Raw genomic sequence first — 57,671 nt, 5'->3', positions numbered from 1 at the left:
ACCAAGAATTTCGATATTGTTGTATACCATCGTAATGGCTTCACGCAAATATTGGTAACCCTTGATATGAGCAGGGACACCAATCTCATGGATAATCGAAGTGATATTCGCGTCCAGATTTTTGCCTTTGCCCATGGGAACCACATTCGATTTCATACTTGTAAATGAAGCGCCTGACGAAATGCTGCTGGACGAGCCAACGAGTTGACGAATACGGCTGGCGAGCACCTCCATATCAAACGGCTTCAAAATATAATAGGAAGCCCCCAATTGTACGGCTCGCTGCGTAATATTTTCCTGACCAAATGCCGTAAGCATAATGACTTTCGGCTGCGGAGACAAATTCATATCGCGTAATCGCTCAAGTACGCCAAGGCCGTCCAAATGAGGCATAATAATGTCAAGGATCAGCACATCCGGTACTTTTCCCGATTCCTCAATCATGCTCAGTACTTCTTCGCCGTTATAAGCGATTCCGGAAACCACCATATCTTGTTGATCCGAAATGTATTCACCAAGCAGGTTTGTAAACTCACGGTTGTCGTCTGCCAATAATACCTCGATCTTTTGCAATTCGTGCTCCTCCTTTATCAGATCAGTTGTTATTTTAGAACATTTTCTTGTGTATAAAGTTTTCGACATGCTCATTTAAATTCCTTCTGTCGAAAATTATTTTTCTTTATTTTTTTTTGAAGTTGATTTATAATTAAATATTTTGTTTCAAATTAATCTCTAATTCGTTATTTTACGACAAAAAATCTCAAGGCATTAACCTGCCTTAAGATTTTGAGGAGTTGATTCTGTAGATTGTAGTACGCCGGAGTCCTGAAGCATCCATTCAATAAAGCATCCATACCCCGATTTAGGATCATTAACAAAAACGTGCGTTACCGCTCCAATCAGCTTGCCATCCTGAACGATCGGACTCCCGCTCATGCCTTGTACGATCCCGCCTGTCTTCTTGAGCAGTCTCGGATCGGTAATACGAAGCACAAGCCCTTTCGTTGCGGGAGCATCCTGCTTGGAAACATGAACGATCTCCACTGTAAAGCGTTCAACATCCTGCCCTTCAACGACAGTTAAAATCTCTGCCGGTCCTTCCTTGACCTCATGGGACAAGGCTACGGGAATGGGCTCCTGATACAGACCGTGTTCAGGAAGATTATTCATTTTACCGAAGATGCCAAAATGGGTATTGCGCTCGACATTGCCCAAAATCTTGCCGTCTTTTGTGAAGGTGGCCCGTTTTTCCCCCGGCTCGCCTTCTTCACTTCGACTAATGGATGTAACATTGGACTGAACAATCTGACCGCTTCCGACATCAATGGGTGTTTGAGTATTCATATCGGTGATAACATGGCCTAAAGCTCCGTAAACTTTCTGATGAGGCGCATAGAAAGTTAAGGTTCCAACACCTGCTGCAGAATCACGGATATACAGACCAAGGCGCCAGCTTTGATCTTCTTGATCATACGCCGGACTTAGTTTTGTTGTCATTACTCTGCCGCTCCGCTTAAAGGAGATATCCAATGGCTTATTAGCTTTACCAGCCTTCTCGACGATATCGGCAACCTTAGTCACATCATTAAGCGGCTTTCCATCCATCGTGGTCAGCAAATCCCCAACCTTCAAGCCAGCTGCTTCTCCAGGAGACACTTTAGCACCGTTTTGAACGCGTACCAGATGATGTCCAACGACCAGTATACCGGAGGATTTCACTTTGACACCGATGGTTTGGCCTCCAGGAATGACCTTGAGCTCCGGCATCACCTTCACATGAACTGTCTTCAGAGGAATTTTACCAAATAATTTCAGGGTTACTTCCGCATTTCCGCTTTGCTGGGGGTTCAGCTGCAGTGGATGCTTTAGCGATACTTGAAGTTTTGACTCGCGGGAGCCGTTGAGCTGCAGGACATCCGGGCGATCAACTGAAGCGAGGGCTTGAACAGGCATGGCAACATCAAGGCGGGACTGCTGACCGGAAATCAATCTCAGTTCATTAGGCAATGAAGCAAAAGACTGGACTGGATCAGCAGTTCCAAGGAAACAAAGAAGGAAAGCAAGAACGAAACCGAGCAGTTTTCTCCTGAGGTTGGGCTTCAATGGCTGTCACGCTCCCTTTTTCTTCTTTCGCTTGACGAAAAGGTGGTCGCCAATTGCGTACCTTTAAGTTACCCTGCCCTTAAGGATTTATAACTGTCAATCATTGACCCAGAGCCGTTCTGGAAGCCTTTTGCGCTGCCGCCAGATTGAGCATTTCTTGGGCATGATGAAGTGTCTTTTCAGTGATCTCGACTCCGCCAAGCATTCGTGCAAGCTCTTTTACACGCCCCTCTTCAGTCAGGTTTTCTACTTGCGTCATCGTTCTGGAGGCTTCCAGCTTCTTCTCGATTAAATACTGATGATCCGCCATGCAAGCGACCTGCGGCAAATGCGTTATGGAGAACACCTGACAGGTTTTAGCCAGCAAAAACAGCTTCTCCGCAATCGATTGGGCAGCCCTTCCACTGACTCCTGTGTCGACTTCATCAAAGATTAAGACCGGTATTTGATCATGACGGGCAAATATACTCTTCATCGCCAGCATAATTCTGGACATTTCTCCACCCGAAGCAATTTTGGCAAGCGGACGCAGAGGTTCACCCGGATTGGCGGATATGAGGAATTCGGCCGTATCCATACCTTGTCTGGTCAACCTTACTTTATGTCCTTCATATTCGTAACCGTTAGGATCCAGCTGCAGTTCCATGCGAACCTCAAGCGAGGTGCGTTCCATTTGAAGATCCTTTAGTTCTCCCTCCACTTGCCGTGCTAAATCTTGAGCACATTGCTTGCGGGCAATACTAAGCTCTTTCGCGCTAACCAGCAGCACGCTTAACAACTCGTCACGGCGCTGTTCCAATGCTTGTATAAACTCGTCCTTATTCTCCAGCATATCGGTTTCCTGCTGAATTCTCACGTAGTATTCCAGAATTTGCTCAACATTATCCCCATATTTTCGTCGCAATCCGGAGATCATATCTAAACGAAGTTCAATTTCATTCAGCCGTTCCGGATTGAATTCAATACTGTCGCGATAATCCCTCAGCTGGAAAACCGCATCCTCCAGCTGATAATAAGCGGATTGCAGCTGCTCAACAAGCGGCTTTAACCCCTTCTCATCGTAGCCGGACACATCCTCCAATCTGGATAGGGCACGGCTGACGGATTCCAGTCCCGAAGATCCGTACAATAGGTCGTATGCTCCGGCAACGGAATCCATCATCTTCTCGCTGTGGGACAGCTTGGTTCTTTCTTCGGACAATTCCTCATCCTCACCGGATTTTAGCTCCGCAGCCGCGATCTCCTCGAGCTGAAACCGATACATATCCAGCATTTGATACGCCTTCTGGCTGGTCTCCTGCAGGTCCCTGAGCTCCCGCTCCACTTTGCTGAATTCGCCGTACAATTCTTGATATTTTCGTTTGGCAGGCCCGATGACCTTATCTCCGTATGTGTCCAGAAGACTCATATGCTGCTCTGAACGCAGCAAGCTTTGATGCTCATGCTGGCCATGAATATTGATGAGCTTTTCTCCAACTTCACGCAGCATGCTTAAATTCAACAGCTGTCCGTTAATACGCGACGTGCTTTTCCCTTGAGATGTCAGTTCTCTCCGAATCAATAAATGCTCTTCCGGATCCGCTTCAACACCCAGCTTCTTCAGTGTTTCCCATACGGGATGCTGCGCAGGCAGCTCAAACAGAGCCTCAATCTCCGCTTTGTCGCAGCCATAACGAATCAGCTCAGCCGAGCCGCGGCCGCCGGCAATTAATCCCAGCGCATCGATAATGATGGACTTACCTGCTCCGGTCTCCCCCGTCAGTACGTGAAATCCCGGATAAAAATGCACATCCACGCTTTCTACAACCGCAAGATTCCGAATGGATAGCGTGTTTAACATGTTTCCACCTCCGCTACTGCTTAAAACTGCCAATGTTCACAAATATTTATTACGAAATGAAATTTTTGATTTGGGTAACCACATGTTCTCCGTCATCTTCCGTTCGGCAAATGAGCAATATCGTGTCATCGCCGCAAATGGTCCCCATGATCTGGTTCCACTCCATATTATCGAGCAGCACGGCAACGGAATTGGCTGTTCCAGGCAAGCATTTCATGACGACAAGATTACCGGTACGGTCAATGTAAACAAAATTATCGACAAGCGCTCTTTTGAGCTTCTGTACAGGGTTATAACGCTGATCTGTCGGCATGGAGTATTTATATCGCCCATCATCTGTAGGCACCTTTATGAGCAGCAGTTCTTTGATATCACGTGAAATCGTAGCTTGAGTGACCTGAAAACCTTCCGCACGCAATGCGTCCACAAGCTCATCCTGTGTCTCAATATCCTGGTGGGTAATAATATCCCTGATTTTAATATGGCGTTGTCCCTTCATAAAGAGCCTCCTGAGTATTAACTGTTGTAATCATCCTGACCAATCCATTCTTCGTCCGACCAATCCATGCTTAAACGGTGAATCGACTTCTCGTTCACATCAATGTAGAGCAGACCGGCACATTCGGGATACAGCAGCAAAAACGGCATCAACCGATCGCGAATGCCCGAGCCCGTCCAGTCGACCGGCATCCGTTCCCGTGCCAGCTTCACCATGTACAGCTCGCCACTGTCATCGGATGCAATGTAATCGATAAACAACCGACTCAAGATGGGTCTATGCCCCGTTTCAAATGACAAGTTTATTTTTACTTTACCCCCAACGACGTCGTATCCTTCTTGTTCGAGCATCCCAATCGCTGGGTGATCTGGAATGTGTTCATTTATCGGGATGCCCGGCAGTCGATCCGGTGATGGCGACATTAGCCAACGATTCAGCCTATAACCGATAAGCAAGGCTATGACGACACCAAGCAATATCATTAATAACCAATCATAACGCTCATTCATCCTCTCACCTCGAATTTTGTATTCGCGTATGAGAACATAAATTCCTCTTTTTCAGCAAAAGAAACCCATCATTTCGATGAGTTTCCTGTGAATGTATGAGCCGCTTGCGTTACGACGGTATCAATCCATTGACTCAAATGGACAGGTTCTTGTCCATCTGCCTGAGTCGGTTCTTCCGAGCTTTCAGAAACCTCCGGCTCTAATCGCCAGTGGGCCAGGAATTCTATATTGCCTTCTCCACCCGTAATCGGAGAGAATGTCAGGTTTTTTAATTTGAACCCAATTTCATCCGCAAAAGTCAGCACTTGCGTCAAGACTTCCCTGTGAACCTTCGGATCACGAACCACGCCGGACTTACCCACCTTCTCCCGCCCTGCCTCAAATTGAGGCTTGATCAGAGCAGCTACATCTCCCGGTTTACCCAGGAGCATCTTCAAAGGCGGTAAAATGATGCGAAGGGATATAAACGAAACGTCAATGCTGGCAAAATCAGGCTGAGGGCCATTCAGGTCGTCAGGCGTCATATAGCGGAAATTCGTTCGCTCCATGACACACACGCGTTCATCGTTACGGAGCGACCAATCCAACTGGTTATAACCGACGTCGATCGCATACACATAACTTGCCCCGTGCTGGAGTGCGCAATCCGTGAAGCCGCCAGTCGAAGAGCCGATATCCAGCATCGTGCGCCCCTTCATATCGATGTCGAATGAACGAATCGCTTTCTCAAGCTTTAATCCTCCACGGCTGACATAGGGATGAACCGAGCCTTTGACTTTCAGTTCGGACGTCCTCGGAATTTTCATGCCGGCTTTCTCGATCCGCTCGGTTCCGGCATAGACCAGACCCGCCATAATCGCGGCCTTGGCTTTTTCGCGACTCTCATAATATCCCTGCTCCACGAGCAGGACATCAATTCGTTCTTTCTGAGATGAATCCATATTATACTCCCGATGGTTACTAAGACATAAAACTTCTCTTGCCGAGCCCGGCTGTCCGGGCATTCTTCAAGCTCCGGATCTCCTGACAAACCGATTCCAATGTCAGCCCTACTTCTTCACGCTGCTGCGGTATGCTGCCATGCTCGATAAACCGGTCTTCGATCCCCATTAAAGATACGACCGCGTCATGGATTCCCTGCTCCGCAAAAAACTCCAGAACCGCGCTGCCCATACTTCCCGCTTGCGAAACTTCCTCCAGAACCAGCATGGATGTCCCCGTCTCTGCCAGATTCCGCAGCATGCCTCCATCAAGCGGTTTAAGGAAACGGGCATTTACGACTTCTACCGTAATGCCTTCCCGCTTGAGCTGCTCCGCAGCTTCCTCGGCCAACTGAACCATAGGACCGGATGCCAGAATCGCATATCCTTCGCCAGGACGAACGACTTCCCAAGTCCCGATAGGAATCGGTACCAGCTCGTTGTCCATTGGAACGCCGCGCACATTGTTCCGAGGGTATCGGTAAGCGATAGGTCCCTCATTATAATCGAGCGCTGTTTTCATCATATGACGAAGCTCGTTCTCGTCTTTTGGCATCATAATGACGATATTCGGGATATGACGCATGAAAGCTACATCGTATACCCCTTGATGGGTTTCGCCATCTGCACCAACAAAGCCGGCACGGTCAATCGCAAACATCACGTTGGCGTTATGGCGGCAAATATCATGCACGATTTGGTCGTACGCACGCTGCATAAACGTGGAATACACCGCAAATACAGGCTTCATGCCTTCCATTGCCAATGCTGCGCACAAGGTCGCGGCGTGCTGCTCGGCAATCCCCACATCGATCATACGATCAGGGAATTTCTTGCTGAACGGGATCAAGCCGGAGCCGCTCGGCATCGCCGGCGTAACGGCCACGATACGTTCGTCCTGTTCTCCCAGTTCAATCAGCGTCTGTCCGAATACTTCCGTGTACATCGGATTTCCTACCGCTTTAAGGACTTGGCCGGATTCAATCTTATATGGCGTAATCCCATGCCATTTATGAGAATCGGATTCAGCCGGGCGGTATCCCTTGCCTTTGGTTGTTACGGCATGAATCAGAACGGGTCCATCCACATTGTCGGCCTGCTTTAACGTATCAATCAGTTTGTTCAGATCATGTCCGTCTACTGGGCCCAGATAGGTAAATCCGAGTTCCTCGAATAAAACGCCGGGAACCATCATATATTTAAGGCTGTCCTTCATCTTCTCTGCCGTCTTGGCCAGTTTGCCGCCGATGGCAGGAATTTTCTTCAGGAGCATTTCCACTTCGTCCTTGGCACGAAGATAATAACGATCAGATCGGATCTTGCTTAAGTAGTTATGCATGGCACCCACATTCGGCGCAATCGACATTTCGTTGTCATTCAGGATGACCATCAGCTTTTTCTGCTCATGGCCAATATGATTGAGCGCTTCAAACGCCATACCGCCAGTAAGTGCGCCGTCACCAATCAAGGCGATCACCCGGTTGTTCTCACCTTTCAGATCACGCGCCATCGCCATACCCATTGCGGCAGACAGCGAGGTGCTGCTGTGCCCGGCTTCCCAGACATCATGCTCGCTTTCGGAACGCTTTACGAAGCCGCACAAGCCTTTGTATTTACGGAGGGTATCAAATTTATCCATTCGTCCGGTCAAGATCTTGTGTACATAGGCTTGATGGCCCACGTCAAATATCATCTTGTCACGAGGGCTGTCAAAGCAATAGTGCAAGGCCAGCGTGAGTTCAACCACTCCCAGATTCGGTGCAAGATGGCCACCGGTAACGGACAGCTTTTCGATTAGAAAATGACGGATTTGTCCTGCTAAATCCTCGAGTTCGTCCACCGATAGATGTTTAAGTTGTTCGGGATGTTTGATATTTGGAAGAAGCACGAAGAATCTCCCCGCTTTCCTTGTTTAAGTTTACGTTCTTCAGCTGTTATGAAATCAGCCATTAACAGACATTATATCACAAAAAAACCGTTTGCATGTAAAGCGTGCTTAGTGATCCCGAGCCATCAGGAAATCAGCGATCTCCAGCATTCTGGAGGGATCATTGAAATTCCCTTCGGAAATGACCCGCTTGGCTTCTGCTGTCAGGCGCTCGACTTCACGCCTCGATGCGTCCAAACCGATGAAGTACGGATACGTCACTTTTTCCTGTTTCACATCGCTTTGTACCGGCTTCCCAAGCTTGGACTCATCCCCGACCAGATCCAGGATATCATCTTGAATCTGAAATGCAAGGCCGATATGATGCCCGAAGGTTCGCAAGGATTCAATCTGGGATTCCGAGCACCCGGCAATATGCCCGCCGGCCATCAGCGAGAACATGATCAGATCACTCGTCTTGTGCAGGTGAATATACTCAAGCTGCTCTAACGTCGTTATCCCTTGTTCACCCTCCATATCGGCAACCTGTCCGCCTACCATCCCCCGCGGACCTGCATACTCCGCAAGATCCTCCACAATTGACAGCACGCGCTCAGCTGGAATACCATGCTTTCTGGCAGCCTGGATTACGCTGTAAAAAGCATGCGTCAGCAAGGCATCGCCGGCCAAAATAGCGCTCGCTTCGCCAAAAACCTTATGATTCGTTGGCTTGCCGCGGCGATAATCGTCATCGTCCATCGCTGGAAGATCGTCGTGGATAAGGGAATATGTATGGACCATCTCAACGGCGCAAGCGACTGGAAGCGCGGCATCACGGTTGCCGCCTCCGGCCTCGCATGCCGCAATGACAAGCAGCGGACGCATTCGCTTGCCGCCTGCCATTAAAGAATACGACATGGACTGGCGAAGGGTTTCAGGAACTTTCCAGCCTGGCGGAAAAAGATTTGTTAACTCGCTATCCAGTCTGTCCCAAATCTCATTCATATATTGATGAATCGGAAGTTTGTTATTCACCCAGTTCACCTGTCTCATCCAGCGTCCCGCCAAAAGGCTTACGCTTCAGTTCTCCGCCTTCTTCCACGATCATTTCGATTTTTTGCTCAACCTGCTCCAGCTTTTTGCTGCACATCTGCGACAACTTCATGCCCTGTTGAAATAAATCGATCGCTTTTTCCAGCGGCACATCTCCATCTTCCAACTGCTCTACAATCGTCTCGAGCTGCGCCATCGCTTCTTCAAAGCTGATCTCCAATGTTTCATTCGCCATTCTCTTCATCCTCCTTCATTCCCCACACTTGACACTGCAGCTGTCCGTCGCTGACCCTCACGTTAACCAAATCGCCTAACTGAACATCTTCGATGGATTTCACAAGCTTTTGTTCTGCCTCGTCATACACGAGGCTATATCCTCTGGACATAATTCTCAGCGGACTGAGCGCATCGAGATGCCTCATTTCGGTTTGCAGCTGCGATACCTTGGATTTCATGATCGACTGCATCGCATTCATTAACTGCCGGTTGGCCTGATCTTTTCTTCTCGCGGCAAACTCCGCTTGGGTTCGCGGATTATACCGGATTAGTCCCTGATGCAGTGATTTTTGTCGCTGACGGACCAGGGATAACCGGGATTTGAGGTTGCCCTGCAGCCGCTGGGACAGCATGTCCAACCGTTCGGCATGTTGAAGCATATACCGGCGGGGATGAACCAGAACCGGGGAACGCTGGAGCGAAAATAAACGTTCACGACTCCGCTTAAGACGCTGCTGAAGTCCCTGGTTCAGCTGGCGCTGTCTTTGAACAAGCTGCCCCCTAAGTTCCGCGCTGCTCGGTACCGCAAGTTCAGCGGCGGCCGTCGGCGTTGCGGCTCGTAAATCTGCAACAAAATCGGCGATCGTAAAATCCGTTTCGTGTCCAACGGCCGAAATGACGGGAATATCGGATTGATAAATAGCTCTTGCAACGATCTCCTCATTAAACGCCCACAGCTCTTCCAGTGATCCGCCGCCACGGCCAACGATGAGCACATCAGCCTCAGCCATGTCATTCATCGTCCGAATCGCCTTCACGATCGAAGGAGCAGCCCCTTTGCCTTGAACCAGCACCGGATAAAGAATGGCTCTTGCCTGCGGGTACCGTCTCCGGATCGTAATCATAATATCCCGAACCGCGGCGCCCGTCGGCGAGGTAATAACACCAATTGTCTTGGGATAACGCGGCAAAGGGCGCTTGCGCTCGGCTGCAAACAAGCCCTCTTCCTCCAGCTTCGACTTCAGCTGTTCATAAGCAAGATACAAACTGCCGATCCCGTCGGGCTGCATTTGAACCGCATAGAATTGATATTGACCATCTCGTTCATATACCGACACATTGCCCCGGGCAATGACGCGCGAGCCTTCCTTCGGTATAAAAGGGAGCCTCTGGTTATGAGTCGCAAACATGATCGCACGAATCCGGCTGCCTTCATCCTTTAAGGTAAAGTACATATGTCCGCTGGAGTGATGGGTGAAATTCGAAATTTCACCGCGGATCCATACGTCGGAGAGCCTGGAGTCACCTTCCATTTTCATGCGGATATAACGGTTTAAATCCTTAACGGATAATACTCGTCCTGGATCTGCCGATTTCATATCAGCTCAACCCATTCAGCCTTTTGGCGGCTATCAAGGTATTCTGCATGAGCATCGTGATGGTCATAGGGCCCACGCCTCCAGGAACCGGAGTAATCGGACCGGAAACTTCCTTCACGCTCTCAAAGTCCACGTCCCCGGCAAGCTTCCCGTTCTCCAAACGGTTCATGCCTACATCAATCACGACGGCGCCCGGCTTCACATAACTGGCATCAATCATATTCGCTCTGCCGATTGCAACGACCAGGATATCTGCTTGGCGAGCGATTTCAGCCATATTCCCCGTACGGGAGTGACACATCGTAACGGTGGCGTTCTCGCGCTGGAGGAGAAGTGATACCGGTTTGCCAACGATGTTGGATCTCCCGATTACAACCGCATGCTTGCCTGCAATCTCAATGCCTGTCCTCTTGATCATTTCAATCACGCCGGCAGGCGTGCACGGCAGCAGACTGTCATCGCCTATTACGAGGTTACCCACATTAACTGGATGGAAACCGTCCACGTCCTTTTCCACTGCGATCGCATCAATGACGGCCTTCTCATGGATGTGCTTGGGCAAAGGGAGCTGGACCAAAATTCCGTGAATGGATTCCTGTTCGTTAAGCTTGTCCACGAGCGCCAGCACTTCTTCCTGGCTGGATTCCGCGGAAAGACGGTGTACCTCGGAATAAAAGCCCAGATCCTGACATGCCTTTTCCTTGTTGCGAACGTAAACATGCGAAGCCGGATCATCACCTACAAGTACAACAGCCAAACCAGGACGTACATTCTGCTTGGACAATTGTTCTACTTCTAACGCAATCCCCTTGCGAATTTCTTCAGAAATCTGTTTTCCGCTAATTATCGTTGCTGCTGTCATCCTAATCTCTCCTCCATTATGATTGAATGATGCCGATTCAAGCTTAGCTTAAGCGTACAGATTAAGACTGACGCAGCTTCACCTTGACTTGATCCAGCTCCTGAATCATCCGGCCCAGTACACCGTTGACGAACTTCCCTGATTCCTCGGTTCCGAAATGCTTGGACAACTCAATCGCTTCATTCACAGCTACCTTGCCAGGCACATCTTCACGGGATGTCAGTTCATATACAGCCAGACGCAGGATTTGACGATCCACACGGGAAAGACGACTTACCTGCCAGCCTTTCAAATAATGAGCGAGCAGTTCATCAATCGAATCCTTGGATTCCCATGTTCCATTGACCAATTGCAGCACATACTCCTTCATTAGAACTTCGTCGCCGATGACCCGCTCGGTCTCATTTTCTTCGGCCGCTTCCGAGAGCAGCATCGACACGGCTTCCACACTGTCGACTTCGTTCATCTCCATCTGGTAAAGGCTTTGAACGACAATCTCTCTTGCTACACGTCTTTTCATTTTGTTCCTCCTGTGGACCCTGCTGAATCCATTTTTCTAATTAGTATGATCCATTTGCCGTCAAGACTTGACAACAATTAAAACGCCAAAAAAAAACCTGTGAATATCTCTCTCCGCAAAAAAGGCGCACGACACCTGTCCTCAGCATTTTTTCCGGAGAAAGCATATCACAGGGTTCATTTAAACGGCCGCCAGCGCTCGGAAAGCCATCGTCCCCATTCCTGAAAGTGGAACATGGAACCTTGCTTCAGATCCTTGCGCTTGCCAAATATATAGCCGATAAATACCACTAATGCAAAGAACAGCATATCCCAAAAACCGGATAATAAGTAAATCAGTCCGCACACAAGCCCGCCGGTCACCCCGGCAATTCTTCCTCTGTGACTCTCCCATATTTCTTTCCAAGGCATTGGGGAAGCTCACCTCTATTCCACGCGGCTCTTGAAGCTTGGTGCCTGAACCACGTTAGCAATATATACGGATACGGATGACACGGGTATTCCTGTTGTATCTTTAACAAAGTCGTGCACCTGCTTCTGCACTTCCGTTGTCAGTGTAGGAATGGATTCTTCACCATCAACCACGGCACGAATCGCAATATCAAGACCCGATTGAGATACCTTGATCCGGGATTTCAAATCCTTGACTCCCCGCACGCGCGAAGCCGCCTTCAGGCAGAGATTCTCGATCGTCTCCACAGAGATTTGGATGTCGCCAAATTCCGTGCGCTGATCGATGGAATTCAGGTTCGAGCGATCGCGCCTTACGGAGATGAAGAAGAAACGGATGCTCAGTAAAAACAAAACCGCAGCTACGATAATTCCAGCCCAGAAAAGGCGTTGTTCCTGAACACTCGTCAATTCATACGGAACAGCGCCACTCAACAGGAGGATGGCAACTACGGATATAACACCGATACTTAAGCTGTAGATAAACAGCAAAAGTCTGTCCATGATTTTGGCCACGATTCAGCACAGCCTCCTTAAAAATTAGATGAAACCCTCGACATTGCTGCCCAGGGCTAGCCTCACACTGTTCTATTTCACGCGTTGAGCCAGATCCAATTCTTCCGTCTTCTCCACGGATTTCATGAAGTGAACATCATGAATATGTACATTGACTTCAATTACCGTAAGCCCTGTCATATTCTCAATCGAACGTTTCACGTTGCGCTGGATTTCTCCGGCTACTTCAGGAAGACGATGGCCATACTCCACGATAACGGATACGTCAACAGCAGCTTCCCGTTGTCCAACTTCCACTTTGACACCCTTGGATAAATTCTTGCGTCCGAGCAGTTCGGCAATGCCGCCTGCAAAGCCTCCGCTCATCCCTGCAACCCCACGTACCTCTACCGTAGCAAGTCCAGCGATAACTTCAATAACTTCCGGTGCAATCTGAATCTCACCGATATCTGTACGTTCAAATTCTGTAGGCAATGTTTCCGCCATTGTCTCAACACACCTTTCGGAATAAGTTAGCGGATGCACCCGAACTGCATAAGGCATGCGCTCTTATTACTCATACTATACCATTTGGCCAAGTTTATGACAAACTTGGCCAAAGGTTTCAAATCTCATTTTCTTCCAAAAATTTAATGTCAAAGTCACCCTTCAAGAAGGTAGGATGGTTCATCAGTTTCTGATGGAACGGGATGGTTGAATAGATCCCTTCAATCTCGAATTCGGCCAAAGCGCGCTTCATCTTCGCGATCGCTTCATCGCGGGTCGGCGCCCATACAATCAGCTTGGCAATCATCGAATCATAATAAGGCGAAATGGTATAACCGGGATATGCCGCACTGTCTACCCGCACGCCAGGACCTCCCGGAGGCAAATAGAACTGAATGGTTCCAGGGGCAGGCATAAAGCCCTTGTCCGGATTCTCGGCATTAATCCGACACTCAATGGACCAGCCATTAATAACGACTTCTTCTTGAGTGAAAGAGAGCGTGTTGCCCTCCGCAACGGAGATCATTTCCTTAATCAGATCAACCCCGGTCACCATCTCGGTCACTGGATGCTCTACTTGAATCCGCGTGTTCATCTCCATGAAGTAGAACTGACCGTCCTGACCGAGCAAAAATTCAAGCGTACCTGCACCGGAATAATTAACGGCCTTCGCGGCGCGAACGGCGGCTTCGCCCATCCGGCTGCGTACCTCTTCACTTAGCACCGGACAAGGAGCTTCCTCAACCAGCTTTTGTCTCCGTCGCTGCACAGAACAGTCACGCTCCCCGAGATGCACGGCGTTGCCATGTTTGTCGGCGATAATTTGAATCTCTACATGCTTCATGCCGGTCAGATATTTTTCCAGATATACGCCTGCATTGCCGAAGGCCTTCTGGGCTTCCTGCTGTGCGTTTGTAATCTGTTTAACCAGCGTTTCTTCATCCTCGGCGATCCGGATACCCTTACCTCCGCCACCTGCAGTAGCTTTGATAATGACGGGATATCCAATATCGCGGGCAAGCATAACGGCTTCATTCAGATCCTCGACCAGTCCGTCGGATCCCGGAATAACCGGAACACCGGCATCCTTCATCGTCTGCTTCGCAACAGCCTTGTCTCCCATACGGTTGATCGCGTCAGCGGAAGGACCGATAAAGGTAATGTTGCAGGATTCACAAATCTCCGCGAAATCCGCGTTTTCGGCCAAAAAGCCGTAACCGGGATGTATGGCGTCACACTCGGTCAGTGTGGCCACGCTCATAATATTGGTAAAATTCAAATAGCTGTCTTTCGATAACGTAGGGCCGATGCAGTAGGCCTCATCCGCCAAGCGAACATGCAGGGATTCCCGGTCCGGCTCCGAATATACGGCAACCGTTGCGATGCCAAGTTCCCGGCAAGCCCGGATGATACGAACGGCAATCTCTCCCCGGTTCGCGATAAGCACTTTTTGAAATCTCATGCAGTAACCTCCTTCGGACTCTTGCGACTCTCGTTCTTGGCGAGTCCCTCCATATTACTCCGGCTTCACCAGAAACAGAGGCTGCCCGAATTCTACAAGTTGACCATTCTGTGCGAGAACCTCAACGATTTCGCCTTTGATCTCTGCTTCCAGTTCATTCATCAGTTTCATGGCCTCAATGATGCAGACCGTCGATTTCTCAGTCACCTTGTCCCCGGGACTGACAAACGGCCCGGCCTCAGGCGATGGGGAACGATAGAAGGTCCCTACCATCGGTGATACGATTTTATGTAATGAGCTGTTACTATCCTCCACTGAATCCTGCTGTGGTGCCGCTGCAGGTGCTTGATTCGCCGTATTCGGCTGTACGATCTGTGGTGCCATCATTTGCTGTGCCGGTATATACGCTTGCGGCGCTGCCTGATAGTTGTTAACAACCTCGGCTGCATTGGGTTTCTTAATGGATAAGCGTGTACCTTCGCTCTCAATTTCCAGTTCATGCACGGAAGTCTGATCCACCAGCTTAATAAGTTCCTTGATTTCGTTTAATTTAAACATTATCGACGTTCACTCCTTCACTTTCTTGGAAGCCCTTGCTTAGGACAGTCAGTCAATAGCTTAGAGTATTATATCACAATCGAGCGAAATAGAAAGAGCCCAAGGCAATCCTTAGACTCTTTCGGTTTATCGTATATCCGTGATTTATGTTGAAATCTGCAGACAAGCTTATGGCGCAACATATTGAACGGTTACTTTATCCGGCGAAACCTTCAATTCCTTCATCACAAGACTCACGATGCCGGCTGCACCTTTAGCATCGAGTTTTTCACTCAGAACGACCACATTATACTTCTCGCTTTCTTCCTTCACAACGGCGTTGCCGTATTGCTGCTGCAGCGCTTCTTCGATGCTGAGAATCACTTCCTCTTTCGCTTCGGCTGCTTTCAGCTGCTCGGTTGCTTGAGCTGTTTGCTCCGGCTTGTTCTCATGATTGTCGATCTTTGTCATTAACTCATCGTATAATTTCATATTTTTTTGTGAGCGGTCCAATTTATAGGACTCCAACTGGGCTGCTGCGGATGTTGCATTGGCCGCCACTTGCTCCAGCACTTCTTCATCCGATTTGTTACCGTTGCTGGTGCTGCTTGTGTCTTTGGATTCCTCGGCTCCCTCTTTGCCTGTGCTGCTAGCGTCTTTGGAATTCTCGGCTCCCTCTTGGGATTCCTTCACTTCCGGCTCTTCCATTTTACCGTCTTCGCCGCTGGCTTTTCCTTGCTCACCTTGTGTTGCTTCTGCAGGATTTTCCGTTCCGGCCGCACCTGTATCGCTCGTACCAGTCCCTTGCTCATTGGCACCGGAATCACCGTCTGTGCCTTCTTCAAGCACTTCGTTCACAACCAGCTCGTCGCCAGTGCCTGCGGTTCCGTTTGCTTCTTGTCCGGCTCCCGGCTTCTGACCGTCCACTTGCGTGCTCTCGGCAACCGGCGGCGCTTTCGTGCCCGAATCGTCGGTGAATAAGTAGTAAGCTGACAGGATGACCATCAAACTAAGCATGGATACTAACCATATGGTTTGTCTTTTGTTATTCATTTGAACGTTTCCTCCTTTGAATGAAAACCTTGGCACGAATGATCGGATCATTCGATTGGCTGCGGTTATTCCTGTTTACGCGGGACAACGGATATACGATAAGACGGGACATTGAGGCCTCGCTGGATCGCATCCACGATCAAGCTCTTTACAACATCATTCTCGGCTCCCTTGGCTACGACGAGCACACCCCGGACTTGAGGCTTGATCTTCTTGGTGACGATTGGGGTTTCTTCCCCGGATGATTCATAGGTGACAATCTGGCCGTCACGCTGATAACTTGTTACATGGCGCTTACCTCCGTTAGCATCGGTTTCCTCCGTCAGCTCCTGGGTATCTTTCATATCACGCTGGACGACCAGCTCTTCTGTAGATTCCACAGTCACCATGACATCGACAGCCCCAACCCCAACAATCTGTTCCAGCATGGTTTTGGTGCGCATTTCAAAATCCTGCTCGATACTTTCGAACTCACCGCCGCCGCTGGTTGAAGTCCCGCTTTGGGGCGTTGAGACCGCCGCAGACTCCGGCGGCGGCTCGCGACCGATATTCTCATGATCCAGCTTCTTCACATTGACGAAGGAGTTGAACAGCATAATCGCGACGCCGATCAGGCCAAGAATGATCAACCATCTGAAGGTTTGCATTTTTCTTGCTCCGCCAGCTCCTCCACCAAGCCATTGCTCCAACCGCTTCAACCAATTTCCCATCATCCTCACCTCCGCTACAGCTTTTTATCCTGCTCCTGCCCTGGCATATATATCGTGATCAGATCCGGCTCTAAATCCCACCGGCGGCTAATGTAATCCCGAACCGGCTCTGCTCTTGCTTCTTCGGCCTTGCTCACTGCTTCTGCATTCTCTTTCACCGCTGCCTTTCCATCTCGTTCCGACTGCATGGATTCAACATTCACCTGCACGGAATCAACGGGTTCTATGCTGATGGGCTCCTTATCATCCCTTTTGTCTACCTCTGCATTCTCCGATTCACCTCCAACCAGCCTTACGTCAACGGAGCGTATCGCAGCGCCTGCATATCCCTTGTCCTGCCCAGCAACTGCAGCCAGCACCACCTTGACCTCCTGGACCGTCTCCCCGGTTTCTGCCGCGATCTCTTCTTTCATCACCCGGGCTAATTCGTTGCCTGCCCACTGAAGGCTCTGACTCTGCTGCGTTTCCTTCAGCTTCTCGGCCTGTGCCAGAATATGCTCCAGCTGAACCTCTTCCGGCAGCCCTTTCTCCTGCCGCTCCAGCTCCATCGCCAATTGATTCTCGGGGGGATCCGTTATCAATGCGATAATCGGGCTAAGCAGCGTAAGCAGAATCAACAGGCTCAAGACTAATCTGGCATATCGTTCAAGCGCCTTGCCGGGCAGTATCAAATCAACGAAGGCTGCAAAGAGAACCACCATGATGACGCTTTTCAACCAACCTCCAAGCCAGTCCATTCGCCATTCCTCCTAAGCATTGGCCGCCTTCTATGTTCTGCCTCACCTCATCATGACGGTAATGTTGCCTGCCGTGAGCAGAATCGTTATGGCCAGGAAGAACATCATACTGACTGCGGCCAAGGCTGTAAAAACATACAGCATCGTCTTCCCGATCGTCTGCAGGCAGGTGCCGATCGGGGTGTCTCCTAACGGCTGCATGACGGCCGCCGCGATGTTATATATCAAGGCAAGCGTCAAGATCTTGATCGCAGGAAATGCGCATAGGAACAAAATAATGATGACCCCTGCCAGCCCGATGGAATTCTTGACGAGTAATGAGGCCGAGATCACGGTATCCGTTGCATCTGCGAACATCTTGCCGACTACCGGGACGAAATTGCCGGTTACATATTTGGCTGCCCGGATCGTCACCCCGTCCGTCACCGAGCTGGTCAGTCCCTGGACGGAGATGACACCCAGGAACACGGTAAGCAGCACGCCCAGAACACCCATCGAAATTCCTCGCAGCAGGTTGCCAAGCTGGGTCAGCTTGTACTTTTCGGATAGCGAACTAACCAGGTGCAGCAGAGCCGAGAAGAACAGAAGCGGGAACACAACCGTGCTGATCAGCGTACCTACCGTATGTACCATGAAGATGACTAGCGGATGAGCCACCGAGACGGTCACCACATTCCCCATCGAAGCCATCAGTGCAAAGAGCAGGGGAAGCATCGCCATCATGAAATCGATCATTTGGGTAATGGCGTCCCGGGCATATCCTATCGCGATGCTGAAGCTGTTAACGGCAATGACCAGGACAACCATGTAACAGATCGTATAGGCAACCCGACTCACGGTGCTTTTCTCAAAGGCCGTCTGCAGATTCTCAAGGATCAGACTCATGATGCTCAGCATCACGATGGTTGCCAGCAGCTTCCCGTTATAGAGCACCTCATGCCACAAATATTTTCCGATGCCTGACATAACCCCTTTGAAGCTAAGACCGTCGCCGCCCGGCAGCAGCATATCCATCAGGGACGGCGTCTTTCCATCCGGGAAGAAACCGCCGTAATCCTTCATGAGCCGGTCCCAGTATTTCTCGACCTGGTCTGTCGGCAGCTGCTGCGTCTGCTGCTCAACCCACTCATCGGCCGGATTTGCCGCGTCAGCCGCACTTATCGTTCCGCAGAACAATCCGGTCATAAACAACATCAGGATCAGTAGACGAAACACGGCCAAGCCTTTTCGAAGTATTACTCCTGTAACCATGTCCCCCCACCTTTTTCAAGCCGGGAGGAGCTTCAGGACCGTCTCGATGATGATCCCGATAATCGGTACAGCGAGCACCAATATGAGCACTTTTCCCGCCAGTTCTATTTTGGATGCGATCGATTCCTGTCCGGCATCTCGTACGATCTGGGCCCCCATCTCCGCGATATAGGCAATTCCGATAATTTTCAGAACGGTCTTTAAATAGATGATCTGGACACCGGAGTTCTCTGCCAAATCTTCCAGCATGGATAAGACATTTCCGATCTTCCCGATCAGGAACAGGAAGATAAGGAGCGAGGTCGCCACTGCGAGAAGAAAGGCAAAGAGCGGCTTCTGTTCCTTGACAACCAAGATCAGCACGGTAGCGATGATGCCCAGTCCTACCACCTGGATAATTTCCATAAAGGTCCACCTACTGGAATAGAAAAATACTTTTGATTTCCTTGAGCAAATCGTCAAGGAGTCTGACGACCATAAACAGCACAACCACAAACCCGATAAGGGTCACCCAATGTGCCATATCCTCTTTCCCCATCTGTTTCAGGACCGTATGGATCATGGCAATGATGATCCCAATGCCGGCAATCTGGAAGATGGCGTTCACTTCAATGTTCATTTCCCCTGGCACCTCGCTAAAAGATCAAAATGACGATCAATGCTCCAATGAGCAGTCCCAGACTTTTGCTCATTTTTTCATATTTGACCTGGTCATCCCTTGCCGCTGCTTCTTCATGCTTGAGCTGTCCCACGGCCAGAGCGATATGTTTGATCTGGTCCTGCCTGTCACTGGTGCCAAGAACGCCGCTTAGCTGCTCCAACACCTCACGCTCGGCACTTTTCATCGATGTTCGTTTCCAGTATTCGCCCAGTGCCTTGCGGATGCTTTCCTGTGCGGATAACCCGTAGTCGGGACTCATGTAAAGCGCGGCTGAGGCAAATAATGATCTGAGCGGTTCACGAAGGGAATCGCCAATTCGCTCCAGCGCATCGGGTAATGGCGTCAAGCCGTAGCTGATCTCCGTTTCCAGCCGTTGAAGCGCGAGAATGAGTTCTCGCAGCTGCCTGGGTCTTGCCGCGAATTGCTGGGCCTGATAAAATCCGGCTAAAGTTCCAGCTCCCAGCACGAGCACAGCCCCGACCAGTTTAAGCATAGGCATCACCGCCCGGTGGACCGGCTGCAGCCGTCTGAAGCGTTCGCTGACCTCCGTCATACAGCTTGTATGATCTGTGGTCGCCCGTTCTGTTAAGAACGGCATACATCTCAAACATCCGGTTCTCCAGAAGACCGGCGAGTGCTGGTCGCCCACGCATATCTTGTATGGACGAGCCATGTGCCGTTGCTATGACGCTGATTCCCGCATGCAAGGCTTCAATGACGGCTTCCGCATCCTCCGGCCGACCGATCTCGTCCACAATCAGCACATCCGGGGACATCGAACGGATCATCATCATCATCCCTTCAGCTTTCGGACAGCCATCGAGCACATCCGTACGCGGACCTACGTCGAAACCAGGGACTCCGCGCAGACAACCGGCAATTTCAGAACGTTCGTCAATGATGCCTACCTTCATTCCCGGCCAATGCACGGCCGATTTCCCCCATTTTCCGTAACTGATCTGCCTCGCCAGATCCCGAAGCAGCGTGGTCTTGCCTTGCTGGGGCGGGGATAAGATCAGCGAGTGCATTACCCTTTTCCGTTTCCGGTCGAGTAAATGCGGGATGATGTCATCCGCCGCGCCCTGAACTTCCTTGGCAATCCGGACATTAAATCCGCTAATATCCCGAATGTGTTCAACCTTACCACCGCTGAGCACCGTCCGGCCGGTAAGCCCGACCCGATGACCCCCAGGTATCGTGATAAACCCTTTTCGCAATTCCTCTTCCATGGTGTAGAGGGAATGGTTACTGATTAGATCCAGCAACCTATGGGTATCTTCACGCGTTGGCTTATACGCTTCATCAGGCCGCAAAGTGAGCCCGCCGCGCCGGTCCAGAAAATGATGCTTGCCCGCCGAATTAATCTCCAGCGGACGTTCCTCCCGGATACGTACCTCCTCCACATGATCGAGAAGCTCTTTCGACAGGTTCAGCAGCATCCGTTTTACGGTCTCGGGAAACAGGTCTAACCAGTTCAATGTCATATCGATTTCCCCCAGGTTGTCCTTTTTGATCATCTTCTAATAAGAGAACTTCATATCCCATGTGTATGCTTGTACCTGAAAAATATGCAGCGAATCTATCATTTTTTTAAAACGCCGTATAAGAGACAGGAAACGCCGCACAAAATCCAGCCGATCTTCCCCCACGACAATTTATCCGCCATTCCCACGAGTCCGATCGTTGTTGTCAGAATCAAGATCAGCGGGCCCATAAAAGCCAGAGCGGAATTCACGGCCAGCGCTTTATCGACCTGGTTCAGGCGCAGCATGATGATGGCCGCCACAATCTCGAGACTGCCGGAGAAAAAACGAAGCGTGGCCATACTAGCGACAAACTTGTCCAACATGCTCTATATCCTCCTTCTTCCTTGTTCACAAGTGTGATGTTTAAAAATATGCGAGGCACTCTCGTTTTATCTCTATTTTTTCAATTTCATAGAAGCGAACTTTGAATCTTTCGGACAACGCAAAAAATCCCGGTCGATATGGACCGGGATTAACTCTATTTAATATCGATATGATTGCATAAATTATTCCATTAAAAAACAGGTTATCGACGCACCTGCGGTCCGCCAACGGAAGCCTGCTGATCTGTATCCAGTCCGTACGCGGTATGAAGCGCTTGTACGACACCTTCCAGATTGGTTCCTTCAATGACACAGGATACTTTGATCTCGGAGGTGCTGACCATCTTGATGCTGACCCCTTGCCGGGAGATGACATCAAACATTTGCGCCGCCACACCCGGATGGCTGACCATTCCGGCACCAACAATCGATACTTTCACCAGATGATCTTCCGAGGTAACGTCACGATACGGAATCTTGCCGCGGATTTGTTCGATAACCGACAACGCACGCTCCCGATCGGCCAAGGAAACGGTAAAGGAAAAGTCTGCTTCGCCGTTCTGGACACCGCTCTGTACGATAATATCAACATCAATCGCTTCTTTCGCAAGCTCACCGAACACTTGAGCCAAAACGCCCGGCGTATCGGAAACGCCCAGAATACTGATTCTTGCCACATTCTTGTCAAATGCAATTCCGCTGACAACCACACCTTGTTCCATGCTTGCTTCCTCCTTAACAACCGTACCCTCGTTATGATTAAAGCTGGATCTGACGACAAGCTTCACTTGATTATGCTTCGCATACTCAACCGCGCGCGGGTGAAGAACAGCTGCACCAAGATTGGCTAGCTCCAGCATCTCGTCATAGGAAATCTCCTTCAACTTCCGCGCACATTTGACAACCCGCGGATCTGTAGAATAAATCCCGTCCACATCCGTATATATTTCACATACATCCGCTTGAATGGCAGCCGCAAGAGCAACCGCCGTGGTATCTGATCCCCCGCGTCCAAGCGTTGTAATCTCTCTGTCTTTCGACATTCCCTGGAATCCCGCTACAATGACGACATTCCCTTCATCAAGCGCTTTAAACACGCGTTCAGGCATAATATCTGTGATACGGGCTTTGCCATGCACCGCTTCCGTACGGAACCCCGCCTGCCAGCCGGTAAGAGACTTTGCCTTGCGTCCGAGACCGTGAATCGCCATGGATAGCAGCGATATGGATATCTGCTCTCCCGTGGTCATCAGCATATCCATTTCCCGTGCCGGTGGATTCTCGTTCAACAGCTTTGCCTGGTCAATCAAATCGTCTGTTGTATCCCCCATAGCAGACACCACGACTACACATTGGTGACCTTCATCTTGTTTCTCTACAATTCTTCTGGCAACACGCTTCATACGTTCTGTATCCCCTACAGAGCTGCCTCCGAATTTCATGACGTACAGTGACAATGCTTCTTTCACTCCCCACTAATATCAGTATGTAACAGCATTCAGATGGTTTCTCACTTTAAAACAGTATAATACGAAAGTGAGTCATCCCGTCAAGGCTTTTCAAGGCAAAAAGGACTCAGGTTTATCGCACCGGCTTTCGCCATCGCAAAAAGACTCCCGTACATACGTACAGGAGTCCTTGTTATTTAGAAGATATTGGCACCCGTCAATCGTTGAAGGGTCCCGTCTTAAAGCCTACTTATGCACGGGAGATGTATTTACCTTCGCGTGTATCGATCAGAAGCACATCGTCTTCGTTAATGAACAGCGGTACTTGTACATTCAGGCCGGTTTCCACTTTCGCATTCTTCGTTGCGCCCGTTGCCGTGTTGCCTTTGATTCCAGGCTCGGTTTCAACGACCTTCAGCTCCACGCTGTTAGGCAGGTTGATCCCGAGGATCTCGCCTTGGTAGCTGATGATGTTAACGTTCATGTTCTCTCTCAGGAAGTTAAGCTCCCACTCCAGCTGCTCACTGGTCAAGCTGAATTGATCGTAAGTTTCGTTGTCCATGAAGACATGCTCTTGACCGCTGGCATAGAGATACTGAACACCACGGTTGTCGATGATGGCGCGGCCAATCGTTTCGCCTGCACGGAACGTCTTCTCAACGGTGTTGCCGTTGCGAAGGTTTTTCAATTTGGAACGAACGAAAGCTGCGCCTTTACCAGGTTTAACGTGCTGAAAATCCAAAACGGTGAATATATCGCCATCTACTTCTACGGTCAAACCTGTCTTAAAATCGTTTACTGAAATCACTAAGATTCCCTCCTAAGGATGCGGTCTAATTAATATATTACACAATTTTCCTAAAGTGCAAGTTCAAAAAGCTAGCTTTTTGAACAGTCTCCTAAAGCACAGTGTAGTCTTTGGACGAGCTTGTTAGTATATGAATACCCGATTCCGTAATCACGATATCATCTTCAATACGGACACCGCCAAGCCCAGGCAAGTATATGCCCGGCTCCACCGTTACCACCATGCCCGGCTGCAGCACATCATCACTCAGCTTGGACAGTCTTGGAGATTCGTGAACCTCCATACCCAATCCATGTCCGGTGCTGTGACCAAAGTATTCCCCGTATCCATAACGGGTAATAATATCACGGGTTAAGGCGTCCGCCTCGCGTCCTGTCATGCCAGGTTTAATATGATCCAGTGCATGAAGCTGCGCTTCCAGCACGATATCATAGATCTCCTTCAGCTTAGGATCAGGACTTCCGAGCGCAACGGTTCTGGTGAGATCGGAGCAGTATCCGTCAAGCAGCGCACCGAAATCAAACGTAACGAATTCGTTCCCTTGAATCACTCGCTCGCTGGCAACGCCGTGCGGAAGAGCCGAACGCTCGCCGGAAGCGACAATGGTATCAAAGGAAGACGCGGTTGCGCCATGCTTGCGCATGAACATTTCCATCTCCAGATCGATTTCACGCTCCGTTTTGCCGGCAGCCAGAATCGTCAGCACATGGCTGAACGTCTGATCAGCCAAATCGGCAGCCCGCTGCATAATGCTCAATTCTTCCGCATCCTTGAATATGCGCAGATCCTCTACAAGACCTGAAACCGGCACCAGGCTAATTGGCGCGAGCTGTTCCGAATAGGTCGAAAATACGCCGTATGTAACATGGTCCTGTTCAAATCCAAGCGATGTTATTCCCTCGGAAGATAGCAATTCCTTGACCGTCTCCATAACCTTCGGTCCATGCTCAACCACTTGAAAGCCGACGGCTTGCTGTGGAGCTTGAGTCATATAGCGGAAATCAGTCAACAGATAGGCATGATCCCGGGTAATCAGCACGTAGCCGGCAGACCCGGTAAAGCCTGTCAAATATCTGCGGTTGATCGGGCTTGCCACCAGCATGGCCGTTAAGCCTTTAGTCTGAAGTTTCTCTCGCAGTTTAACCACTCGTTTGTTACTCATTCTAACCTCTCCTCTCACCCATGTCCAAGCCGGCTCAAGAAAAACATCTTCGACGTATTTCTAAGCAGCCAGTTACGGTTAGCTGTAATTCATCTGATAACAAAAAGCAACCTCTCCGTTAAAGCTTTCTAATATCTGATCGGATTAGCTATCCTTCTTGGTCGTTCAGGACTTGCAAAAGGGCCGACAAGCCCAGTGTGTAACTCGCTGCGCCAAAACCCGCGATTTGTCCGACAGCAACAGGTGCGATGACGGAGGTATGACGAAATTCCTCCCTGGCATGAATGTTCGATAGGTGAACTTCCACTGTCGGAACACGGGCAGAACTGATGGCATCACGTACAGCATAGCTGTAGTGAGTCAGTGCTCCCGGGTTAAGAAGTATGCCGTCCGCCTGTCCAATAGCTTCATGAATACGGTCGATGATAGCACCCTCATGATTGGACTGATAGAAGGTAATACCGATACCGGCGAGATCCGCCTGTTTACGCAAATTATCTTCGATCGCCTGCAGGCTGAGTGAACCATAAATGCCCGGTTCACGGAAGCCGAGCAGGTTTAAGTTCGGTCCGTTTATCACCCATATGGATTTCATAGGGCTTCCCACCTTTTCGTCAAATAACCAAAAGCTATTTTACCATAGGCGGGATAGGGTTGAGAAGTTTTTCTTAGCTAGCCCGTCACCTTCTTCGGTTCGCGCAGTTTCTCATCGGTGAATTCCTGCGCAGTCGTATAACCGATAAATAGTCCCCATAATATAAAAATACAAACCTCTGAGATGTTTGTATCCCAAGGCAGCTTCTTCACCGGGTCCGTCAGCCGAAGCCATGGATTGAGCGCGACAAACAGCACCGCCCACCATACGATTCCGTATGCTATCCCGGGCCATGGGCCCCTCAGCTTCCTGAACAAGGTGACATAGATGAGGGAAGCGATGACGGAAAACGCGATAAAGGACAGCCAACCGGCAATTTGGCCAGCTGTCGTCGCGAGGAACTCATGCTTGAAGAACGGCTCCAGCAAAAAGCCTGGCAGCACCTTCGTGAATTTTAGCCAGTAAAATATCCAATGCACGGCCCCCCAGATCAGGCCCGCATAATAGCCCAGCTCCAGGGCAAACGTAAACGGATTGGTGACCTGGTTCTGCTTGCGAAATTGATGTTCATGCATCTATTGATTCTCCTCTTTTTCAGTTATCGAATGCCCGCTGTTACTTCATTTCATCTCTGAAGGTAGTATGCTCCGCTTCCCCTGCCCTAATCCAACTAGAAATTACTTTCAAAATTCGATACAATAGTTCATAGAACGAAAAACATGTCAGGGAGGGTGAACTGGTTGTCCGATAAGTCAACCCCGATCAGCTATGGAGGCCAAGCTGTAATCGAAGGCGTTATGTTCGGCGGCAAACATGTGAATGTGACGGCCGTGCGGCGTAAAAATAACGAAATCAAGTTTCTCGAGGTGCCTCGCGAAGACAAGGCTTGGGTTCGAAAGCTGCGGAAGATTCCGCTTCTTCGCGGCATCGTCAGTCTCATAGATTCTACAATTAAAGGTTCCAAACATTTGAATTACTCTGCGGATGCTTATGCTGACGATACCCTGGAGCCGGAAGAACGTGAGAAACAGAAGGAGAAAGAAGACTCAGGCTGGAGTCTAAGCATGATCATCGGTGTGGCCGCCGTCAGCGTGCTTTCCTTCATATTCGGTAAGCTTCTGTTTACACTCGTTCCTGTTTTTGTAGAGGATTTCTTTTTTGGCGATACATTTGATCACTATATTGTGCATAACCTGATTGAAGGCGTCATTAAATTAATACTGCTGCTCGTGTATTTATGGGCAATCTCCCAGACACCTGTCATTAAAAGACTGTTCCAGTATCACGGTGCCGAACACAAAGTCATCAGCGCATTTGAAGCCGGTGAAGAGCTGACGGTGAAGAATGTTCAGAAATATACGCGACTGCATTATCGCTGCGGCAGCAGCTTCATGATGCTGACCATTGTTCTCGGCGTTGTTGTCTACTCGGTGGTGCCATGGGATACCATGACGCAGCGGGTCATTCAAAGAATCGCGCTTCTTCCGATCGTGCTTGGCGTTTCCTTTGAGTTCCTGAAACTTACCAATGCCATGCGAGACATGCCGGTACTCCGTTTCCTCGGATATCCCGGCCTGTGGCTGCAGCTTTTAACGACGAAGGAACCTACTGATGATCAAGTTGAAGTATCCATCGCATCCTTTAACAGAATGCGTGAGTTAGATGCTCAATACGAGAATGTTACAGTTCACCAATCTGTGACAGGAAGTGTGCTGGATCCCGCGAAAGGGTGATAATCCATGAGAAGGCATGCGATCATTTTTTGGACGGCGATCACGTTAGCCGCCATAGGGCTACTGGTATTCCTGTTAGACCCTGGATCAAGAATGAATATTATGATTCCACTCATTATTGTAGCTGTCGTGTATGTGCTCTATAAGTTCCCGCCTCGTCGTTTTAACAAGCGGCCTAAGGTGAAGCCTTCCAAGCGAACGGCGGCTAAGCTGGCGGCTAAACATAGCACCGCACGGAAGAGCAATCCAGCTGCAAAACGTAAACAGTACCCGTTTCAGGTTATCGATGGGCAAAAAGGAAAACCCGACCCATCCGATGATGTTCCTAAATATCATTAAGAAGAAAACCGTCCAACCGTGCAAAATCATGCCGGCCGGACGGTTTTTTAATGTTCGGATTTCCAGCGGGCGAAAAACATCGTACCCGCAGTTAACCCCGAATTGTATAAATTCTCGCTTTCCTCCTTGGTCAGATTAAAATGAGTGGTACCAATGCCAAGCGTCGGAATTTTAATCGTTCGATTGCGATTTTGCTGTTCAATATAACGTTCATCGTGAGCGGAAAGCATCGTCTCAAACATGGCGGTTAACATGCCGATCGGGCCATCAATCAAATGGGGCAAGTTACTATTCTTCCCGACCATCTGGAAGCCAAGCACTGGCAGCGGCTTAGGTCCCCCCTTCGACTCGCGATCAAAGAGCCATAACGGAAAGTTGCTGAGCAGTCCCCCATCCACAATGTATACAAATTGTTCGCCGAACGACTTGCCTTTAGCGGCCCTGCCCAATAAGCGAAGAATGACGGGATCGAAAAAATACGGAATGCTGCAGCTCATGCGCACAGCCTTGGCCACAGGAAATGTTGCAGGGTTTATGCCATATTGGCGAAGGTCGTCCGGAAGTACCAGCAGCCTTCCATTCGTAATGTCCGAAGCCACAATATACAGCTTGCCTGCCGGGATGTCCGAAAACGTAAATATCCCTTTGGCAAGCAGGATTTCCCGAATCCAGTTCTCCAGGGCTTCTCCGGAATACAGCCCCTTCTTAATCAACACCCGCAAGGCGGGACCGATAAACTTCGTATTAAAGATCGGTGCTCGCTGGAGAAACGAATGAAAGGGCGTCTCCTCAATAATGCGCTTGATCTCGTCTGCCCGGTAGCCTGCTGCCAGCACGGATGCCACGATCGAACCGGAGGACGTTCCGGCAACACGGCTGAATTCCATGCCGGCATTCTCCGCCGCCTTGACAGCCCCGGCAAGCGAGATCCCCTTAACTCCCCCACCTTCAAATACCGCATTGATTTGCATATAAAATCCCCCGCCTCACATGGTCTAATGACTATGTATGAGCGCGGGGGATGTTTCATACCTATGGGACGTGCCGATTTATCTATAATATGATTGCAATTGATCTTTAATGCCTAACGGATTACTTAAAATATTCTCTGCTCTAAAGAAAATGCTGCCTTTAACCTCGGCATAATTCTGATTGTACTTCAATTGATTGATGATCTCCGATGCGCTCTGCCAACCGATTTCGCTGGTTCCCAGTTTGTATGGAGCGTGACCGATCAGGAGATCTACGCCGGTTCCTTGTACTTCGCTGGCCCACCAGTCCACCAGCTTATCATAGTCGGCGGCCGGATTACTCATGCTCCAATAGATTTGCGGAGCCACGTAATCGATCCAGCCGTTCTGGATCCAGGCCCGCACATCAGCATACATGCTGTCATAAGCCGTCACGCCGGCTTTCGTATCCGATCCCGTCTTGTCCACGGACTGGTTACGCCATACGCCGAAAGGACTGATTCCGTATTCAACGTCCGGTTTCACACGGTGAATGCTCTCACCGAGCGATTGCACAAATGCATTGATGTTTCCGCGACGCCAATCTGCAAGGTTTGCATAAGCGCCTTGATTGTATTGGCGGTATGCCGCATCATCTTTGAAGACCGTATTCGATGGGTAGAAGTAATCATCCAGATGAATACCGTCAATATCGTATCCGTCCACGACCTCCATTATGGTATCGATGATATGCTGCCGAGCTTCCGGGATCCCAGGATTGATGTACAGCTGCTTGCCGGTGTTCACGATCCAATCCGGGTGGCTGAGCGCAACGTGGGATGGATCGAGCGATGCTGTCAAAATATCGGTGTTGGCCCGGAAAGGATTAAACCATGCGTGGAACTCCATATTCCGTTTATGCGTTTCCTCAACCATGAAAGCTACCGGATCATACCCCGGATCTGCTCCTTGAATCCCTGTCAGCACCTTGGACCATGGCACCATAGTGGATGGATACAATGCATCGCCAGCCGGACGTACCTGCACGTACACGGTATTGATGCCAACTTCCTGGAGCGAATCCAGCAAGGCGATGTAAGATGCCTTTTGCTGCTCTGCGCTGGTCTTTGTTTTCGGCCAATCCAGATTGAACACCGTGGATATCCAAGCGCCTCTGACTTCATCCCCTGTGGATACCGGTGGTGGAAGAACGACGTCCGTGCCTGTAGTCAGCGAGATACGCTGTGCCGCTTGGTTCCATTCGACCTGCACACCCAGGTTCTCGCTGACAAACCGCAGCGGAACCATAACCCGGCCGCTCTTAATTTCAACCGATGCATCAAGTGCTACGGAGGAGCCGTTCACAAGCGCGGTTTTGCTGCCGGATGTCAATTGCAGATTCGAGCCGTCCAGCCCGATATTTACTGTCTTTAGCTTCTGATTCCAAGCTACCGAAGCGCCCAGGCCTTCACTGATAATCCGCGTAGGAACCATGGTTACATTAACCTTCGGCAATATGTAAGGAGATACGTCACTGTTTAAGGTTACACCGTCCAACTGAATACGGATAGGAGCTGCCTTCGCTTGCGCAGTTGGGACCACCGACGGGAGACACAATAGTAACATGATCAGCACCAACAACCATCTACGAAGCTTCATTTCTATTAATCCTCCGAAAATATGAAATTTGCAGGTAATCTAACTTATTAATATAACACTGGAAATATGACGGTTCAGTTTAAAAAAGCATCTGTCACAAGCGGACAGATGCCACATTACGATTCGTTGACTAATTCGTTATGAACGTCACGCAAATCCTGAAGTCGATTCTCATCGCGCTTGAAATACTCCACAAGCGTCTCAATTCTCGTAATGGAATCCCAGCTTAAATGATGCTCGATTCCCTCAACGTCCCTATAAATATTTTCATCCTGTACACCTATCATCTCAAGGAATTCCTCAAGCAAATGATGACGTTCCATGAGCCGTTTGCCCATTTTTTTGCCTTTGCTGGTCAAAACCAAACCGCGATATTTTTCATAGATCAAATATTCGTCCTTGTCCAGCTTTTGAATCATCTTCGTGACGGATGAGGGGTGAACCTCCAAGCCTTCGGCAATATCCGAAACGCGCGCATATCCTTTTTCGTCGATCAACTTGTAGATGCGCTCCAAATAATCCTCCATGCTAGGTGTCGGCATCTTATTCCCTCTTTTCTATAGTTACATAACCCGTGCAAAATCCTGTTTTACCTGCAATAGTAATGATACATGTTTTGGAGACCGGTTGGCAAGTCCTGGCCCAATCCTATGTCAATAATGACTTATGAATTAAACCAGTCTTCCGCTCGATTTTAAAATTTCAGCCACTCCGGCGTAATGCCTTGCAGCCAAATCGTAATTTTGTACATTTGATCTGTAAAGAGCAGAACCCCCATCAGTATCATCAAGACGCCGCCGACTTTCATCAGCGTGCTTGAATACTTGAGAATCCAGCGGGTTGAGCCGATGAAAAAAGCCAGGATGAAAAAAGGCACTGCAAATCCCAGGGAGTACGAGGTAATCAGCGGGAACCAGGTTCCCGGATCGGAAGCTGCCAGCGCGATGATGGCCGTTAAAATCGGGCCGACGCATGGCGACCAGCCTGCAGCAAACCCGATGCCAAACAGAAATGTTCCTATGTATCCGGTCGGTTTGGATTTAAAATTGAATTTCCGGTCCTTCATTAAAAACTTAGGCTGGAAAATGCCAATGAGCATAAGTCCCATCACGATGATCAGCAGCGCAGACAGCTGACGGATCAAGTCTTGATATTCCGTGAAGAACTCCCCGAATAGGCCTGCCCCCCAACCGAGGGTGTAATAAACAGCAGAAAACCCAAGGATGAACGCAAGTGTATGCGTCATGGTCCGGAAACGGACCTCCTTGCGGTTCTGTTCGTTCTTCAAGTCATTAACCGACATGCCTGTAATAATCGATAAGTAGGACGGGTACAGCGGTAAACAGCATGGAGATATAAAAGAAGCAAAACCGGCAGCAAATGCGATGCCGATATTAATATCAGCCATTTTATTTCAGAACCCCCTTATGTCGTAAAGCCCTTTTTGCCGACAAGCGTAATGATAAGCAGGCTGATCAGCAGCAGCACGATGGTCGCGCCGGGTGCCAGATTAAATACGCCCGCAAGCATCAATCCCCCGATAACGGCAATTTCGGAGATGATGACCGATAATACGATAGAGCCTCGGAAGCTTCTTGCCAGCAGTAAACTGATCGCTACCGGAATCACCAACAATGCGGATACCAGAAGCGCGCCCACAATTTTGATGGCAGTGCTTACGACAAGGGCCGTCAGTACCGTAATGATCATGTTCATCCATTTGACAGGCAGGCCGCTGACACTGGCGGCATCCTCCTCGAAGCTGAGCAGGAAGAACTCCTTGAAGAACATCACCACAACCGCAATGACAACGATGGTTACACCGCCCACCATATAAATATCCGTGGAATCCAGCGTGTAGATACTGCCGAACAGATAACTCATAACATCCGTATTATAGCCCATTCCCAGGGTAAAAAACAGCGAGGCAAGCGCAACGCCGCCAGACATAATAATGGCGATTGACAGCTCGGCATAACTTTTATATGCCTTTCGCAGCTTCTCAATCGCAAATGACGCCAGCACCGCGAACACAAGTCCAGCGGCAAGCGGATATACTTCGATCAGGAATCCGAGCGCTACACCCGCAATCGTAACGTGTGACAACGTATCGCCGATCATGGACAGCCTGCGCAGCACGAGGAATATCCCGATAAGCGGGGCTGTAATGCCGATCAGAATCCCTCCGATCAGCGCCCGCTGAAAAAAATCGCTAAACAAAATATCAAGCAATGATAACGTCCCCTTCTCCTGCTTCAAAAAGCTTGTTTCTATACATTAGACGAGCGAATGCTGCAAATCCACTTCCGCGCAGTTTTCGATTTCATGAGAATGCCTTACAAAAAACTGAATTTTTCCGTTCTGCGATACCGGCGATTCTCCCAGATAGTCTTTGACCATGTCCAAATCATGGGTGACCATCAAAAACGTCATGTGATGATGGGCATGCATATGGGTAATCAGTTCAAAGAATCCGGCCTGGGTCTCGGCATCAATGCCGATCGTAGGCTCGTCCAGTATGAGCAGATCCGGGCGATTGATGAGCGCCCGAGCGAGAAACACGCGCTGCTGCTGTCCCCCGGACAGGGCCCCGATCCGCTTATCGGCAATATCCTGAATGCGCATCACTTCCAGCGCGTCCTCACATTTCTGGTGGTCCAGGCGGTTCAAACGGCGAAACATTTTCTTCCGATTATATAGCCCGGACATGACAACTTCACGCACAGTGGCCGGGAACAGCGGATTAAACGAATTTTTCTGCGGAACGTACCCGATTCGCTCCCAGTCCTGAAACTTGCGGATCGGCTGACCGAACAGTTCGATAGACCCTTCGGCGGCAGGCAGCAATCCAACGATCATGCGGAGCAGCGTCGTTTTCCCAGCTCCATTCGACCCGACAATACCTACGAAGTCCCGTTCTTTTATGGTGAAATTGAGATCCTTGATCACCTGTTGCTCGCGGTAATGAAAGGATACATCCTTGATTTGTACAATAGGTTGGTGGCAATCCTGTGCTGCCGGCTCCATAACCAGGCCGCCTTTCTCTCTGTAGTCTTTCTATCTAATATATGAACTTCATAAACATTCATAACACGAAAGAAGAGGGGGATATGCTCCCCCATCTTCCTTATTGTAAAGCCTTCGTTAGATTTTGCAAATTTTTCTCCATCAGCGTGAAATAATTCTCGCCGCCGCTCACCTGCTCCTTAGTCAGTCCCTCCACCGGATTCAATACCAAGGTTTCCACGCCTGCTTCATTTGCCAGCGTTTTGGCAAGTTTATCCGACACGAGCTCTTCGAAGAAAATATATTTAACTTCCTTCTCTTTCACCGTCTGGGTGAGGTTCACAATATCCTGCGCTCTGGGCTCCGCGTCCGGTGAGAGTCCCATAATCGCATGCTGCGTCAAGCCATAATCCCGGCACAGATAACCAAACGCTTGGTGGGATACGACAATGTCTTTCTTCGGCATTTTGGACAACTCGCTTGTGAAATCGTTATCCAGTTTGACCAGCTTCTCTTTCAAGGCTTCAAAGCGCTGTTCGTAACCGTCCTTATGTTCAGGATCCACCTCGACAAGGCTGTTCTTGATATTCTCTGCCATGATCAGAGCCGATTTCGGGCTTACCCATGTATGCGGGTCCGTATGATGAGTGTCGGTGCTAGTCTCGGCGGGCTCTTCTGCGTGGTCATGGCCCGCATGATCTTCTTCGGCACCTTCTTCATGGCTGTGATCATGCTCTGCTTCCGCGCCTTCCTCGTGGCTGTGATCGTGCTCTGCTTCGGCACCTTCTTCATGGCTGTGATCATGTTCCTCTTCGTGGGCTGCTTCCCCGTGTCCATGACCATCGTCTCCCACAGCATCAATCAGCTGGATGCCGTGACTGACTTCAACCGGCTTGACTTGCGTGTCTTTATCAAGTCCCTTCAAAAATCCCGGTACCCAGCCTTCCAGCCCGGCACCGTTATAGAGAAACAGCTGGGCCTTGGAAGTATTCACGATATCCTGACTGCGCGGTGTCCAATCATGCGGCTCCACGCCCGTTGGCAGAAGATTTACGACATTGGCGTCATCCCCGCCAATCTCCTTCGTAAATTCATATATTGGATAAAAGGTCGTAATGACGTTTACCTTGCCCTCAACAATGCCGCCGCCGGATTTACTTCCGCATCCCGACAGGATAAGTACCGCCAATAAGATAGAGGTTACACTCCAGGTCCAACCGTTAAGTTTGTTCTCTCTCTTTCTCTTGTTCATGTTCATCTCCCCATATCCGCTCCGTTCAATTAATCGTAATCATTACTAACAAGATTATAAGAGCAGGCAAACCCGTTGTCAACCAAATCGTAAAACTTACTATTATTTTTCAATAGAGATGTCATATCCTCCGTATTAAAGGAAAAAATAACGGCGTACCCCTTAACAGGGTACACCGTCTATCGCGACTTAATTCAATGAAAGAGCATTTTATTTGACAACTGCGCCGTTAGGCATGCCGTCCGGTACGGTTGCAAGCGTCAGCTGATCGCCGTGGGAGGCGGCCAGAATCATGCCTTGCGACATTTCGCCTCTAAGCTTCACCGGTTTCAGGTTCGTTACGCAAATCACTTTGCGTCCAACCAATTCCTCCGGCGTGTAAAACTTCGCTATGCCGGATACCACTTGCCGCTGCTCGAATCCGAGGTCTAGCTGCAGCTTAAGCAGCTTGTCCGCTTTCTTCACCGGCTCGGCTGCAATCACCTGCGCTACGCGCAGCTCGACCTTGGCAAAATCTTCAATGCCGATTTCCTCTTTAAGCTCTACAGGCTCCGCCGTGCTCTCGGCGGACGAATTTGCTGCCGAGGTCGAAGTCTCTTTCTGAGTGGCCTTCGTACCGCCTGTCATCGCCTCGGCGATGTATGCCACTTCCTGCTCTGTATCCAGGCGTGGGAATATCGGCTCGCCCTTTTGAAGCTTCGATCCAGCCGGTATAGCTCCGAACTGTCGTCCGCTCTCCCAAGTCGTCCATTCGCCTTCCGCCAGGCCAAGCTGATCCCACATTTTCTTCGGTGTACGGGTCAGGAACGGCTGAAGCAGAATTGATGCTACGCGGAGCGTCTCCACCAAGTGACTCATGACGGATGCCAGCTCATTCCGTTTGTTCTCGTCTTTGGCCAACGTCCAAGGCTGGGTCTCATCAATATATTTGTTGCTGCGGCTGACAAACTGACTGATGGCCGTTAGTGCAACGGAAAATTCCATATTTTCCATAGCGGTTTCGACTTTCTCATAAACCGACTTGGCCGCTTCCTCGATCGCTGCATCAAACGGCGTTACGCCGGCGGAGAAAGCCGGAACCACTCCGTCAAAATATTTATCGACCATGGCCACGGTACGGTTCAACAAGTTACCTAAGTCATTGGCCAGGTCGGAGTTCACCCGTTCCACGAAGCTTTCCGGCGTAAAGGTGCCGTCCGCTCCGAATGGAACTTCACGCAGCAGGTAATAACGAAGCGCATCAAGACCATACCGGTCAATCATCGTCACCGGATCGACCACATTCCCCTTGGACTTGGACATTTTCCCGTCCTTCATCAGCAGCCAGCCATGGGCAAACACCTTTTTCGGAAGCGGAACATCGAGCGCCATCAGAATGATCGGCCAATAGATCGTATGGAAACGAACGATCTCCTTACTCATCAGGTGTACGTCGGCCGGCCAGTATTTGTCATACAGGTTGGTGTCCTCTGTACCGTAACCGAGTGCCGTTATATAGTTCAGAAGGGCGTCAATCCACACATAGATCACATGTTTCGGATCGCTCTTCACTTTCACGCCCCACTCATAGGTCGTACGGGACACAGCCAGATCCTCAAGTCCCGGCTTAATGAAGTTGTTGATCATCTCATTCTTGCGAGATACCGGCTGAATGAAATCCGGATTCTCCTCGTAATACTGGAGCAGGCGGTCCACATATTTGCTCATGCGGAAGAAGTAGCTCTCTTCCTTGACAAGCTCAACAGGTCGCCCACAGTCCGGACAGTTGCCGTTTACCAGCTGACGCTCCAGGAAGAACGACTCACAAGGTGTACAGTACCAGCCTTCGTATTCACCCTTGTAGATGTCATCCTGCTTCAGCAGACGCTCAAATACCTCCTGTACAACCGTGGTATGGCGCTGCTCCGTGGTGCGAATGAAATCTTCGTTCGATATGTCCAGCTTCTTCCACAGGTCCTTGATGCCGGCCACGATATCGTCGACGAACTGCTGCGGGGTTTTTCCAGCCTCCGCCGCTTTGCGTTCGATCTTCTGTCCGTGCTCATCGGTCCCCGTCAAATAACGGACATCGTATCCGCGAAGCCGTTTGTAGCGGGCCATCGCGTCGCCAGCCACCGTAGTATAAGCATGGCCGATATGCAGCTTATCACTTGGATAATAGATTGGCGTTGTAATATAAAACGTCTTTTTGTCTGCCATAGTAACCTTCCTTTACCGTGAAATGGATTGTTTGTATCAGGCAATCTCTTTACGAAAACAGCAGTAAACAGCAAAAAACCCCCGCCCCCATGGGACGAGAGTTATTCTCACGCGTTACCACCCAAATTCCCTGTCCCCTTACGGGTAACAGGCTCATCTGCCGTCATCCGGCCGTCCATTAACGCTGGCTCACGCCGCTCCTTTACGGCAGCCTTTCTACCCGGACTGCAGCGCTCAAAAGCGGATCCTCCAAGACCATTTTCCGAAATTCGCCAAGACCGGTTTCCAGCTGCTCCGGCTCTCTGTTCAAGGCAAGCTTTCCGTACTTATCTCTTCCTCGGATATATCTATAATTTCTTACATTTTAATCAAACGGGCTGCGGCGTGTCAAGGTGAGCCGCGGTCCGTAGAATGGCTATGACCAATAAGACAGGATGCATTCCGTTTCGTATCCGCTAGGATACCCCAAAAAACGCTATTTCTCTGTTAATGAAGACGACATCTTATCCTTGCGCGGCGGAACCATATCAATGCCGCCTGGATGAAACGGATGGCATCTTGCTATTCGCTTGGCCGCCAGCCAGGAGCCCTTGAGCGCGCCGTGCACCTCAATCGCTTCAAGAGCATAGGCCGAGCAGGTTGGATAGAATCGGCAAGTCGCCGGTTTCAACGGAGAGATGAATTTCCGATAGAAGTGTATCGGCACCTTCACCACCCTGCGCGCTGTGCTCATGCCCGGCTATCCCGTTTTCCTGCACTGGCTGGTGAAGTTTCATTATCCGCATTGTCCTTGCCGCAGTCCCGGCAGTAGCCGAACACTTCGAATTTATGCTGAACCACCTGGAAATCATCCGGCGCATCGGTCAGCTGCATCGGGCAAAACGTAATCGGGTACGTCTTCTGGCACTGCAAGCAGATCATGTGATGATGATGATGCTCTTCGCTGCAGCGTCCTCGAAACTTGATGCCTTCCTCGAACACAACCTGCTCCAATACGCCAAGCTCGTACAATACCCTAAGATTCCGATAGACCGTATCGAAGCTCAAACCGCTGTACTTCCGGCCCATATATTCGTACACATCCTTGGCCGTTAAATAGCCAGGATGTTCCCCAAACAATTTGGCAAGTGTCTTGCGCTGATCAGTAATGCGCAGCCCATGTTCCGCCATGGCGTCGATGATCTGTTCCGTCGTAAGCATACGGAGGTAACCTCCTCTACTTGAGAATACTCTCTTCTTATAATGCCTGAAAAATAAGATAGCGTCAATGAAAGCGGTTGTGTGTAGGCTAAACGCCTGTAAGGTACTTCACCTATGGAAGGCAAAAGCCTGGGAAAGACGTGATCCCTGGGCAAGAACCAACAAAAAGGACAGCCCTAGCCATGTTCTGGCTAAGAAGCTGTCCCATTGCAATACATGATGAATGGATTAGTTCTTTAATTGCGGAAGCGGCTGGAGCAGGATGTTGACTGGCAGACTGCTTCCCGGTGCCGCCGTAAACAGGATTTCCACGGTCTGCTCGTAATTCCCCGTACGATAGAGAACGGCAGCTTCATTCGGCGCAGATACGGCGCCTCCGCTTGTATTCGGCGTCTGAATGATATTTCCGTTCACCATCATCGCACCCATGTACTTGCCTCCGCGCGGATTCAGCGTGATCAGCGTATTGGGTGCTACGCGGTGCAGCTTGATTTTGTACAGTACACCGAAGTTCCCGGCATTGGATTGATATGAACCGTTAATGCCGTCATACCCTTCCAGATTCGGATCGTTTGTCTTGTCGCCGAGCGCGAGCCGGGTAGGCGTGTCGCCAACCAAGTCATAGGATTCAATGATCCGTGTCGAGTCCGGATACGTTCCCCGGTTATGAACGCCATCGCTCGGATGGAGCTTCAGGTAAGGCAGCTTTTGAATCGGATCCTTGGCTTCATCAATCATGATGACATCATATCGGATCGGCGAGTCCGAATAGAGATCAGCAAACATGGAGAGCACCTGCTGATTCTTCAAGGTTTGCGCGCTCAAGTCTTGCAAAATGATCCGGCTTTCCCCAGGGGCGAGCGAGATCGTCTTGAATGCATCCGCTGACTGCATGGACTCGAGGTAACGCTGGACAGCCGCTTTACCCGTGGCTGTCGGGATATTGATCGGACCGCCCAAACCGGTATACTCGGTGGTCAGACGCGCCGTCATCGTGTTGATGTTGGTGGCGACGACATACATCTTCATATTCTTCCCGGTAGCGTTCAAGTGGTGAATCATGAATCGCGTGCTGGCATTGCCGACCTCACGGTAAACAATACCCTCTTGATAGACGGTTTCCGGAGAGTTGCTGCGAATCAACAGATACGGTTCGGAGCTTCTCGTAATCGGCATCAGTTTCCATGTCGGCACAGCTGATCCGTCAAAGGTGTATTTGTCGCCGATGCCCGTAAATAATTGATTGAATTGATCGCGCGTATACATCACTTCACTCGTTACGTTGATGATCTTCTCGTATGAGCTGGTCGCTCCATGTTTATCGGTAACAATCAGCAGCACCTTATGCGTTCCTGCCGTAAAAAAGGCCTGATCATTGTTTTCCCACTTATACGTAAGCTCATCGCCAGGATCGTTGTCATAACTCATATTCATGTACGTTATTTTCTCACCGATCTTATATTCCTGTTTGTCCGTTTCGAACATGGCAACAGGCGGCGTATTCGGAGCGGATACTTGAATGCTCAATATATACGGTTCGCTCCACTCCCCGCTGGAATCCTGTACCGAGTAGGTAACCGTATGCACACCGGGTTCGTCAAAAATCTCTTCCCGGCCTTCCCAATGCTCGTCAACAATAGCCAGTCCCGTCGGCGAATAAGCATTCGTCTTATACGTAACCGTTGTTTGTCCGGCAAGAATCTCGCCAGGCTGCACCGTGAAGGAAGCTACCGGCTTTGAGCTCAGGCTAAGGATAACCCGTTTGTTCGGCTGATCCACCCGATAACTAATGTCCAGCGCCTGTGTAATGCTGGTCAGCGGCACCATGAATGTATTGTTGGACTGATAAGCCGGTCCCTTCATTGATTTTCTGACCCCGTTCACGGTGTATACGCTGCTGTTCGTCTTAAAACGAAGCTCATCGTTACCGCGGATAATAATCGTTTCCTTTGTCTTTCCGTCATAGGTCAGCTTCAGGCCGACACGATCAACGAGGGAGCGAATGGCAACATAGGATACGCCATTCTTGACTGCCATTGGCTGACCTGCCGTATACGCTTTCCCGTTCTGATACATCTTGTTGCTGTTCATCATCAGGATGAGGTCATTCGGACCCAGGTTCGGTATGTTCGGAACCTCGCTGCCCGATCCCCCGCCGTTATTTCCAGACTGTTCGCCGTTATCGTTGCCGCTGCCCATACCGGATAAATCGAGTATAACCTTCTTCTCGGATTGGTTCACCTGGTATGGAATATCAAGCGCTTGCGTGATCGCGGTTAACGGAACCATAAACACATTGCTGCTCTGGTAGGCAGGGCCTTTCATCGGACGAACCTGTCCGTTGACTTTATAATGACTGCTTCCTGTCGTAAACCGAAGTTCATTGCCATCCTTAAGGATGATGGTTTCCTTCGTTTTGTTATCGTAAGACAGCTTCAGTCCTGCACGTTCAACCATGGCGCGAATGGCGACATAGGATACCCCTTGCTTCACAGCCATCGGCTGACCCGCTTTGTATTTCTTGCCGTTATGGTACATCACATTGCTGTTCATCAGCAGCACAAGTTCGTTAGCCGAAACATGGGAAGTGCTGACTTCGGGCTTGTCTCCGGATGGGCTGCCCTCTTCGTTCTCTGATACCTCATTATCGGAAGGATCGCTATCCGTTTCCTCCTGCTCCTGCTGTTCATTAGGGGCAGAAGGTTCGGCATTCGGATCGCTAATCGTGCCTTCAATTGAATCAGAAGGTGTTTCCTTTGGCGTTGCCGATGTTTCCTCCGCTTGCTGCATGTCCGTCTGTTGTTCTCCACTCTGCTGGCCTTGTCCTTCCACCGGGGACTGCAGCGCTGATTGGCTATTTAGCGCCGGAGCTGTAATATCCGGTGATTCAGCTGCCGCGGGAAATGCCATGGATACCTGTGCCGCGGCAAGGACTGTAATCATCGAGATTCTCTTGAAATTCATTCTCTACTCCTTTAAAAACACTCAGTATAGTCGGTCTGCCTCTATTGGACATACTATTAGACGCGAAGTTTCCCGAAAAGTTGCTCAGAAATGGCTGGAAAATAGGAAAACCGGAGCATTCCTGGGCAGGAAGACTCCGGTTTGAGCAACCCTTATTCAATTGTTGACATAGTCCTGATTACCGCTCCAGCCTAGCGGATAAGCCTCGCTGACCCCTACCGGGAGCTTACCCTCTGGCATAACCTGTCCTATCAAAACGCCCGCGGCCGCATTCATATAATAGGGCGTGTTCTCGTAGCTGCACAAATACGTCGGAACCGGGGGAAGATCATTGATATCATAAGGATTACGGGTAGCGACAATAACAAGGGCCACATCCTCAAGTTCAGCCAGCTTGTTCACCAGCTTCTGCTGGCCGGCGGGAAGACGACTCTCGGAAGTGTACGTGGCTACAACAATCTGTTTATATCCTTCGGCTGCCTTAACGGCCTGCTCGACCTCTTCATCGGACATATCGGTTCCGACACGCAGATCGTCTGCCGGAACCCCGTAACTTCTCAAGGCATCCCCCAAGGTATAGCTCTTGCTCCATGCTTCATCCACCTGGGTTGCCTGAAGCAGTTCAGGCCAGATCACCGCCACAGCCTGCGCCGGCTTAAGAGGCAGCTGCCCTTCGTCTTTCACCAGCGTGATGCCTCTGCCTGCGATTTGGGCCAGCAATTGTTTGGTCTCTTCCGCCACCTCGCCAATCGGGTAGACCGGAAGCTCCTCTGCGAGCTTCGCATTACGCTGCTTAAGCGCCAATATCCGCTCTACAGCCGTATCGATCAGATTCTCTGAAAGCCTTCCGCTGCGGACAGCTTCAATGACGGCCGTTATCGCCGCCGTCTGCTCGGATAGATTGTGGCTGACCAGTACGCAGTCCGCACCCGCTGCGATCGCGCGTATCGCGCCCTCCGGAATGCCGTACTCTTTGGAGATCGCATGCATCTCAAGGCAGTCCGTTATGATCAGCCCTTCAAACCCCATCTCTTCCCTCAGCAAACCCGTTAACACGGCTTGAGAAAGCGTGGCCGGCAGATCACTCGGCTCTATCGCCGGGAAACTGACGTGTGCCGTCATAATGGCGTCCACGCCGTCCCGGATCGCTTGCGCGAACGGATACAATTCCACACTGCGGAGCCGTTCCAGATCATGCGGTACTGAAGCCCGCCCGAGATGTGAATCGACGCTCGTATCGCCATGTCCCGGGAAGTGCTTGGCCGTAGCGGATACGCCCTCTTCCTGATATCCCTTAATGGCCGCAGTCCCAAGCGCGGCAACAGCTTGGGGATCTTCGCCGAAGGAACGCACACCGATGACCGGATTACGAGGATTGTTGTTCACATCGAGGCAAGGAGCGAAATTCATGTTCACCCCGAGTGAACGCAATTCGCGCGCCCCGATTTGCGCTACCCTGTACGAATCCTCCGCGCTGCCCGCTGCTCCAAGCGCCATATTTCCCGGAATGCGGCTGATGCCTTCATGATCAATCCGGGCAACCATACCGCCCTCCTGATCTATTGAGATCAGAAGCGGGAACTTTTGGCGGTCCGATGCGAGCTGCTGCAAGGACTCTGACAGTTCGGCAAGCTGAGGCAGCGTTTTCACGTTCCGGCGAAAATAGCAGATGCCCCCGACCTGATATTGTTCAATCAGTATTTTGGCGTGCTCATTCGGTGTCAAGGCGTTGAAGCCGCATATAAACATTTGTCCTACCTTTTGTTCTAACGATAAATCTGCTGCCGTCCATTTCATTGATCTCATACCTACTTTCTATCCATTTAAAGGACTTTGCAAGGCCAAGCGGATTGATCTCGTGATGACTGTAGCAGCCTGCATAGGCCCTATCAAAACCTATACCGTTGCCTCCCCGGACATTTCCCGGAATTCAGATGGCGTCATGCCGGTGGCTTTTTGAAATACCTTGGTAAAATACCGCCGCTCATGATAACCGACAAAGGAGCCGATCTGCGCGATGTTCTTGTCGCTGTTTACTAACAGGAACTTGGCCGCCTCCATCCGCTGTCTCGTCAAATACTCTACGAAGGTAAGTCCGACATGGTTCTTGAACAATAAACAGAAGTAACTGGAGCTGATCCCTAAATGCTCCGAAAGCTCCTCAATCCCCAAATCCTGTCCCATATGGGTATTGATATACTCCAGAGCAGACGTTACCAATTGCTCCGGCGATTTCTTAACGGCTTCAGGATTCGGAGCCTCGTCGATTAGCGAAACGGTACTGTAATACTTCTCTTTCGCCCTCTTCTTGCGGATCTCCTCCCCGATCTCCCGAATCTTCATCTCAAGCTCACCGTAATGAATCGGCTTGCTGATATAATCCTTGACGCCCAGCTTAATCGCTTCCCGGGCATATTCAAACTCCTGATATCCCGTTAACAAAAAGATTTCCGCCCGGCTTCCTTTCTCCCGAATCTTCGTAATAAAGGTCAGTCCGTCCATGACGGGCATCCGGATATCACACAGAATCAGATCCGGGTTATACTGATCCGCTACTTCAAGTGCTTCCATCCCGCTTCGGGCAAGTCCGACAACCTTCATGCCCATCTCTTCCCAAGGCAGAACCTTGCTGAGATTGTTCAGGATGGGAGCCTCATCATCAACTAATAGTGCCTTCAACATGCTGCCCTTCCCCCCTGTCATAATTGGGTATGACGCATTGTATAACGGTGCCGCCGGGGCGGCTTGAGCATATGAATAAACCGTAATAATCCCCGTACTGAATGCGAAGCCGGTCAGCCACGCTCCGCAGTCCAAGTCCCCGTCGTTCCTGGTTCACTTTGAGATTCTGCATTGTCGTCTGTTCCGATCCGTTATCCTCGGACACCATATATTCAAACATGGACAACTGCTCTGAGGTCATGCCGAGCCCGTTATCCTCTACCCGAATCATGACATTACCGAGTTCCTTCCATGCAGAGATGCGTATCCATCCTGTATAAGAAATCCCTTCAAAGCCATGCTGTATGCTGTTCTCAACCAGCGGCTGCAGCGTCAGCTTCAAAATGCGGCTGTGCATAAGCTCTTTCGGCACGTCAATCTCGTATTCGAACAGGTCCTCGAACCGAAACTTCTGGATTTCAAGGTAGCTCTGCAAGTGCTTGATTTCTTCATCCAGCGTAATTTCTTCCTTCTCCTGTATACTGATCCGCAAGATGCTGGCAAGCCGGTATACCATTTCGCTGACCTTGCGTCCTTCATTCTGTACAGCGAGAACGTTGATCGATTCCAAAGTGTTAAAGAGGAAGTGCGGCTTGATCTGCGCTTGCAGCACACGCATCTCCGCGTCGGTCTTCTGCCTCTGCTCCTTTTTGATCTGCGCAAACAGATTGTTGATCCGGTTCATCAAATTGTTGAACCCTTTCGACAGCAGCAGCAGCTCATCCTCTCCCTTCTCTTCAACTCTCGCATTCAAATCCCCATCTTCCACGCGGCGCATAAACCGTACGATGACAGCGATCGTCCCGGTAATCCGATTCATAAACAGACGGTTGAACACAATCGCCGTAACCAGACAGAGGCCCATAATGACGAAGAACCACTTGGCAAAGGAAGTCACCTCTTGTGAGAGCGAGTCCCAGCTGGTCACCGAGACGAGATTCCAGCCGTAATCATTCAGATGATAGATGGAGACAATATTCTCCTTGCCGTTAAACTTGGCTTTAAAACTTTGGTAGCCTTGCTTAAATTCAACGTCATGCTTCATATATTGACTAATATTTTGGCCATCCATATCGTTATTTGGATCAAATAAAATGAAGCCATCATTGTTGACCAACATAAACGATGTATTCTGCAGATTGTTAGGCAGTGTCAGATGACGGAAAATCTCTTCAAACTCCCACCTCTTGATCTGGACGACCAAGATCCCCAGCTTGCGGAGTGTCGTCACGTCCTTAATCAGCCTGATCTGGGTGAATACCGGCTCCGCCCCCGTCAATTCCGGAAATTCGTGCGGAGCCAGCCATTTGGGGATTCCGTTAAGCTGCACAACCTCTTCGTATAAAGGACTGTTCTTAAACTGCTCGTAAGGCAGCGTTCTGAAATCCTCTTTACTGAATATCGGAATCGGTGATGACTCTTTATTGAAATGATATAAAAACGCATAACTGATGGCTGGGTGATTGTATAATAGATTCCGAAAGTTTCGCTGTCTGTCGTTCAGTTTCAGCTGTTCAGCATTGGATTCCTTAATCAGGTTTTGATCATCGGGATTCTTGGCATTCAGCGCCATGGCAAAGACGGAGGTGGCAATCCCGTTATCCGTGACATACTCCATCTCCTTGAACACGCTCAGAATGCTGTAGCTGATCGCTTTTAGCGAATATTCAGCCTGCTGGCTGTATTTTTTCTCAATCGAATTGTACGTAATAAAGAATGTAAATAGGCCCAGCACAAATAACGGAATAATAATAAGCCCCAAAAAGGCCGTGAATAGTTTGTTCCGCAAATTCATACGCATGCTCCTGCTCCTGGTATTACCCCTTGACGCTTCCTGCGGTAACGCCTTCAATGATCTTCTCTTGCAGCACGGCATAAATGATAAGGACCGGCAGCACGCTGAATACGATACCCGCGGACATCTGTGCGTAGTTCATATTGTAGGCGTCCCTGAATCCGACCATTCCGACAGGCAGCGTTCTCAGTTCATCATTCGATAGGAAATAGTTAGCAAGCAAGAATTCGTTCCAGTTACCCAGGAAGTTGATGATAAATACGGTAACGATGGCCGGAACGGTCAGAGGTAAGATAATTCTAGCAAACAACCCTCCGGACCTCAATCCATCAATAACCGCTGCTTCTTCGATTTCACCGGGCAGCGACCGCATGAAGGCAGCCAGTATAATAACCGAGAACGGGATGGCATTGGCAACATACGGCAGAATCAGGGCCATATGCGTGTTCAAAATATCCAACTGCCTCATCATGCCATATATCGGCAGCATGAGAGAGTTATTTGGAATCAGCATACCTATCAAAATACATTGAAAGATAATCGCGCTGATCCGGTTGTATCTCATCCGCGTCACGGCAAAGGCCAGCATCGCCGCAAATAGAATCGACAAGCAGGCTGACAGCACGCCGATGTATAAGCTGTTCCAGAAATATGTGCTAATTTTGGCGCTCACCCATGCGTTCACATAGTTATCAAATACCAACGTGCTTGGCAAACCAAATGGGTTCGTTGCAATGGACTGGTTATCCACCTTCACGGAAGAGAACAGGACGAACAGGAATGGATACAGTATGACGAGCAAGTAGGCCATCAGAAAAATGTGCGGGATCAGTTTCTTTATTGCTCTCATCAGTATTCAATCCTTTCGTTGCGTCTTGCGACCAGCACCTGGTAGAGCACCGTTACAATGATCGTAAAGAGGAAGATCAGCACGGCGATCGAATTGCCAAAGCCATGCTTGAAGCTCGTAATTGCATATCGAATCATATATGTCGCCATAACGTCGGTTGAGCCGGCCGGCCCGCCCTTGGTCATAACCAGAATAATGTCCGCCGCTTTCATGGCTCCCGCGATCGACAGCATGATCACAACAGAGATAATTGGCATAATTAAGGGAAGCGTGATTTTGGTTGCTCTTTGGACGCCTGTCGCTCCATCAATTGCCGCAGCCTCATCAAGCTCCTTCGGTATGGATAAAATTGCGGCAAGCACCATCACGATGTAAAAGCCGGTCCATTGCCACGCGTTCGTGATCAGGATGGCAATCATGGCCCATTTGCGATCCGATAACCAATAGATGGGTTCAATGCCAACCAGCCCTAAAATCTCATTCATCAGACCAAAGTCCGGATTGTAAATGAATCCCCATAAAATGCCGATGACAGCCGTCGACATGATAGACGGCGCGAAAACCGCTGTTTTATAAAGCCCCTTCAAACGCTTCACGTTTGCGATTAACAGGGAGAAGATTATGATCGTCGGAACCTGGATCAAACAGGAAAAGAGAATGAAATAAACGTTGTTCCTGACAGCCTTCCAAAAAGCATCGTCATTCAAGGCTGTTACATAGTTATCGAACCCAATATACTTCACATCTTTGGAGATGCCGTTCCAGCTCGTAAAGCTGTTGTCAAACGCAGTAAAGATCGGGTATATGAAAAAAGCCAGAAACAGCAAGAATGCCGGCAGCACAAAAACGATGTAAATCAGAGGATTTCTCAGCGCTTTGTTCATGGTAACCTCCGTATTTATGTCTGATGTTGTTTAGGCGAAAGGGCACCCCCAAGTACCGCAGCGGGTGGTGCCCTTCCGACTAGAATTGTAGTTATTCCTCTGAAGCATTGGCCGCTTCTTGCGCTGCCTGCACATTCTCGAGCATCTTCTCGGCATCAAGCTCGCCGCCGATGACTTGCTGGATTCCCATGCTCAGTGCGGTGTTCACGTCTGCTTGAACAAGTGCATCAAAGGCAGGGAAGGACTTGTTGATCTCACTTACGCCTTTGAAAATGTCTTGCATAAGCGGATCGTCCGAAGTGGAGTTCATGGTGGCCAGATCCATCTTCATCGCCGGCAGTACACCGTCTTCTTTCAGTCCGCGAAGCTGCATTTCATCTGTCCACATATTTTTGATGAATTCTTTTACCGCCTGAAGTTTACGAGGATCTTCCGCAACAGCTGCCGAGAATCCATATCCGTTGTTTGCGTCCTGCATGACAATGACAGGGTCGCCTTCATTAACCGGAGGCAGGTTGAAGTATCCGACCTTACCTACCATGTCACCCGCTTGAGCCGGATCTCTAAATACGGAGTTCGCCCACGATCCATCCATCATCATGATGGCTTCGCCGGTAATCATTTGGTTTCTCATGTCCGCATATTCGAAACCGAGCTCGCCTTTTTTGAAGTACCCTTTCTCAACCCATTCTTGGTGCTTCTTCACACCTTCAACGACTTTCGGATCCGTCCATTTCGTTTCTCCGGTCTTAAAGCCGTAAGTAACCTCTGGCCCTGCGTAATAGCTCCACAGGTTATTCGTGGTCATGAGCGGAATCCAAGCATCCTTGGAGGATTGCGCGAACGGAATCTTGCCGTCGGCTTTGATGGTTTCGGCAATTTGCTCTAATTCAGCCAATGTTTTTGGAACGCTCAGCCCTTTTTGCGTGAAGTAGTCTTTGTTATAGAAAATACCTTCAATGGAACCGCCAATCGGCAATCCGTAGATCTTGCCATCATGTGTGAACGGGTCTAGCGTCGTAAATTTGTCTTTAATGCCCAGTTCATCCAAAATCGGAGTCAAATCGAGCATCAAGCCTTCTTTGGAATATACGCCTGCATCGGGGCTGCCGAACACATCGAACACTTCCGGCGGCTTACCGGCTGCCATCTCGCCTCTCAGCTTCTCTTTACGGTTCACTTCAGAGTCTACAGCGTCCAGCTTGATTTTCAGTCCGGGCACCGCCTCTTCGGTCTTACTGACCACATCGTTCAGCAATGCGAGACGGAACTTCTTGGATTCACCTACTTGCGTATGGCGGATGGTGATTTCAAACGGCTCATTGCTTACCGTTCCTTCCGAACCACCTGACGGCTTTTCTGCTGCCTTGTCACCGCCGCCGCACGCAGACAAAAGCGTGGATGAGACGAACAGAAGCGACATTAATAATGCCAGACCCTTTTTCTTCATTGTCTTGACCCTCCCGAAGTGTTTGTATATTTGATAGGCACTTTCCTTACATCTTCATTATAGAAAGCGATTGCATATTTCGATAGGTCGACATTTTTCTATCCAAGGGATAAAATCCTCTACAAAAAGCAATAACCCTTCCATTAATAGGAAAGGTTATTGTTATTAATCATAACATATTATGTTTAGTATTAGGCAGCTGAAATCATTACTGGACAGTCTCTATGTTCTCGGGTATTTCGCCAATCAACCGGTAAGCGCGTGCCACTTCCTCTTCGGATGGTGAAGGAACGCCCTCTAATGGATAAGCCATGCCGAGCTCCTTCCATTTATACACGCCCATCTGATGATATGGCAAAATTTCGAATTTCTCGACGCCGTGCAGCGTCCGAATAAATTGACCTAACTCAATCAAGTCTTCTTCGCTGTCATGGATACCCGGCACATATACGTGCCGGACCCACATGCTCCGACCATGTTCGGACAGCCAGCGGGCGGTCTTCAACGTCCGTTCATTGGACTTCCCGGTGAGCTTGATATGCTTCGCGTCGTTGATATGCTTCAGATCCAGCAGCACCAAGTCGGTATGCTCCAGCAATTCCGATATTTTCTCCGGTTCATTATAGCCGTTGCTGTCCAGCGTCGTATGCAAATTCCAGCGTCGCTTCACTTCCTTGAACATCTCCGTGACAAAAGGATACTGCAATGTCGGCTCACCGCCGGAGACCGTTAACCCGCCGCCCGATGAACGGTAGTAGCTCAGATAAGGCTCAATCTCTGCCAATACGTCATCTACCGTCATCTCGCGTCCTTCATGCAGTCCCCAGGTATCCGGATTATGGCAGTATTGACACTTCAAGAGGCAACCCTGCATGAAGAGCACAAAGCGGATACCCGGACCGTCCACCGTTCCGAACGTTTCTATGGAGTGTACATGACCTTTTAGCATGGTGCGTCATCCTTTCCGTATCCGCTATGGTAGTCTTCCATCCTTACATCGATCCGTGGAACGTACGGTTGATAACGTCAAGCTGCTGTTCGCGCGTCAGTTTGACGAAGTTGACTGCATAACCGGATACCCGGATCGTTAACTGCGGATAATTCTCCGGATGCTCCATCGCATCCATCAGCTGCTCCCGGTCAAATACGTTGACGTTCAGATGGTGAGCTTTGCTGCCAAAGTAACCGTCCAGCATCGCAACCAGGTTGTTCACACGGATATCACTTTCCTTGCCAAGAGCTTTCGGTACGATCGAGAACGTATTCGAGATGCCGTCAAGACTGTCCTCATATGGCAGCTTGGCCACGGAGGTCAGCGAAGCGAGAGCTCCCTTCTTATCGCGTCCGTGCATTGGATTCGCGCCCGGCGCAAACGGCTCGCCTGCCTTACGTCCATCCGGCGTGGTTCCTGTCTTCTTGCCGTATACAACGTTCGACGTAATCGTGAGCACCGATTGCGTTGGCATGGCATCACGGTATGCCTTGTGCTTGCGAATCATGCTCATGAAGGCCTCGACCAGCTCAACGGCAATGCTATCCACGCGATCATCGTTGTTGCCGTAGCAAGGGAACTCTCCCTCGATTTCAAAATCCGCCGCAACCCCTTGCTCGTTGCGTACCGGCTTCACCTTCGCATATTTAATTGCGCTCAGTGAATCCGCTGCTACGGACAGGCCTGCAATGCCGCATGCCATCGTGCGCAGGATATCCCGGTCGTGAAGCGCCATCTCGATCCGTTCATAGCTGTATTTGTCATGCATGTAATGGATCACATTGAGCGTATTCATGTAGAGCTTCGCAAGCCATTCCATCATCGGCTTGAATCGCTTCATGACTTCATCATAACTCAGAACTTCCGCGGTAATGGCCGGATATTCCGGTCCAACCTGGGCGCCGGATTTCTCATCTCTACCGCCGTTAATCGCATAGAGCAGCGCTTTGGCGAGGTTTGCTCTGGCTCCGAAGAACTGCATCTGCTTTCCGATGCGCATCGCGGATACGCAGCAGGCGATGCCGTAATCGTCTCCGTAGATCGGGCGCATAAGATCATCGTTCTCGTATTGAATCGAGCTGGTTTCGATCGAAACTTTCGAACAATATTTTTTGAAGGCTTCCGGCAGCTTCTCCGACCATAGCACCGTCAAGTTCGGTTCCGGAGCAGGCCCCAAATTGTACAGGGTGTGCAAGAAACGGAAGCTGTTCTTGGTCACTCTCGTCTCACCATTTACCGACATACCGCCGATGGATTCCGTTACCCACGTCGGATCCCCGCTGAACAGCTCGTTATAATCCGGCGTACGCAGGAATTTCACGATCCGAAGTTTCATTACGAAATGGTCGACCAGTTCCTGGGCTGTTTCTTCCGTCAGCTTGCCTTCAGCCAGATCCCGTTGAATATAAATATCAAGGAAAGAAGATACCCGGCCAAGCGACATCGCAGCGCCATTCTGCTCCTTGATTGCGGCCAAATAACCGAAATACAGCCACTGGAATGCTTCCTTCGCCGTATTCGCAGGTTTGGAAATGTCATAACCGTGCATAGCCGCCATTTCCTTCAGTTCCTTGAGCGCCCGCATTTGTTCAGACAATTCTTCCCGCAAACGGATGATCGGCTCATCCATCGCATCCACTTCAAGCTCGGCGAGTTCTCTCAATTTGTCCTGGATCAGCGCGTCCACGCCGTATAACGATACTCTGCGATAGTCACCGATGATACGTCCACGGCCGTAAGCATCGGGAAGACCCGTAATAATCCCGGCCTTGCGCGCTGCTCTCATCTCAGGAGTGTAGGCATCAAACACGCCTTGGTTATGCGTTTTGCGTATACCGTTAAAGATGTCCACAACCGCCTGCGGCATTTCAAAGCCGTATGCGTTGCACGCATCAATCATCATCCGGATCCCGCCGAAAGGTTGGATGGAGCGTTTGAACGGCTCGTCGGTCTGAACGCCGACAATCTGTTCCTTATCCTTATCCAAATAGCCGGGTTGATGGGAGGTGATGGTTGATGGTGTATGGACATCCACATCCAGAACCCCGCCATTCTCCCTTTCCTTCTTGGTTAAATCCGATACGATATCCCACAGCGCTTTGGTGTTATCCGTGGGTCCAGCCAAAAATTCATCAGAGCCATAATAGGGAGTAATGTTCTCTGCAATAAAATCATTAACGTCAATCCGCTTGGTCCATTTACCTGATTTAAAACCTTTCCAGCCTGCTTCTTTTTCAATCACCGACATATTGAATCCCTCCTAGATTTGCTGGGGCTTGCAAGGACAGGCGGGGCCACACCTTGATCTATCTCAGATCTTTAATGTGATTATTTTCACGATCAATAGTGCCACTACCCCGCCTTGTGCCTTCAAGCTTCTATATCAAAGATCTGAGATTCAGCTTCCTTCTACATCTTTATTGTAGTCCTGTTGATCTCCTGCATCTGTGATAATAATCACAAACTTATCTTTTCCCGTGACTTTTATCACTCTGAGTCTAGTTTTGCATGCCTTACCTCAAAATCTTCATGGATCTTCACGATCAGCGTTTAGATTCTATCTTGTCTAGAACCGGCCGTAAAATGCGTTGCGGTAAACTTCTGCGAGCTCCGTTACCAGCGGCAGCTTCGGATTGCTCGTTGTACACTGGTCTTCAAAAGCCCGGTCCGCCAAATGCTCAACATTTTTCTCGAAATCTTTAGGGTCGATGCCAAGCTGCTGGAACGATTCCTCGATCCCGAGCTTGCTGTTCAGCTCCCGGATTGCGCCAATCAGACTGTTCACGCCCTCTTCCGTCGTTCTTGCCGGCAGTCCGAGAATCCGCGCGATTTCAGCATATCTCTCATCAGCCACAAAGTGGGTGTATTTAGGCCATGCAGCGAATTTCGTTGGCTTCTTCGCGTTGTAACGGATGACGTGAGGCATCAGGATCGCATTGGTGCGTCCGTGTGCCGTATGATACTGTCCGCCCCACTTATGCGCAAGACTGTGGTTGATGCCAAGGAACGCATTCGCAAAAGCCATGCCGGCAAGCGTCGAAGCATTATGCATTTTTTCGCGGGCGAGTTTGTCGCCGGTAAGCGCCGACTGCTCAAGATACTGGAACACCAGCTGTATGGCCTTGATGGCAAGCCCATCCGTATAATCGCTGGCCATCACCGATACGTAGGCTTCAATTGCATGTGTCAGAACATCCATGCCGGTATCGGCTACCGCCGTTTTAGGCAGCGTGTAAACGAATTCCGGATCGATAATCGCCACATCCGGTGTCAGCTCATAATCAGCCAGCGGGTACTTGGTATTCCCCAGCCCTTTGTCCGTGATGACGGCAAACGAAGTTACTTCCGAGCCCGTTCCCGACGTTGTTGGAATGGCAACGAACTTCGCTTTCCGTCCTAGCTTCGGATATTTATAGACCCGCTTGCGGATATCCATGAATTTTTGCTTCAGATTGTTAAAATCCGTATCCGGATATTCATAGAACAGCCACATGGCTTTCGCTGCATCCATTGGCGATCCGCCGCCGAGGGCGATGATGCAGTCCGGCTGGAATCTTGCAAGCATCTCCGTTCCGCGTTCTACGGTCGTTGTCGAAGGATCCGGCTCAACCTCCGAGAAGACTTCGATGGCTACCGGCACTCTGCGCTGACGCAGATAGTGCTCTACCCGCTCCACATAACCCAGCTTCACCATCATGGGGTCGGTAACGATAGCGACACGGGTGATTTCCGGCATTTTCGCAAGATACTGCGTCGAACCTTTTTCAAAGTAAATTTTGTCCGGCACTTTAAACCACTGCATATTCACGGTTCTGCGGTTCACCCTTTTCACGTTGATTAAATTGACAGCCGTCACGTTCGACGAAGTGGAATTACGTCCATACGAACCGCAGCCCAGCGTCAGCGATGGCAGATTCGTGTTGTAGATATCGCCGATACCGCCTTGCGAAGAGGGCTGATTCACCAGGATACGGCAGGTTTTCATCCGATCCGAGAATTTCATGATGATGTCCTCATTGTGCGAGTGGATTACCGACGAGTGGCCCATGCCGCCAAAAGCAACCATCTCTTCAGCGCGCGTGATGCCTTCTTCCGCATCTTTCACTTTATAGCAGGCCAGCACCGGGCTAAGCTTCTCGGCAGACAACGGGTAGGCAGGTCCGACTCCCTCCAGCTCGGCGACCAGGATCTTGGTGCTTTCCGGTACCTCGAATCCGCAAGCCTCGGCTATCTTAGCTGCCGGCTGCCCGACGATAGTAGGATTTACCGCACATTTATCCGATACCATCGCATGCGCAGTCAGTTTCGCCAGCTCTTCCTTGTTGACAAAATAACAGCCGCTGGCAATCATTTTTTTCTTCACTGTATGATATATAGGCTCCTCGATAATGACAGCCTGCTCGGAAGCGCAGATCATGCCGTTATCAAAGGTTTTGGACAAAATCAAATCGTTCACTGCCTGATCCAAACCCGCGCTCTTCTCAATAAAGCAAGGCACGTTTCCTGGTCCAACGCCCAGGGCAGGCTTGCCGCAGCTGTATGCCGCTTTGACCATCGCCGAACCGCCTGTAGCCAGAATGCAGGCAACGTCAGGATGATTCATCAGTGCATTGGTTTTATCCATGGAAGGAGCTTCGATCCACTGGATGCAATCGGCAGGAGCACCTTGCTTCACGGCAGCATCCCGCAGTATCCGTGCGGCTTCCTTGCTGCAGGCCTGCGCGGATGGATGGAATCCGAAGATGATCGGGTTTCTTGTTTTAATGGAGATCAGTGCCTTGAATATCGTCGTGGAGGTCGGATTGGTTACCGGTGTTATCCCCATGATAATCCCGATCGGTTCTGCTATTTTTTGAAAGCTGTCATAGGCGTTGTCTTCAATGATACCTACGGTTTTGTCGTATTTAATGCTGTAGTGGATATACTCCGTGGCAAACAGGTTTTTGATGATCTTGTCTTCGTACACGCCGCGTCCGGTTTCCTCAACCGCCATTTTCGCCAGCTGCATGTGCTTCTCAAGACCTGCCATGGCCATGGCCTGTACAATCCCGTCGACTTGCTCCTGATTCAATTCCATAAACTTTTCTTTGGCCCGATTCGCCTTGTCAATCAGCCCCTGAATGTACTCCGACGCTGTTTGTCCTTTTACTTCCACCGTTCCTTTGCTCACAGCCATATCTCTCATCCTCCCATGATTCATGTTTCTTTCTACGCTTTGATCGTAACACAGCTGTTTCTATTTTCATGTGAATTATTTCACAATATATATTTATCTTTTCTATGTGATTTATACCCGTCTTTCCCCTCTTTCAAGTGAAAGAGATCACAATGTTTGAAAATTCGCCATGATTTCCCTCTTGTTCCGCCCCACAAGTGAATGTTTTCACGTTATAATGTATTTAAAGATTAAACAGATCAAATTTTAGGATGTTAGGGGATACCAACATGAATACTGTAGACCATGTAATGGAAATCGAAAACTTAGGGAACACGCAGTGCTTCTCGGAGCAAAACCGCAACCGTCTGCTGGTCAGCATGAAGGAAAGGGTACTCCCTGAAGGATCCCATTTGTTCTGGGAAGGCGATTTCGCCGACAAGCTGTACTACGTTAAACAAGGAAGAATCAAATTAACCAAATCGACGGATGAAGGCAAAGAGCTGATTCTATATATGTACCATCCGGGAGACATGGTCGGGCAAGCCGATCCATTCTTCAGCAACAATCACAGTTTCTCGGCAGAGGTGCTTGAGGATAGTGTTGTCGGTGTCATCGAGCACAAGGAGCTGGAGCTGCTGATCTGTCAGCACTGCGACTTCGCCATTGATTTTATGAAGTGGATGGGCATTCACCACCGCATCACCCAGACCAAATTTCGGGATCTCATGATGTACGGCAAGCCCGGCGCTTTAACATCGACACTCATCCGGCTGAGCAATACCTACGGGCAGCATCAAGCGGATGATACTATTCTCATCAACAAGAAGATTACCCACACCGATCTATCGAACATGATTGGGGCAACCCGCGAAAGCGTGAACCGGATGCTGAGTGACCTGCGCAAAAAAGATGCTATCGAATATGCCGGCGGGATGATTGTCATTAAAGATCTTCCGATGCTGCAGGAAATCTGCCATTGCGAGCTGTGTCCGAATGAAATCTGCCGGATTTAATCGGCCTCCCTTCTGTGCATAATATAGAGTCATCTGCTTACAATAACCTTGTCTTTCCAAACCAAAATAAAGGGAGTGCTCAGCATGCGTGAAGGTTTGATTCCTGCTGTTCTTGGAACTGTGGTTTCTGCTTCAGGTGCCGCTCTGCTTGGCAGCAAGTATAAACTTGCCGCAACCGGTATTCTCGGCTTCGGACTGGCTCATATTGTGCTTGGTGCGATTGACCTGGTAGAACATCGGTAAGGATTGGAAGACAAGATTCATATAGCTGTCCTGTTCAGTCATTGAACTGAAGGGACGGCTTTTTATGTATAAGGCCCGACGGGATCCCTCTTTTTTTGTTAGGAGACGTTCCGTGCAGATCCCTCACTTTAACTAGACAAATGAAAGAAGCAGTCAACCGTTTGGTCGACCGCTTCTTTTCTTATATCAAGTGAGTAAACCCACTTTATGAGCAGCCCCTTTTCTATGATGCCTTCTATGCAACCTTCTTTTGCTTGCTCCCTTTTCCCGACGAGATAAACCAATACGCCATCCCCACAAACAATCCGCCCCCAAGAATGTTCCCCAGCGTGACCGGCACCATGTTGCTGATCCATCCGCCGATGGAAATGGTCTCTGGATGCCCCGGCAAAATCGTCGCGAGCGTAAGAAGTGTCATATTGGCTACGCTATGCTCGTACCCTGTCGCAATGAAGGCAAACAGACACCACCATATTAAAATCAGCTTGGTCGTTTCGCCTTTGGCCCGAATCCCCATCCACAAGGCCAGACAGACAAGCCAGTTACACAAGATGCCTCGGAAGAACAGCTCCATAAACGGATCATTCATTTTCTTGGCGGCAGCCGTGAAGATGAGATGGTCCGGCGGCAGGCCTTTGAACAGGCCGGAAGCATACACCAGATAGCTGAGCAGAATCGCTCCGGCCAGATTGCCGATAAACACGAGCACCCAGTTTTTCAGCGTATCCCCCATCGTCGTTCGACCCGATAATGTGCTTATCGTAAAAAACATATGATTCCCGGTAAACAGCTCTGATCCTGCGAACACCACCAACGTGAGCGCGATCCCGAATGCCGCTCCCATGACGAGGGATTGGAAGGGCGAATCGGCAGCTGCGAGCGGCGCCCCCAGCTTAAAGATTAATACAATTCCAATGCCGACATACGCGCCGGCCAGCATAGCCGATACCATATAGCGCAGCAGATTATGATTCATCTGCTCCTTTTTCCCGACGGCGGCATTAACTACGGCTTCCACATCCGCTTTAAACATGGGATATCACCCCTTGATTTCGTCTGTTTACTATGCGATAGCTGGCCTTAAACAGCCACCTCAACCTTCCCGTCCACGGCGCGAATCGGGTATACACGAACCTGGCCTTGATCCGGAGCCTGTACGAGGCCGGTTGAAAGCTCGATCTTCCAATCGTATAACGGATCGTAGATGTAGTGCCCGGATACGATGGCTTCCGAGAGCGGCCCTCCTTTGGGATGCGGGCTTTGATTGTCCAGCGCAAACCATTGATGATCCGAAGTCCGGAAGACGGCAATCTCCCGGTCTCCGAGATGGACCACCCTTCCGAGCTGTGACAGAAAATCATTTTCGTTCCCTACCGTAATAAATCTTTCGGTTTCCATAACATGCAGCCTCCACTTCTCTTGTCTATTCCCATCCATACTGCGACAAACTCTCTGTGCTCAGGCGGCAAGAGGGGAGTAGGTTCCTCCCTCTTCTATTTGCTGATCACTGGTCTTGCATCCTCGAATAACGTATAACGCAGCTTCTCGTCGTTCAGCACTTTCTTCCAAGGATCCTCAACTTGCTGCAGGGCAAGCTCGATTCTCTCCACCAGTTCCTTACGCTGCTTCGGATCGTCCAGGATAACGGCTCGGATTTGTTCCAGTCCCAAGCGTTCTACCCACTCCGAGGTTCTCTCCAAGTACTTACCGGT

58 protein-coding genes and 1 other annotated feature (2 of these 59 only partly in view) are annotated in these 57,671 nt (G+C 49.9%); of the genes, 4 read left to right on the top strand and 54 right to left on the bottom strand.

Translation table 11 applies throughout. The features are described from left to right. The 31 genes from spo0A to AC0VZ8_RS10760 form a co-directional block, all read right to left on the bottom strand. A protein-coding gene (gene spo0A, locus AC0VZ8_RS10910) for a sporulation transcription factor Spo0A (RefSeq protein ID WP_194541876.1) crosses the window boundary here: on the bottom strand, positions 1-573 show its 5' portion. It extends 231 nt beyond the left edge of the window; only the first 573 of its 804 coding nucleotides appear in the window; its start codon is at positions 571-573; its stop codon lies off the left edge, out of view. 195 nt (positions 574-768) lie between these two features. Further along, positions 769-2,103, bottom strand: a complete 1,335-nt coding sequence (gene spoIVB, locus AC0VZ8_RS10905; RefSeq protein ID WP_475486824.1) for a SpoIVB peptidase — start codon at positions 2,101-2,103, stop codon at positions 769-771. A 100-nt stretch (positions 2,104-2,203) separates the two neighbouring features. Continuing rightward, complete coding sequence (gene recN, locus AC0VZ8_RS10900; RefSeq protein WP_071223862.1) at positions 2,204-3,943, bottom strand: DNA repair protein RecN; 1,740 nt, start codon at positions 3,941-3,943, stop codon at positions 2,204-2,206. A gap of 49 nt (positions 3,944-3,992) precedes the next feature. Further along, positions 3,993-4,442, bottom strand: coding sequence for a transcriptional regulator AhrC/ArgR (ahrC, locus tag AC0VZ8_RS10895; protein ID WP_475486823.1), 450 nt, complete (start codon positions 4,440-4,442; stop codon positions 3,993-3,995). Positions 4,443-4,459: 17 nt separating this feature from the next. Beyond that, entirely contained in the window at positions 4,460-4,951 is a 492-nt protein-coding gene (locus AC0VZ8_RS10890; protein ID WP_071223860.1) for a hypothetical protein, read from the bottom strand. Positions 4,952-5,019: 68 nt separating this feature from the next. Next, positions 5,020-5,892: a TlyA family RNA methyltransferase gene (locus AC0VZ8_RS10885; RefSeq protein ID WP_216530922.1), complete on the bottom strand. Its 873-nt coding sequence runs from the start codon at positions 5,890-5,892 to the stop codon at positions 5,020-5,022. 19 nt (positions 5,893-5,911) lie between these two features. Next, positions 5,912-7,819, bottom strand: coding sequence for a 1-deoxy-D-xylulose-5-phosphate synthase (gene dxs / locus AC0VZ8_RS10880; protein ID WP_260064015.1), 1,908 nt, complete (start codon positions 7,817-7,819; stop codon positions 5,912-5,914). Between the two features lie 108 nt (positions 7,820-7,927). Next, a complete protein-coding gene (locus AC0VZ8_RS10875) occupies positions 7,928-8,803 on the bottom strand; it encodes a polyprenyl synthetase family protein (RefSeq protein WP_397376650.1) in 876 nt (291 codons plus the stop codon). 22 nt (positions 8,804-8,825) lie between these two features. Then, a complete protein-coding gene (gene xseB / locus AC0VZ8_RS10870; protein WP_009591232.1) occupies positions 8,826-9,086 on the bottom strand; it encodes an exodeoxyribonuclease VII small subunit in 261 nt (86 codons plus the stop codon). Continuing rightward, positions 9,076-10,446 carry an exodeoxyribonuclease VII large subunit gene (gene xseA / locus AC0VZ8_RS10865; protein ID WP_475486822.1) on the bottom strand — a complete coding sequence of 457 codons (1,371 nt, stop codon included), beginning with the start codon at positions 10,444-10,446 and terminating at the stop codon, positions 9,076-9,078. The genes xseB and xseA overlap by 11 nt, the downstream gene beginning before the upstream one ends. Position 10,447: 1 nt before the next feature. Next, entirely contained in the window at positions 10,448-11,308 is an 861-nt protein-coding gene (folD, locus tag AC0VZ8_RS10860) for a bifunctional methylenetetrahydrofolate dehydrogenase/methenyltetrahydrofolate cyclohydrolase FolD (RefSeq protein WP_475486821.1), read from the bottom strand. A 61-nt stretch (positions 11,309-11,369) separates the two neighbouring features. Then, the gene (nusB, locus tag AC0VZ8_RS10855; RefSeq protein ID WP_071223855.1) at positions 11,370-11,828 is read right to left on the bottom strand and encodes a transcription antitermination factor NusB; all 459 of its coding nucleotides are present in this window, start codon (positions 11,826-11,828) and stop codon (positions 11,370-11,372) included. A 176-nt stretch (positions 11,829-12,004) separates the two neighbouring features. Then, complete coding sequence (locus AC0VZ8_RS10850; RefSeq protein ID WP_006209372.1) at positions 12,005-12,238, bottom strand: DUF2273 domain-containing protein; 234 nt, start codon at positions 12,236-12,238, stop codon at positions 12,005-12,007. 15 nt (positions 12,239-12,253) lie between these two features. Then, positions 12,254-12,793, bottom strand: a complete 540-nt coding sequence (amaP, locus tag AC0VZ8_RS10845) for an alkaline shock response membrane anchor protein AmaP (protein WP_071223854.1) — start codon at positions 12,791-12,793, stop codon at positions 12,254-12,256. A 72-nt stretch (positions 12,794-12,865) separates the two neighbouring features. After that, positions 12,866-13,279, bottom strand: a complete 414-nt coding sequence (locus AC0VZ8_RS10840) for an Asp23/Gls24 family envelope stress response protein (RefSeq protein ID WP_009591235.1) — start codon at positions 13,277-13,279, stop codon at positions 12,866-12,868. 118 nt (positions 13,280-13,397) lie between these two features. After that, the gene (gene accC, locus AC0VZ8_RS10835; RefSeq protein ID WP_475486820.1) at positions 13,398-14,741 is read right to left on the bottom strand and encodes an acetyl-CoA carboxylase biotin carboxylase subunit; all 1,344 of its coding nucleotides are present in this window, start codon (positions 14,739-14,741) and stop codon (positions 13,398-13,400) included. Between the two features lie 54 nt (positions 14,742-14,795). Then, positions 14,796-15,299 carry an acetyl-CoA carboxylase biotin carboxyl carrier protein gene (gene accB, locus AC0VZ8_RS10830; protein WP_071223851.1) on the bottom strand — a complete coding sequence of 168 codons (504 nt, stop codon included), beginning with the start codon at positions 15,297-15,299 and terminating at the stop codon, positions 14,796-14,798. Positions 15,300-15,467: 168 nt separating this feature from the next. Next, complete coding sequence (locus AC0VZ8_RS10825) at positions 15,468-16,331, bottom strand: SpoIIIAH-like family protein (protein WP_475486819.1); 864 nt, start codon at positions 16,329-16,331, stop codon at positions 15,468-15,470. A 65-nt stretch (positions 16,332-16,396) separates the two neighbouring features. Further along, entirely contained in the window at positions 16,397-17,041 is a 645-nt protein-coding gene (gene spoIIIAG, locus AC0VZ8_RS10820) for a stage III sporulation protein AG (RefSeq protein ID WP_201259460.1), read from the bottom strand. Positions 17,042-17,055: 14 nt separating this feature from the next. Next, entirely contained in the window at positions 17,056-17,778 is a 723-nt protein-coding gene (gene spoIIIAF / locus AC0VZ8_RS10815) for a stage III sporulation protein AF (RefSeq protein ID WP_071223848.1), read from the bottom strand. Between the two features lie 42 nt (positions 17,779-17,820). Beyond that, positions 17,821-19,029 (bottom strand): stage III sporulation protein AE, encoded by a 1,209-nt coding sequence (gene spoIIIAE / locus AC0VZ8_RS10810; RefSeq protein ID WP_071223847.1) that lies wholly within the window; start codon positions 19,027-19,029, stop codon positions 17,821-17,823. Between the two features lie 15 nt (positions 19,030-19,044). Then, entirely contained in the window at positions 19,045-19,434 is a 390-nt protein-coding gene (gene spoIIIAD / locus AC0VZ8_RS10805; protein ID WP_071223846.1) for a stage III sporulation protein AD, read from the bottom strand. Positions 19,435-19,444: 10 nt separating this feature from the next. Further along, positions 19,445-19,648, bottom strand: coding sequence for a stage III sporulation protein AC (gene spoIIIAC / locus AC0VZ8_RS10800; protein WP_007129715.1), 204 nt, complete (start codon positions 19,646-19,648; stop codon positions 19,445-19,447). 16 nt (positions 19,649-19,664) lie between these two features. Continuing rightward, positions 19,665-20,183: a stage III sporulation protein SpoIIIAB gene (spoIIIAB, locus tag AC0VZ8_RS10795; RefSeq protein ID WP_475486818.1), complete on the bottom strand. Its 519-nt coding sequence runs from the start codon at positions 20,181-20,183 to the stop codon at positions 19,665-19,667. Next, positions 20,176-21,174 (bottom strand): stage III sporulation protein AA, encoded by a 999-nt coding sequence (gene spoIIIAA / locus AC0VZ8_RS10790; protein WP_071223844.1) that lies wholly within the window; start codon positions 21,172-21,174, stop codon positions 20,176-20,178. Before spoIIIAA ends, spoIIIAB begins: the two co-directional genes overlap by 8 nt. 98 nt (positions 21,175-21,272) lie before the next feature. Then, the gene (locus tag AC0VZ8_RS10785; RefSeq protein WP_071223843.1) at positions 21,273-21,539 is read right to left on the bottom strand and encodes a YqhV family protein; all 267 of its coding nucleotides are present in this window, start codon (positions 21,537-21,539) and stop codon (positions 21,273-21,275) included. A gap of 203 nt (positions 21,540-21,742) precedes the next feature. Continuing rightward, a complete protein-coding gene (locus tag AC0VZ8_RS10780) occupies positions 21,743-22,996 on the bottom strand; it encodes an aspartate kinase (protein ID WP_475486817.1) in 1,254 nt (417 codons plus the stop codon). 241 nt (positions 22,997-23,237) lie between these two features. Further along, on the bottom strand, positions 23,238-23,795 hold the full coding sequence (gene efp, locus AC0VZ8_RS10775; RefSeq protein ID WP_009591242.1) for an elongation factor P: 558 nt from the start codon (positions 23,793-23,795) through the stop codon (positions 23,238-23,240). A 91-nt stretch (positions 23,796-23,886) separates the two neighbouring features. Beyond that, a complete protein-coding gene (locus AC0VZ8_RS10770; protein ID WP_071223841.1) occupies positions 23,887-24,957 on the bottom strand; it encodes a M24 family metallopeptidase in 1,071 nt (356 codons plus the stop codon). Positions 24,958-25,105: 148 nt separating this feature from the next. Next, positions 25,106-25,552 carry a type II 3-dehydroquinate dehydratase gene (gene aroQ / locus AC0VZ8_RS10765; protein WP_071223839.1) on the bottom strand — a complete coding sequence of 149 codons (447 nt, stop codon included), beginning with the start codon at positions 25,550-25,552 and terminating at the stop codon, positions 25,106-25,108. 77 nt (positions 25,553-25,629) lie between these two features. After that, positions 25,630-26,127 (bottom strand): YqhR family membrane protein, encoded by a 498-nt coding sequence (locus AC0VZ8_RS10760; RefSeq protein ID WP_260064024.1) that lies wholly within the window; start codon positions 26,125-26,127, stop codon positions 25,630-25,632. A 165-nt stretch (positions 26,128-26,292) separates the two neighbouring features. Here AC0VZ8_RS10760 and AC0VZ8_RS10755 point away from each other — a divergent pair, with 165 nt between their 5' ends. After that, a complete protein-coding gene (locus AC0VZ8_RS10755) occupies positions 26,293-27,285 on the top strand; it encodes a DUF1385 domain-containing protein (protein WP_071223837.1) in 993 nt (330 codons plus the stop codon). Between the two features lie 6 nt (positions 27,286-27,291). Continuing rightward, a complete protein-coding gene (locus AC0VZ8_RS10750; protein ID WP_071223836.1) occupies positions 27,292-27,624 on the top strand; it encodes a hypothetical protein in 333 nt (110 codons plus the stop codon). Positions 27,625-27,671: 47 nt separating this feature from the next. Here AC0VZ8_RS10750 and AC0VZ8_RS10745 read toward each other — a convergent pair whose 3' ends face one another. The 20 genes from AC0VZ8_RS10745 to adhE form a co-directional block, all read right to left on the bottom strand. Further along, positions 27,672-28,595, bottom strand: coding sequence for a patatin-like phospholipase family protein (locus tag AC0VZ8_RS10745; RefSeq protein ID WP_071223835.1), 924 nt, complete (start codon positions 28,593-28,595; stop codon positions 27,672-27,674). Positions 28,596-28,673: 78 nt separating this feature from the next. Continuing rightward, on the bottom strand, positions 28,674-30,233 hold the full coding sequence (locus AC0VZ8_RS10740) for a family 10 glycosylhydrolase (RefSeq protein ID WP_475486816.1): 1,560 nt from the start codon (positions 30,231-30,233) through the stop codon (positions 28,674-28,676). A gap of 116 nt (positions 30,234-30,349) precedes the next feature. Then, positions 30,350-30,775, bottom strand: coding sequence for a transcriptional regulator MntR (mntR, locus tag AC0VZ8_RS10735; RefSeq protein ID WP_009591262.1), 426 nt, complete (start codon positions 30,773-30,775; stop codon positions 30,350-30,352). Between the two features lie 152 nt (positions 30,776-30,927). Then, complete coding sequence (locus AC0VZ8_RS10730) at positions 30,928-31,641, bottom strand: cytochrome c biogenesis CcdA family protein (protein WP_009591263.1); 714 nt, start codon at positions 31,639-31,641, stop codon at positions 30,928-30,930. Positions 31,642-31,658: 17 nt separating this feature from the next. Continuing rightward, positions 31,659-32,465, bottom strand: coding sequence for a metal ABC transporter permease (locus AC0VZ8_RS10725; protein WP_071223832.1), 807 nt, complete (start codon positions 32,463-32,465; stop codon positions 31,659-31,661). Positions 32,466-32,510: 45 nt separating this feature from the next. Continuing rightward, complete coding sequence (locus AC0VZ8_RS10720; RefSeq protein ID WP_071223831.1) at positions 32,511-33,260, bottom strand: metal ABC transporter ATP-binding protein; 750 nt, start codon at positions 33,258-33,260, stop codon at positions 32,511-32,513. Between the two features lie 100 nt (positions 33,261-33,360). After that, entirely contained in the window at positions 33,361-34,491 is a 1,131-nt protein-coding gene (locus AC0VZ8_RS10715) for a metal ABC transporter solute-binding protein, Zn/Mn family (protein WP_475486815.1), read from the bottom strand. Between the two features lie 210 nt (positions 34,492-34,701). Continuing rightward, positions 34,702-36,690 (bottom strand): methionine--tRNA ligase, encoded by a 1,989-nt coding sequence (metG, locus tag AC0VZ8_RS10710; RefSeq protein ID WP_475486814.1) that lies wholly within the window; start codon positions 36,688-36,690, stop codon positions 34,702-34,704. Between the two features lie 87 nt (positions 36,691-36,777). After that, positions 36,778-37,037: a binding site (T-box leader), on the bottom strand. 128 nt (positions 37,038-37,165) lie between these two features. Continuing rightward, positions 37,166-37,423, bottom strand: coding sequence for a membrane protein insertion efficiency factor YidD (yidD, locus tag AC0VZ8_RS10705; RefSeq protein WP_260064031.1), 258 nt, complete (start codon positions 37,421-37,423; stop codon positions 37,166-37,168). After that, positions 37,420-37,890 (bottom strand): Fur family transcriptional regulator, encoded by a 471-nt coding sequence (locus AC0VZ8_RS10700; protein ID WP_475486813.1) that lies wholly within the window; start codon positions 37,888-37,890, stop codon positions 37,420-37,422. The genes yidD and AC0VZ8_RS10700 overlap by 4 nt, the downstream gene beginning before the upstream one ends. Before the next feature lie 228 nt (positions 37,891-38,118). Continuing rightward, positions 38,119-40,854: a stalk domain-containing protein gene (locus AC0VZ8_RS10695; RefSeq protein WP_475486812.1), complete on the bottom strand. Its 2,736-nt coding sequence runs from the start codon at positions 40,852-40,854 to the stop codon at positions 38,119-38,121. A 156-nt stretch (positions 40,855-41,010) separates the two neighbouring features. Continuing rightward, a complete protein-coding gene (gene nagZ / locus AC0VZ8_RS10690; RefSeq protein ID WP_475487675.1) occupies positions 41,011-42,651 on the bottom strand; it encodes a beta-N-acetylhexosaminidase in 1,641 nt (546 codons plus the stop codon). Positions 42,652-42,750: 99 nt separating this feature from the next. Further along, on the bottom strand, positions 42,751-43,536 hold the full coding sequence (locus AC0VZ8_RS10685) for a response regulator transcription factor (RefSeq protein ID WP_071223824.1): 786 nt from the start codon (positions 43,534-43,536) through the stop codon (positions 42,751-42,753). Further along, entirely contained in the window at positions 43,514-45,370 is a 1,857-nt protein-coding gene (locus AC0VZ8_RS10680) for a cache domain-containing sensor histidine kinase (protein ID WP_475487674.1), read from the bottom strand. The genes AC0VZ8_RS10685 and AC0VZ8_RS10680 overlap by 23 nt, the downstream gene beginning before the upstream one ends. Before the next feature lie 22 nt (positions 45,371-45,392). Then, positions 45,393-46,220 carry a carbohydrate ABC transporter permease gene (locus AC0VZ8_RS10675; RefSeq protein WP_475486811.1) on the bottom strand — a complete coding sequence of 276 codons (828 nt, stop codon included), beginning with the start codon at positions 46,218-46,220 and terminating at the stop codon, positions 45,393-45,395. Then, entirely contained in the window at positions 46,220-47,104 is an 885-nt protein-coding gene (locus tag AC0VZ8_RS10670) for a carbohydrate ABC transporter permease (protein ID WP_194541849.1), read from the bottom strand. Before AC0VZ8_RS10670 ends, AC0VZ8_RS10675 begins: the two co-directional genes overlap by 1 nt. A 91-nt stretch (positions 47,105-47,195) precedes the next feature. Next, complete coding sequence (locus AC0VZ8_RS10665; protein ID WP_071223821.1) at positions 47,196-48,554, bottom strand: ABC transporter substrate-binding protein; 1,359 nt, start codon at positions 48,552-48,554, stop codon at positions 47,196-47,198. 208 nt (positions 48,555-48,762) lie between these two features. Beyond that, positions 48,763-49,503, bottom strand: coding sequence for a pyruvate formate-lyase-activating protein (pflA, locus tag AC0VZ8_RS10660; RefSeq protein ID WP_475486810.1), 741 nt, complete (start codon positions 49,501-49,503; stop codon positions 48,763-48,765). Positions 49,504-49,546: 43 nt separating this feature from the next. After that, positions 49,547-51,793, bottom strand: coding sequence for a formate C-acetyltransferase (pflB, locus tag AC0VZ8_RS10655; RefSeq protein ID WP_475486809.1), 2,247 nt, complete (start codon positions 51,791-51,793; stop codon positions 49,547-49,549). Between the two features lie 318 nt (positions 51,794-52,111). Next, positions 52,112-54,721 carry a bifunctional acetaldehyde-CoA/alcohol dehydrogenase gene (gene adhE, locus AC0VZ8_RS10650; RefSeq protein WP_475486808.1) on the bottom strand — a complete coding sequence of 870 codons (2,610 nt, stop codon included), beginning with the start codon at positions 54,719-54,721 and terminating at the stop codon, positions 52,112-52,114. A 269-nt stretch (positions 54,722-54,990) separates the two neighbouring features. Between adhE and AC0VZ8_RS10645 the strand changes: the two genes are divergently transcribed. Both AC0VZ8_RS10645 and AC0VZ8_RS10640 read left to right on the top strand, forming a co-directional pair. After that, the gene (locus tag AC0VZ8_RS10645) at positions 54,991-55,716 is read left to right on the top strand and encodes a Crp/Fnr family transcriptional regulator (RefSeq protein WP_475486807.1); all 726 of its coding nucleotides are present in this window, start codon (positions 54,991-54,993) and stop codon (positions 55,714-55,716) included. An 84-nt stretch (positions 55,717-55,800) separates the two neighbouring features. Continuing rightward, positions 55,801-55,959 carry an asparagine synthase gene (locus AC0VZ8_RS10640; RefSeq protein WP_071223816.1) on the top strand — a complete coding sequence of 53 codons (159 nt, stop codon included), beginning with the start codon at positions 55,801-55,803 and terminating at the stop codon, positions 55,957-55,959. A gap of 235 nt (positions 55,960-56,194) precedes the next feature. Here AC0VZ8_RS10640 and AC0VZ8_RS10635 read toward each other — a convergent pair whose 3' ends face one another. The 3 genes from AC0VZ8_RS10635 to nirB form a co-directional block, all read right to left on the bottom strand. Beyond that, entirely contained in the window at positions 56,195-56,992 is a 798-nt protein-coding gene (locus tag AC0VZ8_RS10635; protein WP_475486806.1) for a formate/nitrite transporter family protein, read from the bottom strand. A 47-nt stretch (positions 56,993-57,039) separates the two neighbouring features. Beyond that, positions 57,040-57,357 (bottom strand): nitrite reductase small subunit NirD, encoded by a 318-nt coding sequence (gene nirD, locus AC0VZ8_RS10630; RefSeq protein WP_071223814.1) that lies wholly within the window; start codon positions 57,355-57,357, stop codon positions 57,040-57,042. A 95-nt stretch (positions 57,358-57,452) separates the two neighbouring features. After that, positions 57,453-57,671: the end of a nitrite reductase large subunit NirB gene (gene nirB, locus AC0VZ8_RS10625; RefSeq protein WP_475486805.1), read on the bottom strand. The gene runs 2,220 nt beyond the window's last position; only the last 219 of its 2,439 coding nucleotides appear in the window; its start codon lies beyond the right edge, outside the window; its stop codon occupies positions 57,453-57,455.

Source organism: Paenibacillus sp. QJM3NY_38 (assembly GCF_056173265.1).
Note: the sequence above shows the minus strand (reverse complement) of the source record. Positions and strands in the feature narration are given on the sequence as shown.

Bases quoted from the DNA above. Each gene is read 5' to 3' on its own strand.
- recN (WP_071223862.1), bottom strand. From the start codon at position 3,943: ATGTTAAACACGCTATCCATTCGGAATCTTGCGGTTGTAGAAAGCGTG.
- ahrC (WP_475486823.1), bottom strand. From the start codon at position 4,442: ATGAAGGGACAACGCCATATTAAAATCAGGGATATTATTACCCACCAG.
- AC0VZ8_RS10890 (WP_071223860.1), bottom strand. From the start codon at position 4,951: ATGAATGAGCGTTATGATTGGTTATTAATGATATTGCTTGGTGTCGTC.
- AC0VZ8_RS10885 (WP_216530922.1), bottom strand. From the start codon at position 5,892: ATGGATTCATCTCAGAAAGAACGAATTGATGTCCTGCTCGTGGAGCAG.
- AC0VZ8_RS10875 (WP_397376650.1), bottom strand. From the start codon at position 8,803: ATGAATGAGATTTGGGACAGACTGGATAGCGAGTTAACAAATCTTTTT.
- xseB (WP_009591232.1), bottom strand. From the start codon at position 9,086: ATGGCGAATGAAACATTGGAGATCAGCTTTGAAGAAGCGATGGCGCAG.
- xseA (WP_475486822.1), bottom strand. From the start codon at position 10,446: ATGAAATCGGCAGATCCAGGACGAGTATTATCCGTTAAGGATTTAAAC.
- folD (WP_475486821.1), bottom strand. From the start codon at position 11,308: ATGACAGCAGCAACGATAATTAGCGGAAAACAGATTTCTGAAGAAATT.
- nusB (WP_071223855.1), bottom strand. From the start codon at position 11,828: ATGAAAAGACGTGTAGCAAGAGAGATTGTCGTTCAAAGCCTTTACCAG.
- AC0VZ8_RS10850 (WP_006209372.1), bottom strand. From the start codon at position 12,238: ATGCCTTGGAAAGAAATATGGGAGAGTCACAGAGGAAGAATTGCCGGG.
- AC0VZ8_RS10840 (WP_009591235.1), bottom strand. From the start codon at position 13,279: ATGGCGGAAACATTGCCTACAGAATTTGAACGTACAGATATCGGTGAG.
- accC (WP_475486820.1), bottom strand. From the start codon at position 14,741: ATGAGATTTCAAAAAGTGCTTATCGCGAACCGGGGAGAGATTGCCGTT.
- accB (WP_071223851.1), bottom strand. From the start codon at position 15,299: ATGTTTAAATTAAACGAAATCAAGGAACTTATTAAGCTGGTGGATCAG.
- AC0VZ8_RS10825 (WP_475486819.1), bottom strand. From the start codon at position 16,331: ATGAATAACAAAAGACAAACCATATGGTTAGTATCCATGCTTAGTTTG.
- spoIIIAG (WP_201259460.1), bottom strand. From the start codon at position 17,041: ATGGGAAATTGGTTGAAGCGGTTGGAGCAATGGCTTGGTGGAGGAGCT.
- spoIIIAF (WP_071223848.1), bottom strand. From the start codon at position 17,778: ATGGACTGGCTTGGAGGTTGGTTGAAAAGCGTCATCATGGTGGTTCTC.
- spoIIIAE (WP_071223847.1), bottom strand. From the start codon at position 19,029: ATGGTTACAGGAGTAATACTTCGAAAAGGCTTGGCCGTGTTTCGTCTA.
- spoIIIAD (WP_071223846.1), bottom strand. From the start codon at position 19,434: ATGGAAATTATCCAGGTGGTAGGACTGGGCATCATCGCTACCGTGCTG.
- spoIIIAC (WP_007129715.1), bottom strand. From the start codon at position 19,648: ATGAACATTGAAGTGAACGCCATCTTCCAGATTGCCGGCATTGGGATC.
- spoIIIAB (WP_475486818.1), bottom strand. From the start codon at position 20,183: ATGCTTAAACTGGTCGGGGCTGTGCTCGTGCTGGGAGCTGGAACTTTA.
- spoIIIAA (WP_071223844.1), bottom strand. From the start codon at position 21,174: ATGACATTGAACTGGTTAGACCTGTTTCCCGAGACCGTAAAACGGATG.
- AC0VZ8_RS10785 (WP_071223843.1), bottom strand. From the start codon at position 21,539: ATGTTGGACAAGTTTGTCGCTAGTATGGCCACGCTTCGTTTTTTCTCC.
- AC0VZ8_RS10770 (WP_071223841.1), bottom strand. From the start codon at position 24,957: ATGAGTAACAAACGAGTGGTTAAACTGCGAGAGAAACTTCAGACTAAA.
- aroQ (WP_071223839.1), bottom strand. From the start codon at position 25,552: ATGAAATCCATATGGGTGATAAACGGACCGAACTTAAACCTGCTCGGC.
- AC0VZ8_RS10760 (WP_260064024.1), bottom strand. From the start codon at position 26,127: ATGCATGAACATCAATTTCGCAAGCAGAACCAGGTCACCAATCCGTTT.
- AC0VZ8_RS10750 (WP_071223836.1), top strand. From the start codon at position 27,292: ATGAGAAGGCATGCGATCATTTTTTGGACGGCGATCACGTTAGCCGCC.
- AC0VZ8_RS10745 (WP_071223835.1), bottom strand. From the start codon at position 28,595: ATGCAAATCAATGCGGTATTTGAAGGTGGGGGAGTTAAGGGGATCTCG.
- AC0VZ8_RS10740 (WP_475486816.1), bottom strand. From the start codon at position 30,233: ATGAAGCTTCGTAGATGGTTGTTGGTGCTGATCATGTTACTATTGTGT.
- mntR (WP_009591262.1), bottom strand. From the start codon at position 30,775: ATGCCGACACCTAGCATGGAGGATTATTTGGAGCGCATCTACAAGTTG.
- AC0VZ8_RS10730 (WP_009591263.1), bottom strand. From the start codon at position 31,641: ATGGCTGATATTAATATCGGCATCGCATTTGCTGCCGGTTTTGCTTCT.
- AC0VZ8_RS10720 (WP_071223831.1), bottom strand. From the start codon at position 33,260: ATGGAGCCGGCAGCACAGGATTGCCACCAACCTATTGTACAAATCAAG.
- AC0VZ8_RS10715 (WP_475486815.1), bottom strand. From the start codon at position 34,491: ATGAACAAGAGAAAGAGAGAGAACAAACTTAACGGTTGGACCTGGAGT.
- metG (WP_475486814.1), bottom strand. From the start codon at position 36,690: ATGGCAGACAAAAAGACGTTTTATATTACAACGCCAATCTATTATCCA.
- yidD (WP_260064031.1), bottom strand. From the start codon at position 37,423: ATGAGCACAGCGCGCAGGGTGGTGAAGGTGCCGATACACTTCTATCGG.
- AC0VZ8_RS10700 (WP_475486813.1), bottom strand. From the start codon at position 37,890: ATGCTTACGACGGAACAGATCATCGACGCCATGGCGGAACATGGGCTG.
- AC0VZ8_RS10695 (WP_475486812.1), bottom strand. From the start codon at position 40,854: ATGAATTTCAAGAGAATCTCGATGATTACAGTCCTTGCCGCGGCACAG.
- nagZ (WP_475487675.1), bottom strand. From the start codon at position 42,651: ATGAAATGGACGGCAGCAGATTTATCGTTAGAACAAAAGGTAGGACAA.
- AC0VZ8_RS10685 (WP_071223824.1), bottom strand. From the start codon at position 43,536: ATGTTGAAGGCACTATTAGTTGATGATGAGGCTCCCATCCTGAACAAT.
- AC0VZ8_RS10680 (WP_475487674.1), bottom strand. From the start codon at position 45,370: ATGAATTTGCGGAACAAACTATTCACGGCCTTTTTGGGGCTTATTATT.
- AC0VZ8_RS10675 (WP_475486811.1), bottom strand. From the start codon at position 46,220: ATGAGAGCAATAAAGAAACTGATCCCGCACATTTTTCTGATGGCCTAC.
- AC0VZ8_RS10670 (WP_194541849.1), bottom strand. From the start codon at position 47,104: ATGAACAAAGCGCTGAGAAATCCTCTGATTTACATCGTTTTTGTGCTG.
- AC0VZ8_RS10665 (WP_071223821.1), bottom strand. From the start codon at position 48,554: ATGAAGAAAAAGGGTCTGGCATTATTAATGTCGCTTCTGTTCGTCTCA.
- pflA (WP_475486810.1), bottom strand. From the start codon at position 49,503: ATGCTAAAAGGTCATGTACACTCCATAGAAACGTTCGGAACGGTGGAC.
- pflB (WP_475486809.1), bottom strand. From the start codon at position 51,793: ATGTCGGTGATTGAAAAAGAAGCAGGCTGGAAAGGTTTTAAATCAGGT.
- adhE (WP_475486808.1), bottom strand. From the start codon at position 54,721: ATGGCTGTGAGCAAAGGAACGGTGGAAGTAAAAGGACAAACAGCGTCG.
- AC0VZ8_RS10645 (WP_475486807.1), top strand. From the start codon at position 54,991: ATGAATACTGTAGACCATGTAATGGAAATCGAAAACTTAGGGAACACG.
- AC0VZ8_RS10640 (WP_071223816.1), top strand. From the start codon at position 55,801: ATGCGTGAAGGTTTGATTCCTGCTGTTCTTGGAACTGTGGTTTCTGCT.
- AC0VZ8_RS10635 (WP_475486806.1), bottom strand. From the start codon at position 56,992: ATGTTTAAAGCGGATGTGGAAGCCGTAGTTAATGCCGCCGTCGGGAAA.
- nirD (WP_071223814.1), bottom strand. From the start codon at position 57,357: ATGGAAACCGAAAGATTTATTACGGTAGGGAACGAAAATGATTTTCTG.